The organism is Streptomyces sp. H51 (assembly GCF_035656535.1).
Taxonomy (GTDB): domain Bacteria; phylum Actinomycetota; class Actinomycetes; order Streptomycetales; family Streptomycetaceae; genus Streptomyces.
This window is the reverse complement of the sequence record NZ_JAYMHD010000020.1, coordinates 228,881-284,920: the sequence shown is the minus strand read 5'-3', so window position 1 is coordinate 284,920 and position 56,040 is coordinate 228,881. Positions and strand designations below refer to the sequence as shown.

54 protein-coding genes and 1 tRNA gene (2 of these 55 only partly in view) are annotated in these 56,040 nt (G+C 69.3%); 26 read left to right on the top strand and 29 right to left on the bottom strand.

Translation table 11 applies throughout. The annotated features are described in order from the left end of the window. From VKA29_RS05920 to VKA29_RS05900, 5 genes are all read left to right on the top strand, one after another. Positions 1-1,173, top strand: partial view of an amino acid permease gene (locus VKA29_RS05920; RefSeq protein WP_324784109.1) — the 3' portion only. Its footprint begins 252 nt before the window's first position; only the last 1,173 of its 1,425 coding nucleotides appear in the window; its start codon lies beyond the left edge, outside the window; the stop codon is at positions 1,171-1,173. A 306-nt stretch (positions 1,174-1,479) separates the two neighbouring features. Then, positions 1,480-1,902 carry a M67 family metallopeptidase gene (locus tag VKA29_RS05915; RefSeq protein WP_324784108.1) on the top strand — a complete coding sequence of 141 codons (423 nt, stop codon included), beginning with the start codon at positions 1,480-1,482 and terminating at the stop codon, positions 1,900-1,902. An 87-nt stretch (positions 1,903-1,989) separates the two neighbouring features. Then, complete coding sequence (locus VKA29_RS05910) at positions 1,990-2,085, top strand: putative leader peptide (protein WP_019759525.1); 96 nt, start codon at positions 1,990-1,992, stop codon at positions 2,083-2,085. A gap of 115 nt (positions 2,086-2,200) precedes the next feature. After that, positions 2,201-2,479, top strand: coding sequence for a MoaD/ThiS family protein (locus VKA29_RS05905; protein WP_324784107.1), 279 nt, complete (start codon positions 2,201-2,203; stop codon positions 2,477-2,479). A gap of 5 nt (positions 2,480-2,484) precedes the next feature. Further along, positions 2,485-3,435 carry a cysteine synthase gene (locus VKA29_RS05900; RefSeq protein WP_324784106.1) on the top strand — a complete coding sequence of 317 codons (951 nt, stop codon included), beginning with the start codon at positions 2,485-2,487 and terminating at the stop codon, positions 3,433-3,435. A gap of 26 nt (positions 3,436-3,461) precedes the next feature. Here the strand turns inward: VKA29_RS05900 and VKA29_RS05895 are convergent, their stop codons facing one another. Further along, the gene (locus tag VKA29_RS05895; protein ID WP_324784105.1) at positions 3,462-3,983 is read right to left on the bottom strand and encodes a type II toxin-antitoxin system PemK/MazF family toxin; all 522 of its coding nucleotides are present in this window, start codon (positions 3,981-3,983) and stop codon (positions 3,462-3,464) included. A gap of 204 nt (positions 3,984-4,187) precedes the next feature. Between VKA29_RS05895 and VKA29_RS05890 the strand changes: the two genes are divergently transcribed. Further along, on the top strand, positions 4,188-4,940 hold the full coding sequence (locus VKA29_RS05890) for an MBL fold metallo-hydrolase (protein WP_324784104.1): 753 nt from the start codon (positions 4,188-4,190) through the stop codon (positions 4,938-4,940). Between the two features lie 180 nt (positions 4,941-5,120). Here VKA29_RS05890 and VKA29_RS05885 read toward each other — a convergent pair whose 3' ends face one another. Beyond that, on the bottom strand, positions 5,121-6,374 hold the full coding sequence (locus VKA29_RS05885) for a PTS transporter subunit EIIC (RefSeq protein WP_324784103.1): 1,254 nt from the start codon (positions 6,372-6,374) through the stop codon (positions 5,121-5,123). Positions 6,375-6,523: 149 nt separating this feature from the next. Here VKA29_RS05885 and VKA29_RS05880 point away from each other — a divergent pair, with 149 nt between their 5' ends. The 4 genes from VKA29_RS05880 (at position 6,524) to rdgB (ending at position 8,866) form a co-directional block, all read left to right on the top strand. Next, complete coding sequence (locus VKA29_RS05880) at positions 6,524-6,799, top strand: PTS glucose/sucrose transporter subunit IIB (protein WP_324784102.1); 276 nt, start codon at positions 6,524-6,526, stop codon at positions 6,797-6,799. A gap of 73 nt (positions 6,800-6,872) precedes the next feature. Further along, on the top strand, positions 6,873-7,610 hold the full coding sequence (gene rph, locus VKA29_RS05875; protein ID WP_324784101.1) for a ribonuclease PH: 738 nt from the start codon (positions 6,873-6,875) through the stop codon (positions 7,608-7,610). Positions 7,611-7,781: 171 nt separating this feature from the next. After that, positions 7,782-8,189: a hypothetical protein gene (locus tag VKA29_RS05870; protein ID WP_324784100.1), complete on the top strand. Its 408-nt coding sequence runs from the start codon at positions 7,782-7,784 to the stop codon at positions 8,187-8,189. Between the two features lie 74 nt (positions 8,190-8,263). Then, entirely contained in the window at positions 8,264-8,866 is a 603-nt protein-coding gene (gene rdgB, locus VKA29_RS05865; protein ID WP_324784099.1) for an RdgB/HAM1 family non-canonical purine NTP pyrophosphatase, read from the top strand. A gap of 55 nt (positions 8,867-8,921) precedes the next feature. On the opposite strand, the gene VKA29_RS05860 is transcribed toward rdgB, so the two are convergent. The 4 genes from VKA29_RS05860 to bcp form a co-directional block, all read right to left on the bottom strand. Beyond that, positions 8,922-8,997 (bottom strand) — tRNA-Leu (locus VKA29_RS05860). A 15-nt stretch (positions 8,998-9,012) separates the two neighbouring features. Continuing rightward, a complete protein-coding gene (locus VKA29_RS05855) occupies positions 9,013-9,519 on the bottom strand; it encodes an HNH endonuclease (RefSeq protein ID WP_324784098.1) in 507 nt (168 codons plus the stop codon). Further along, positions 9,516-10,175: an HNH endonuclease signature motif containing protein gene (locus VKA29_RS05850; RefSeq protein ID WP_324784097.1), complete on the bottom strand. Its 660-nt coding sequence runs from the start codon at positions 10,173-10,175 to the stop codon at positions 9,516-9,518. Before VKA29_RS05850 ends, VKA29_RS05855 begins: the two co-directional genes overlap by 4 nt. Positions 10,176-10,311: 136 nt before the next feature. Further along, positions 10,312-10,779, bottom strand: coding sequence for a thioredoxin-dependent thiol peroxidase (gene bcp / locus VKA29_RS05845; RefSeq protein WP_324784096.1), 468 nt, complete (start codon positions 10,777-10,779; stop codon positions 10,312-10,314). Positions 10,780-10,873: 94 nt separating this feature from the next. Here bcp and VKA29_RS05840 point away from each other — a divergent pair, with 94 nt between their 5' ends. Both VKA29_RS05840 and VKA29_RS05835 read left to right on the top strand, forming a co-directional pair. Continuing rightward, positions 10,874-11,203 (top strand): DUF3618 domain-containing protein, encoded by a 330-nt coding sequence (locus VKA29_RS05840; protein WP_324784095.1) that lies wholly within the window; start codon positions 10,874-10,876, stop codon positions 11,201-11,203. A 55-nt stretch (positions 11,204-11,258) separates the two neighbouring features. Continuing rightward, the gene (locus VKA29_RS05835; protein WP_324784094.1) at positions 11,259-11,615 is read left to right on the top strand and encodes a co-chaperone GroES; all 357 of its coding nucleotides are present in this window, start codon (positions 11,259-11,261) and stop codon (positions 11,613-11,615) included. 76 nt (positions 11,616-11,691) lie between these two features. Here VKA29_RS05835 and VKA29_RS05830 read toward each other — a convergent pair whose 3' ends face one another. Further along, positions 11,692-14,079 carry a transglycosylase domain-containing protein gene (locus tag VKA29_RS05830; protein ID WP_324784093.1) on the bottom strand — a complete coding sequence of 796 codons (2,388 nt, stop codon included), beginning with the start codon at positions 14,077-14,079 and terminating at the stop codon, positions 11,692-11,694. 202 nt (positions 14,080-14,281) lie between these two features. On the opposite strand from VKA29_RS05830, the gene VKA29_RS05825 reads away from it, so the two are divergent. From VKA29_RS05825 to VKA29_RS05810, 4 genes are all read left to right on the top strand, one after another. Next, on the top strand, positions 14,282-15,082 hold the full coding sequence (locus tag VKA29_RS05825; RefSeq protein ID WP_324784092.1) for an ABC transporter permease: 801 nt from the start codon (positions 14,282-14,284) through the stop codon (positions 15,080-15,082). A gap of 124 nt (positions 15,083-15,206) precedes the next feature. Then, positions 15,207-15,971: an ABC transporter permease gene (locus VKA29_RS05820; RefSeq protein WP_324784217.1), complete on the top strand. Its 765-nt coding sequence runs from the start codon at positions 15,207-15,209 to the stop codon at positions 15,969-15,971. Further along, a complete protein-coding gene (locus VKA29_RS05815; protein ID WP_420718446.1) occupies positions 15,929-16,939 on the top strand; it encodes an ABC transporter ATP-binding protein in 1,011 nt (336 codons plus the stop codon). Before VKA29_RS05820 ends, VKA29_RS05815 begins: the two co-directional genes overlap by 43 nt. A gap of 9 nt (positions 16,940-16,948) precedes the next feature. Continuing rightward, a complete protein-coding gene (locus tag VKA29_RS05810; protein ID WP_324784090.1) occupies positions 16,949-17,812 on the top strand; it encodes a DUF1707 SHOCT-like domain-containing protein in 864 nt (287 codons plus the stop codon). Positions 17,813-17,854: 42 nt separating this feature from the next. On the opposite strand, the gene VKA29_RS05805 is transcribed toward VKA29_RS05810, so the two are convergent. Beyond that, positions 17,855-19,192, bottom strand: coding sequence for an SGNH/GDSL hydrolase family protein (locus VKA29_RS05805; protein WP_324784089.1), 1,338 nt, complete (start codon positions 19,190-19,192; stop codon positions 17,855-17,857). A gap of 273 nt (positions 19,193-19,465) precedes the next feature. Here VKA29_RS05805 and VKA29_RS05800 point away from each other — a divergent pair, with 273 nt between their 5' ends. After that, complete coding sequence (locus VKA29_RS05800) at positions 19,466-20,827, top strand: DUF445 domain-containing protein (RefSeq protein WP_324784088.1); 1,362 nt, start codon at positions 19,466-19,468, stop codon at positions 20,825-20,827. Positions 20,828-20,880: 53 nt separating this feature from the next. Next, positions 20,881-22,383, top strand: coding sequence for an MFS transporter (locus tag VKA29_RS05795; protein WP_324784087.1), 1,503 nt, complete (start codon positions 20,881-20,883; stop codon positions 22,381-22,383). A gap of 133 nt (positions 22,384-22,516) precedes the next feature. Here VKA29_RS05795 and VKA29_RS05790 read toward each other — a convergent pair whose 3' ends face one another. Then, positions 22,517-22,819: a hypothetical protein gene (locus tag VKA29_RS05790; protein WP_324784086.1), complete on the bottom strand. Its 303-nt coding sequence runs from the start codon at positions 22,817-22,819 to the stop codon at positions 22,517-22,519. A gap of 222 nt (positions 22,820-23,041) precedes the next feature. On the opposite strand from VKA29_RS05790, the gene VKA29_RS05785 reads away from it, so the two are divergent. Then, positions 23,042-23,467, top strand: coding sequence for an Hsp20/alpha crystallin family protein (locus tag VKA29_RS05785; protein ID WP_324784085.1), 426 nt, complete (start codon positions 23,042-23,044; stop codon positions 23,465-23,467). 281 nt (positions 23,468-23,748) lie between these two features. Further along, positions 23,749-24,297: a DUF2267 domain-containing protein gene (locus VKA29_RS05780; RefSeq protein WP_324784084.1), complete on the top strand. Its 549-nt coding sequence runs from the start codon at positions 23,749-23,751 to the stop codon at positions 24,295-24,297. On the opposite strand, the gene VKA29_RS05775 is transcribed toward VKA29_RS05780, so the two are convergent. After that, positions 24,252-25,064, bottom strand: a complete 813-nt coding sequence (locus VKA29_RS05775) for an alpha/beta hydrolase (RefSeq protein ID WP_324784083.1) — start codon at positions 25,062-25,064, stop codon at positions 24,252-24,254. The genes VKA29_RS05780 and VKA29_RS05775 overlap by 46 nt on opposite strands. A gap of 63 nt (positions 25,065-25,127) precedes the next feature. Here VKA29_RS05775 and VKA29_RS05770 point away from each other — a divergent pair, with 63 nt between their 5' ends. Further along, complete coding sequence (locus tag VKA29_RS05770) at positions 25,128-25,550, top strand: MarR family winged helix-turn-helix transcriptional regulator (protein WP_324784082.1); 423 nt, start codon at positions 25,128-25,130, stop codon at positions 25,548-25,550. Between the two features lie 17 nt (positions 25,551-25,567). Here VKA29_RS05770 and VKA29_RS05765 read toward each other — a convergent pair whose 3' ends face one another. After that, positions 25,568-25,786, bottom strand: coding sequence for a DUF397 domain-containing protein (locus VKA29_RS05765; RefSeq protein ID WP_324784081.1), 219 nt, complete (start codon positions 25,784-25,786; stop codon positions 25,568-25,570). After that, complete coding sequence (locus VKA29_RS05760) at positions 25,783-26,631, bottom strand: helix-turn-helix transcriptional regulator (RefSeq protein ID WP_324784080.1); 849 nt, start codon at positions 26,629-26,631, stop codon at positions 25,783-25,785. The genes VKA29_RS05765 and VKA29_RS05760 overlap by 4 nt, the downstream gene beginning before the upstream one ends. Positions 26,632-26,844: 213 nt before the next feature. On the opposite strand from VKA29_RS05760, the gene VKA29_RS05755 reads away from it, so the two are divergent. Then, entirely contained in the window at positions 26,845-27,474 is a 630-nt protein-coding gene (locus VKA29_RS05755) for an ATP-binding protein (RefSeq protein ID WP_324784079.1), read from the top strand. Between the two features lie 242 nt (positions 27,475-27,716). On the opposite strand, the gene VKA29_RS05750 is transcribed toward VKA29_RS05755, so the two are convergent. From VKA29_RS05750 to VKA29_RS05685, 15 genes are all read right to left on the bottom strand, one after another. Then, positions 27,717-28,094: an IS110 family transposase gene (locus VKA29_RS05750; protein ID WP_324784216.1), complete on the bottom strand. Its 378-nt coding sequence runs from the start codon at positions 28,092-28,094 to the stop codon at positions 27,717-27,719. 484 nt (positions 28,095-28,578) lie between these two features. Continuing rightward, positions 28,579-28,842 carry a transposase domain-containing protein gene (locus tag VKA29_RS36915; RefSeq protein WP_420718441.1) on the bottom strand — a complete coding sequence of 88 codons (264 nt, stop codon included), beginning with the start codon at positions 28,840-28,842 and terminating at the stop codon, positions 28,579-28,581. An 82-nt stretch (positions 28,843-28,924) separates the two neighbouring features. Continuing rightward, positions 28,925-30,271 carry a DNA cytosine methyltransferase gene (locus VKA29_RS05745; RefSeq protein WP_324784078.1) on the bottom strand — a complete coding sequence of 449 codons (1,347 nt, stop codon included), beginning with the start codon at positions 30,269-30,271 and terminating at the stop codon, positions 28,925-28,927. A gap of 9 nt (positions 30,272-30,280) precedes the next feature. Then, positions 30,281-32,122: a DNA cytosine methyltransferase gene (locus tag VKA29_RS05740; protein WP_324784077.1), complete on the bottom strand. Its 1,842-nt coding sequence runs from the start codon at positions 32,120-32,122 to the stop codon at positions 30,281-30,283. Then, positions 32,122-32,973: a hypothetical protein gene (locus VKA29_RS05735; protein WP_324784076.1), complete on the bottom strand. Its 852-nt coding sequence runs from the start codon at positions 32,971-32,973 to the stop codon at positions 32,122-32,124. The genes VKA29_RS05740 and VKA29_RS05735 overlap by 1 nt, the downstream gene beginning before the upstream one ends. 41 nt (positions 32,974-33,014) lie before the next feature. Beyond that, positions 33,015-35,006: a hypothetical protein gene (locus VKA29_RS05730; RefSeq protein ID WP_324784075.1), complete on the bottom strand. Its 1,992-nt coding sequence runs from the start codon at positions 35,004-35,006 to the stop codon at positions 33,015-33,017. Then, positions 35,003-36,028: a PD-(D/E)XK motif protein gene (locus VKA29_RS05725; RefSeq protein WP_324784074.1), complete on the bottom strand. Its 1,026-nt coding sequence runs from the start codon at positions 36,026-36,028 to the stop codon at positions 35,003-35,005. Before VKA29_RS05725 ends, VKA29_RS05730 begins: the two co-directional genes overlap by 4 nt. Further along, on the bottom strand, positions 36,025-38,574 hold the full coding sequence (locus VKA29_RS05720; RefSeq protein ID WP_324784073.1) for a Z1 domain-containing protein: 2,550 nt from the start codon (positions 38,572-38,574) through the stop codon (positions 36,025-36,027). The genes VKA29_RS05725 and VKA29_RS05720 overlap by 4 nt, the downstream gene beginning before the upstream one ends. 151 nt (positions 38,575-38,725) lie before the next feature. Beyond that, on the bottom strand, positions 38,726-39,166 hold the full coding sequence (locus VKA29_RS05715; RefSeq protein ID WP_324784215.1) for a very short patch repair endonuclease: 441 nt from the start codon (positions 39,164-39,166) through the stop codon (positions 38,726-38,728). Positions 39,167-39,799: 633 nt separating this feature from the next. Continuing rightward, positions 39,800-42,490, bottom strand: coding sequence for a helix-turn-helix transcriptional regulator (locus VKA29_RS05710; protein ID WP_324784072.1), 2,691 nt, complete (start codon positions 42,488-42,490; stop codon positions 39,800-39,802). Positions 42,491-42,909: 419 nt separating this feature from the next. Continuing rightward, a complete protein-coding gene (locus tag VKA29_RS05705; protein ID WP_324784071.1) occupies positions 42,910-44,802 on the bottom strand; it encodes an ATP-binding cassette domain-containing protein in 1,893 nt (630 codons plus the stop codon). 46 nt (positions 44,803-44,848) lie between these two features. Further along, positions 44,849-46,054 carry a type III polyketide synthase gene (locus VKA29_RS05700; RefSeq protein ID WP_324784070.1) on the bottom strand — a complete coding sequence of 402 codons (1,206 nt, stop codon included), beginning with the start codon at positions 46,052-46,054 and terminating at the stop codon, positions 44,849-44,851. 102 nt (positions 46,055-46,156) lie between these two features. After that, on the bottom strand, positions 46,157-47,647 hold the full coding sequence (locus tag VKA29_RS05695; protein ID WP_324784069.1) for a fatty acid desaturase: 1,491 nt from the start codon (positions 47,645-47,647) through the stop codon (positions 46,157-46,159). 212 nt (positions 47,648-47,859) lie between these two features. Next, a complete protein-coding gene (locus tag VKA29_RS05690; protein WP_324784068.1) occupies positions 47,860-48,669 on the bottom strand; it encodes an LppX_LprAFG lipoprotein in 810 nt (269 codons plus the stop codon). Between the two features lie 392 nt (positions 48,670-49,061). After that, positions 49,062-50,072 (bottom strand): SEC-C domain-containing protein, encoded by a 1,011-nt coding sequence (locus VKA29_RS05685; protein WP_324784067.1) that lies wholly within the window; start codon positions 50,070-50,072, stop codon positions 49,062-49,064. Positions 50,073-50,496: 424 nt separating this feature from the next. Here VKA29_RS05685 and VKA29_RS05680 point away from each other — a divergent pair, with 424 nt between their 5' ends. Next, the gene (locus VKA29_RS05680) at positions 50,497-51,279 is read left to right on the top strand and encodes a class E sortase (RefSeq protein ID WP_324784214.1); all 783 of its coding nucleotides are present in this window, start codon (positions 50,497-50,499) and stop codon (positions 51,277-51,279) included. Between the two features lie 231 nt (positions 51,280-51,510). Next, positions 51,511-52,368 carry a fumarylacetoacetate hydrolase family protein gene (locus VKA29_RS05675; RefSeq protein WP_324784066.1) on the top strand — a complete coding sequence of 286 codons (858 nt, stop codon included), beginning with the start codon at positions 51,511-51,513 and terminating at the stop codon, positions 52,366-52,368. 133 nt (positions 52,369-52,501) lie between these two features. Here the strand turns inward: VKA29_RS05675 and VKA29_RS05670 are convergent, their stop codons facing one another. Together VKA29_RS05670 and VKA29_RS05665 are read right to left on the bottom strand one after the other, a co-directional pair. Continuing rightward, entirely contained in the window at positions 52,502-53,014 is a 513-nt protein-coding gene (locus VKA29_RS05670) for a heme-degrading domain-containing protein (RefSeq protein WP_324784065.1), read from the bottom strand. After that, positions 53,011-54,111 (bottom strand): Gfo/Idh/MocA family oxidoreductase, encoded by a 1,101-nt coding sequence (locus VKA29_RS05665; RefSeq protein WP_324784064.1) that lies wholly within the window; start codon positions 54,109-54,111, stop codon positions 53,011-53,013. Before VKA29_RS05665 ends, VKA29_RS05670 begins: the two co-directional genes overlap by 4 nt. Before the next feature lie 62 nt (positions 54,112-54,173). Here VKA29_RS05665 and VKA29_RS05660 point away from each other — a divergent pair, with 62 nt between their 5' ends. Continuing rightward, positions 54,174-55,469: an ROK family protein gene (locus tag VKA29_RS05660; protein ID WP_420718445.1), complete on the top strand. Its 1,296-nt coding sequence runs from the start codon at positions 54,174-54,176 to the stop codon at positions 55,467-55,469. A gap of 175 nt (positions 55,470-55,644) precedes the next feature. Beyond that, positions 55,645-56,040, top strand: partial view of a hypothetical protein gene (locus VKA29_RS05655; protein ID WP_420718440.1) — the beginning only. It continues 501 nt past the right edge of the window; 396 of the gene's 897 nt are visible here — the first part of the coding sequence; the start codon lies at positions 55,645-55,647; the stop codon falls past the right edge of the window.

Sequence of the window (56,040 nt, the reverse complement as noted above, 5' to 3'; positions counted from 1 at the left end):
GCCGAATACTCGCGCGAATTCCTCGGCCCGTTCTTCGGCTACTTCACCGGCTGGACGTACTGGCTGATGTGGGTCGTCACCGGTATGTCGGAGCTGACGGCCACCGCGATCTACGTCCACTACTGGTTCCCGGCCGTGCCGCAGTGGGTGACCGCCCTGGTCTTCCTGGTGATCCTCTTCGGGGTCAACCTCATCTCGGTGAAGGTCTTCGGCGAGCTCGAGTTCTGGTTCTCGATGGTCAAGGTCACCGCCCTGATCGGCATGATCGTCATCGGTCTCGGCGTGCTCACCTTCGGTGTCAGCTCGGCCGGCGACACCGCCGCGGTCTCCAACCTCTGGGCCTTCGACGGCTTCTTCCCCAAGGGCATCGGCGCCTCCCTGATGACCCTGCAGGGCGTGATGTTCGCCTACCTCGCCGTCGAACTGGTCGGCGTCACCGCCGGCGAGTCGGAGAACCCCGAGAAGACCCTGCCCAAGGCCATCAACACGCTGCCCTGGCGCATCGCGCTGTTCTACGTCGGCGCCCTCGCCGTCATCCTGTGCGTGGTGAAGTGGACCGAGTTCGCGCCGGGCGTGAGCCCCTTCGTCGCCGCCTTCGCGAAGATCGGCATCCCGGCGGGCGCCGGCATCGTCAACTTCGTCGTGCTGACCGCCGCCCTGTCCTCCTGCAACTCCGGCATGTACTCCACCGGCCGCATGCTGCGCACCCTGGCCGACAACGGCGAGGCGCCCAAGGGCTTCCAGCGGCTGTCCGCCGCGAAGGCCCCGGCGCTCGGCATCACCGTCTCCGTCCTGTTCATGGGCATCGGCGTGGTCCTGAACTACGTCGTCCCGGAGAAGGCGTTCGGCTACGTCACCTCGGTGGCCACCGCGGCCGGCATCTGGACCTGGCTGATGATCCTGGTCAGCCACGTCCGCTACCGCCGCGCGGTCGTCGCCGGCCGGCTGCCCGCCTCCGCCTTCCCCGCCCCGGGCGGCTCGGTGTGCAGCTGGATCGCCATCGCCTTCCTGCTCTTCGTCACCGGCCTGATCGCCTACGACGCCGACTCCCGCGTCTGCCTGTACGTGATGGCCGGCTGGGCCGCCGCCCTCGGCGCCGGCTGGGCGGTGCTCAGGAGCCGCAACCCGCGGATCGCCGAGCGCCGTGAACCGGAGCTGGAAAAGGTGGGCTGACCCCGCCGGCGCGCCCGGGCCGACCCGCCGTGTCGCCCGGGCCGACCCGCCGTGTCGCCCGGGCCGACCCGCCGTGTCGCCCGGGCCGACCCGCCGGGGCGCCTCAGCCGACCGCCGGGCCGCCGCACCGTCCGGCATATGGGCCGACCCGCCGGGGCGCCCCAGCCGACCGCCGGGCCGCCGCACCGTCCGGCATATGGGCCGCCCCGTACCACCCTCCGGTACGCGGCGGCCCACCCGTCGCCCGCCACCGCCCTGCCCGACGCGCTGCGCGCGGCCCCTCCCGCCCTGCTTATCCTGGCCACCATGCTGACCATCACCCAGGCCCTGTACGACCAGATCGTCGCCCACGCGCGCGAGGACCACCCCGACGAGGCGTGCGGCGTCGTCGCCGGACCGGTGGGCAGCGGCCGCCCCGAGCGCTTCGTCCCGATGCTGAACGCGGCCCGCTCGCCCACGTTCTACGAGTTCGACTCGCACGACCTGCTGAAGCTCTACCGCGAGATGGACGACCGCGACGAGGAGCCGGTGATCATCTACCACTCCCACACCGCGACCGAGGCCTACCCCTCCCGCACCGACATCTCCTACGCCAACGAACCCGGCGCCCACTACGTCCTGGTCTCCACGGCGGACACCGACGGCGCCGGCGACTTCCAGTTCCGCTCCTTCCGCATCGTGGAAGGAGAGATCACGGAGGAGGAAGTCAAGGTGGTGGAGGCCTACTGAACCCTCCATCTCGAACACTGGATGAATTCCGTCCGCAATCTGAGATCACACTCGGGGTGCCCGGCGGGGAATCGATACGATGAGTTCATGGTTTCCCATGACGTGAGCGAAAAGACGCCGGGCATGCTGCTCGTGGCGCGGCTGCACGTCGACCTGTGCAGGCTCGCCAGCGCCATCTGTTGACGCTGCCCTGCCGCCGTACGGCCGTGAGCCGCGGCGCCTCACCCAAGCACGACCTGCTGCACAGCGCTGCCGCGCGCCCACCGACCCGAACACCATCCGACAGGAGCCCGCAACCATGGCCATCGAGGTCCGCATCCCCACCATCCTCCGCCAGTACACCGACGGTCAGAAGGCGGTGGAGGGCCAGGGTGACACCCTCGCCGAACTCTTCGCCGACCTCGAGACCCGGCACACCGGCATCCAGGCCCGGATCGTCGACGGCGGCGAGCTGCGCCGGTTCGTCAACGTCTACCTCAACGACGAGGACGTCCGCTTCCTCGACGGCATCAACACCAAGGTCGCCGACGGCGACAACGTGACGATCCTGCCGGCCGTGGCCGGCGGTATGGCCTGATCCAGATGCGTTACGACTCGCCGATCGCCGCGGTGGGCAACACGCCCCTGGTCCGCCTGCCGCGCCTGTCGCCGTCCGACGACGTCCGCATCTGGGCCAAGCTGGAGGACCGCAACCCCACCGGCTCGATCAAGGACCGCCCCGCGCTGTACATGATCGAACAGGCGGAGAAGGAGGGACGGCTCACCCCGGGCTGCACCATCCTGGAGCCGACCTCCGGCAACACCGGCATCTCCCTGGCCATGGCGGCGAAGCTCAAGGGCTACCGCATGGTCTGCGTGATGCCCGAGAACACCTCGCAGGAGCGCCGCGACCTGCTCGGCATGTGGGGCGCGACGATCATCTCGTCCCCGGCCGCGGGCGGCTCCAACACCGCCGTGCGGGTCGCCAAGGAACTGGCCGCCGAGCACCCCGACTGGGTCATGCTCTACCAGTACGGCAACCCGGACAACGCGGGCGCCCACTACGCCACGACCGGCCCGGAGATCTTCGCCGACCTGCCCTCCATCACCCACTTCGTGGCGGGCCTGGGCACCACCGGCACCCTCATGGGCGTCGGCCGCTACCTGCGCGAGCACAAGCCGGACGTCAAGATCGTCGCCGCCGAGCCGCGCTACGACGACCTGGTCTACGGCCTGCGCAACCTCGACGAGGGCTTCGTGCCGGAACTGTACGACGCCTCCGTCCTCACCACCCGCTTCTCGGTCGGCTCCGCCGACGCGGTCACCCGCACCCGCGAACTCCTCCAGCAGGAGGGCATCTTCGCGGGCGTCTCCACGGGCGCCGCGCTGCACGCGGCGATCGGCGTCGGCCGGAAGGCGCTGAAGGCCGGCGAGCACGCCGACATCGTCTTCGTGGTCGCCGACGGCGGCTGGAAGTACCTCTCCACCGGCGTCTACACGGCCGCCACCACCGAAGAGGCGATCGAGACCCTGCACGGCCAGCTCTGGGCGTGAGCCCTCACTGAGCCCTCGCCGAGGGCTCAGCCGGCCAGATGACGGACCTGGTCCCACAGGACCGGGTCCACCACACCCACCCGGCGCCGGAACTCCCCCACCGGCACCTCGCGCAGCCCGTCCGTCTCCAGGAAGCTCGCGCGTCCCCGGGCGTCACCCACGGCGCCCGGCGGCAGCGCGATCATCCCGGGCCGCCCGTCGCGGTACCGGCTGGTGATCTTCGCGACGGTCGCCCGCTCGCCGTGCACCACCAGCACCAGACAGGGCCGGTCCTTCGCCCGCCCGTCCCGCCCCGCCGCTCTGCCCGCCGCGCCGTGCGCGGCCCCTCCCGGTGCCGGACCGTCCTCGAACGGGACGTTCGCCCACCAGATCTCCGCCGGCCTCGGCCGCACCCGAGGCCGCGCGCCCGGCCGCCCCGGCGGGCGCGTCCGGCGTCCCGCGGGCCGCCGCCCCGCCGCCCGCCGCCCGCGCCCCCACCCGTCGACGAGCGTCGCGACGAGCGCGAGGAGCACCACCGCGGCGAGGGCCGGCCACCAGGACGTGTCCATGGGGACGACGTTACCGGCGCGCACCCGGCGTCGCGCGCCGCCCGGCACCCCCTGTCCGCCCCGCTTCCAGCCGAACCGGTGACACCACAGGTGAGTTCGCCCACAACAGCCCTTGCCGGAGGAGCGACCGCGGGTTTTGCGCCTTACGCTCGACGGACCGCACGACCCCCGTCTTCACATCCCGCCAGCGGAGGTTTCTGCTCCATGAAGCTCACCGTCGTCGGCTGCTCGGGGTCGTTCCCGTCCGCGGAATCGGCCTGCTCGAGCTACCTCGTCGAGGCCGACGGCTTCCGGCTGCTCCTCGACATGGGCAACGGCGCCCTCGGTGAGTTGCAGCGCCACTGCGGTCTCTACGACCTCGACGCGATCTTCCTCAGTCATCTGCACGCCGACCACTGCATCGACATGTGCGCGTACTTCGTCGCGCGCTACTACCGTCACGACGGCGGCCGCCCCGACCCGATCCCGGTCTACGGCCCCGAAGGCACCGAACACCGGCTGACCACCGCCTACGCGGACACCCCCACCGCCTCCTCCATGAGCGAGGTCTTCGACTTCCACACGGTCAAGCCGTCCACGTTCGACCTCGGCCCCTTCACGGTGCACACGGAACGCGTCGCCCACCCGGTGGAGGCGTACGGCATCCGCATCGAGCACGGCGGGAAGACCCTGACGTACTCCGGCGACACCGGCGTCACCCGGGTCCTGGACGAACTCGCCCGCGACAGCGACCTGTTCCTGTGCGAGGCCGCCTTCACGCACGGCAAGGAGAACATCCCCGACCTGCACCTCAACGGCCGCGAGGCCGGGGAGTCGGCGGCCCGGGCGGGCGTGCGGCGCCTGGTCCTCACCCACATCCCGCCGTGGACCGACCCGCAGATCAACCTGGCCGACGCGCGGGCGGTGTTCGACGGCCCGGTGGAACTGGCGACGCCCGGGACGACGTACGAGATCTGACACCCGGATCCGACGCCCCGATCCGTCACCCTGCTCCGACGCCCGGATCCGACACCCCGATCTGTCACCCCGCTCCGACGCCCGGATCCGACGCGCACGGTACGGCGAAGGCCCCCTCGCGCCGGAACTCGGGTTCAAGCTCGAGTTCGCCGCTCGGGGGCCTTCGTCGTACCGTTCGGCTCACGCCTTCGTGAGGTCCTCGACCTCCTCCTCGGGCTCGCGGCCCGGGGTGGGCAGGTTGAACTTGGTGATGGCGAAGCGGAAGACCGTGTAGTAGACCGCCGCGAACACCAGGCCGACCGGGATGATGAGCCAGGGCTTGGTGGCCAGGCCCCAGTTGAGGAAGTAGTCGATGGCGCCGGCCGAGAAGCTGAAGCCGTGGTGCACGCCCAGCGCCCAGGTGACGGCCATGGAGACCGCGGTCAGCAGCGCGTGGATGACGTACAGCAGCGGCGCGATGAACATGAACGCGAACTCGATCGGCTCGGTGATGCCGGTCACGAAGGACGTCAGCGCCAGCGACAGCATCATTCCGCCGACGGCCTTGCGGCGCTCCGGACGGGCGCAGTGGGTGATCGCCAGGGCGGCGGCCGGCAGCGCGAACATCATGATCGGGAAGAAGCCGGTCATGAACTGGCCCGCGGCCGGGTCGCCGTGGAAGAACCGCGGCAGGTCACCGTGCCAGACGGCGCCGGAGCCGTCCTTGAAGGTCCCGATCTCCTGCCAGGCCACCGTGTTGACGAACTGGTGCATGCCGACCGGCAGCAGCGCCCGGTTGATGGCACCGAAGACGGCCGCGCCGAGGGAACCGAGGCCGGTCATCCACTCGCCGAAGTCCGTGATGACGTTGCCGACGGGCTCCCACACCAGACCGAACACGACGCCGACGCCGGTGCCGATGAACGCCATCAGGATGGGGACCAGACGGCGGCCGTTGAAGAAGCCCAGCCAGTCGGGCAGCTTGGTGCGGTGGAACCGCTGCCAGGTGACGGCGGCGATCAGACCCATGATTATGCCGCCGAGGACCTTGGGGTCGTTGTAGGTGGCGGCGACGTCCGCGCCCTCGGTCACCTTGGCCTCGGTGATCGGGAACGCGGTCAGGACGTTCTTGTACACCAGGAAGCCGACCAGCGCCGCCAGCGCGGTCGACCCGTCGGCCTTCTTGGCGAAACCGATGGCGATACCGACGCAGAACAGCAGCGGCAGGTTGCTGAAGACGGCGTCACCGGCGGTGGCGAACACGGCCGCCACCTTGTTCCAGCCCAGGCCGTCCTGGCCGAACACGTCGTTCTGGCCGAGCCGCAGCAGGATGCCGGCCGCGGGCAGGACGGCGATCGGGAGCTGAAGGCTGCGGCCGACCTTCTGGAGGGCCTGCAACAGGCCCGATCCCCACTTCTTCGAGGGGGCCGCCGTCGGCGCGGTGGCGGTGCTCATAGACTTCCTCCATCGGTGGTCTACACCACTCAGTGGTGTAGACCTGTTGTAGCACGTGAAGACGGCGTGAGGAACCCTCCGGAACCGGAACCGGAACACGACATTCCAGTATCGGGAACCGGCTGTAGGTTACTGCGACAAAACGGTCCATGAAACGGTCCGTAAAACGGCACAAACCAGAGGAGAAGGACATGGCCAGCAAGGCTGAGAAGATCGTCGCCGGGCTCGGCGGCATCGACAACATCGAGGAGATCGAGGGCTGCATCACCCGGCTGCGCACCGAGGTGTCCGACGCCTCGCTGGTCGACGAAGCCGCCCTCAAGGCCGCCGGCGCGCACGGCGTCGTCAAGATGGGAACCGCCATCCAGGTCGTCATCGGCACCGACGCAGACCCGATCGCGGCGGAGATCGAGGACATGATGTGAACCCCGCACCGCACTGAACGGGCCCTTCCCGCCGGGGAGGGCCCTTCGCGCCGGTACGGCTAGGCTCAACGCCATGTCTCGAATCGACGGCCGTACCCCCCGACAGCTCCGCCCGGTCACCATCGAGCGCGGCTGGAGCAAGCACGCCGAGGGCTCCGTCCTCGTCTCCTTCGGCGACACGAAGGTCCTCTGCACCGCCTCCGTCACCGAAGGAGTCCCCCGCTGGCGCAAGGGCAGCGGCGAAGGCTGGGTCACCGCGGAGTACGCCATGCTGCCCCGCGCCACCAACACCCGCGGCGACCGCGAGTCCGTCCGGGGCCGGATCGGCGGCCGCACCCACGAGATCAGCCGCCTCATCGGCCGCTCCCTGCGCGCCGTCGTCGACTACAAGGCGCTCGGCGAGAACACCGTCGTCCTGGACTGCGACGTCCTCCAGGCCGACGGCGGCACCCGCACCGCCGCCATCACCGGCGCCTACGTCGCCCTCGCCGACGCCGTCGCCTGGGCCCAGGGCAGGAAACTCATCAAGGCCGGCCGCCAGCCGCTGACCGGCACCGTCTCCGCCGTCTCCGTCGGCATCGTCGGCGGCGTCCCGCTCCTCGACCTCTGCTACGAGGAGGACGTCAAGGCCGACACCGACATGAACGTCGTCTGCACCGGCGACGGCCGCTTCGTCGAGGTCCAGGGCACCGCCGAGGCCGAACCCTTCGCCCGCGAGGAACTCGACGCCCTGCTCGACCTCGCCGCCACCGGCTGCACGGAACTCGCCGCCCTCCAGCGCACGACCCTCGACACGGTCCTCGACAGGTGACGGGCGCACCAGGTAGAAGAACCAGGTAAAAGGAACGCCAAGGAAAGCGGGCGCCGGGGGCAACCCCCGACGCCCGCCCGCGCGTCCGTACGATTGCGGGCGCACGACACACCGTCGTGCGCCCGACCAGCACGGGGGGCCCACGGCCCTGGACACGGAGGGAAACCCAGCATGGCCGCGAGCCGACGCCGGTACAGCCGACGCACCGCCACAGTCGCCGCCGCGGCGGCGGCCGTAGCGCTGACCGCCGCACTCACCACCGGCTGCGACGCCGTCAACAAGGCGCTGGACTGCGTCCAGACCGCGGACGCCATCGCCGACAGCGTCACCGACCTCCAGCAGGCCGTCGAGAACGCCGCCGACAACCCCGACCAGCTCGACGAGTCCCTCACCTCCATCGACAAGAACCTCGACAAGATCGGCGACAAGACCGACAACGCCGACGTCAACAAGGCCGTCGACGACCTGCAGAAGGCCGTGCAGAACGTCCGCACCGCCGTCCGCGACGGCGACAGCACCCCCGACATCAGCCCGGTCACCGACGCGGCGGGCGAACTGACCAAGGTCTGCACCTCGTAACCGGGGCGACCCGGCCACCCGGCCACCCGGCGACCCGGCGGAAGGACACCGCCGGGCCCGCGATACTGAGGGACATGACCCGCCTGATCCTCGCCACCCGCAACGCCGGAAAAATCGCCGAACTCAGGGCCATCCTCGCCGAAGCAGGCCTGCCCCACGACCTGATCGGCGCGGAGGCCTACCCCGACGTGCCCGACGTCAAGGAGACCGGCGTCACCTTCGCCGAGAACGCCCTCCTCAAGGCCCACGCCCTCGCCCAGGCGACGGGCCTGCCCGCGGTGGCCGACGACTCGGGCCTGTGCGTCGACGTCCTGGGCGGCGCCCCCGGCATCTTCTCGGCCCGCTGGTCCGGCCGCCACGGCGACGACAAGGCCAACCTCGACCTCCTCCTCGCCCAGCTCACCGACATCGACGACGCCCACCGCGCCGCCCACTTCGCCTGCGCCGCCGCCCTCGCCCTCCCCGACGGCCGCGAACGCGTGGTCGAGGGCCGGCTCCGCGGCACCCTCCGCCACGCCCCCACCGGCACGAACGGCTTCGGCTACGACCCGATCCTCCAGCCCGACGGCGAAACCCGCACCTGCGCCGAACTGACCCCGGCGGAGAAAAACGCCATCAGCCACCGAGGCAAGGCCTTCCGCGCCCTGGTACCGGCGATACACGAGCTGCTGGGCTGACGGCAAGGAGAGGCCCCGCACCTGTGAATCGCAGGTGCGGGGCCGGTTTTTCCTGTGGGCCCGGTGGGACTCGAACCCACGACACGCCGGATCTAAACCGGCGCCCTCTCGGCCAACTGGGGTACGGGCCCGCAGCGCCGCCTACTCTACTGGGAGCCGAGGGCTGCCGACCGCCCTCTCCCCCCTCGGCACCAGGTGCTGGTGATCGCATGGCAGTTGGGGCACAGCAGGCGCAGATTCTCCCGCCGGTCGTCCTTCCAGTCCCCGTTGATGTGATCGACCTCGAGTGTCATGGGTCTACCGAGCCATTCGGGACCGATTCCGCACCGGGCGCACCCCTCGGCCACTCCGCTGTCGAGAAGCGCCCGGCGCAGTCGCTTGGTCGCCGTTCGATGCGGGCGGTTGTGCTGGACCAGTATGTCGGCGGGGCGCATGTCGGCAGGTTTGCCCCGCCGAGAGGCCTGCCCCAGGAAATGCGAGGTCGTGATCTGGTGCTCGGTGATCCACTTGTGCAGGTTGCTGCGTTGCGTGCCGTTGCCGGGCCGGCCGAGGCGGCGCAGCACTTCTGCGAGCGATGTGGACTCGGCGACCGCGGCTCGCAGTTCCTCCTCGGTGGGCGGAGGCTGTCTGCCGCACGGCCGACCGCTGTTCATGAGGTGCCACTTCTGGCGCGTCCCTTGTTGCGTCCACGGTAACTGTCCGTCGTAGAGTGGCAGTTGGGGCAGAGCAGCCGAAGATTCGAGATGTGGTTGTTCCGCCAGTTGCCGTCGATGTGGTCGACCTCGAGCGGAAGAGGTTCTCCCATCCACAGCGGCTCGATTCCGCAGAGTGCACAGCGGCTCTCCACGCCCACTTCAGCCATCGCCCTCTTGAGGCGGCTGCTGGGGATCCGCCTGGCGTGCGTCGACGTGTCCTCGGCGAGGACGTCTTCAGCCGTGCGCCTCAGTTGGCTGTGCGGGCGCTTCGTTCGGACCACCGACGTGAAGTGCGAGGTGTCGATGCCGTAGGCCTTGATGCGCCGGGAGATGTTCGTGTGGTGCCCGCCGACCGGGTCCAGCCCCAGCCGCCGCAGGACCTCGTAGACGCTCGTCGATCGGGCGACCACCGGTGCGAGCACTTCCTTCGTCCACTTGGCGCTCTCGCGCTCGAAGTGCGATGTGTCGACTCCGAGCTTCTTCATCCGTTCGTGGACGTACCGCCGTTTCCAGCTCCTCGGATCCACCCCCAGCCTCACCAGCGCCTCCGACAACGTCCGCGCTCCCCGAGCGGCCTCCTCCAGCCGCTCCCTGGTGTACACGCCGCCTGCCATAGAGCCTCCTCCGTTCCCGGCCGCGTGTTCGTGGCCTCGTACGGAGTAACGAAGAGGTTGTCGGACAGTCACGCACCGTGAAAGAAAGTGGCCCGCGCCGGGGCGTGCCGGGGCGGGCCGTGCGAAGGGGGCAGCGTCAGATGCCGAGGTCCTTGATGATCTTGGCGACGTGGCCGGTGGCGCGGACGTTGTAGAGGGCGCGTTCGACCTTGCCCTCCTCGTCCACGACGATCGTGGAGCGGATGACGCCCAGGTAGGTCTTGCCGTAGTTCTTCTTCTCGCCGTAGGCGCCGTAGGCCTCGGTGGTGGTCTTCTCCGGGTCCGCGAGCAGGGTGACCCGCAGGTTCTCCTTCTCGCGGAAGCGGGCCAGCTTCTCCGGGGCGTCCGGTGAGATGCCGATCACGTCGTAGCCCGCGCCGGCCAGCAGTTCCAGGTTGTCGGTGAAGTCGCAGGCCTGCTTGGTGCAGCCGGGGGTCAGGGCGGCCGGGTAGAAGTAGACGATGACCTTGCGGCCCCGGTGGGCCGACAGGGACACCTCGTTGCCGTCGGCGTCGGGCAGGGTGAAGTCGGGGGCAACGTCCCCGGGCTGGAGTCGCTCACTCATCGAGCCAGCCTAACCGGGGGTCCTGACCGTGCGGCGGCACGTGGAGCTGACAGACTGTCTTGGACAGCATCAGCAGACTTCCGGAGGCCGTACGGTGGCGGACACGTCGGACACGAGAACGCCGGCGCAGATCGAGGCGGACATCAAGCGCCGCCGCGAGGTGCTGGCCGAGACCCTCGACGAGATCGGGGTGCGGGTGCACCCGAAGACGATCGTCGGGGACGCCAAGGCCAAGGTGGCCGCCAACGTCGATCACACGCTCGGACGGGCCTACGTGGAGGTCAACCGGGTCGTCAGCGACGTGCGCGCCAAGTTCGTGGACGAGGAGGGCGCCCCCCGGCTGGAGCGGATCGTGCCCGTCGCCCTGGTCGCCGTCGGACTCGTGGGCCTGTTCGCCCTGAGCACCCGGCGGCGCAAGGGCTGACCAAGGGCCGACCCACCGGCGCACGGACGCGACAGAGGCAGGTAGGTTCGAAGGCGTGAGCGCCAAGAGAAACGAGCAGAGCACCCAGCACGACAAGCTCCCCATCCGGATGCTGCACGACCGTGTGCTGGTGCGGCAGGAGACCGGTGAGGGCGAGCGGCGGTCGGGCGGGGGCATTCTGATCCCCGCCACCGCGGCGGTGGGGCGGCGGCTGGCCTGGGCCGCGGTCGTGGCCGTCGGGCAGAACGTCCGCACCGTGGAGCCGGGCGACCGGGTCCTGTTCGACCCGGAGGACCGGGCCGAGGTGGAGGTGCGGGGCGTGGCGTACGTGCTCATGCGTGAGCGTGACCTGCACGCCGTGGCCGCCGACCGTTTCGAGGGAGCCGAGGACTCGACCGGGCTCTACCTCTGAGGAAGACGCAGGACGGACAACGGCGAAGGGGGCCGGTGACGGTTGTCACCGGCCCCCTTCGCCGTCCGTCGTCGTGTTACTGCCTGCGGCCGGCGGCGAGCAGGCCCGCGGTGGTTCCGCCGGTGTCCGTTCCGGTGGTGCCGCCGTTCGTGCCGCCGGTGGTTCCGCCGGTCGTCGTGCCGCCGGTGGTCGTGCCGCCGCCGGTGGTGGTGTCGCCGGTCGTGCCGCCCGTGGTGGTCGTGCCGCCGCCGGTGGTGGTGGTTCCGCCGGTGGTGTCGCCCGTGGTGCCGCCGGTGGTTCCGCCGGTCGTGGTGCCGTCGGTCGGTGTGGCCGTGCCGCCGGTGGTCGTGCCGCCGGTGTCCTGGCCGCCGTTGTCGGTGCCGCCGTCCTGGCCGCCCGTGTCCGGTTCCTGGGTGGGGGAGGCGCTCGGCGGCTGCTGGATCACGTCGGCGCCCGGCTGGAGCTGCAGCTGGAAGTCGGCGGCCGGCTTCCCCTTCAGGGCGGCCTTGGTGTACTGGGCCCAGATCTCGGCGGGCGGTCCGCCGCCGTTGACGCGGGGCAGGCCCATCGCGCCGTACAGCGACTTGTGCTGGGCGGTGACCGGGTCCTGGCCCATCACGGCGACGACGGTGGCGAGGTCGGGGGTGTAGCCGGCGAACCAGGCGGCCCGGTCCTCCTCGGCGGTGCCGGTCTTGCCGGCGGCGGGCCGGCCGGCGGCCTGTGCGGCGGTGGCGGTGCCGTTCTGGACGACGGACCGCAGGATCGAGGTGGTGGTGTCGGCGGCCTCCCGGCTGACCGCCTGGGCGGTGGTCTTCTTCGGCAGGTCCATCACGTCCTTGCCGTCCTTGGTGATGGACTCGATGATCGTGTAGACGCCGTGCTTGCCGTGGTTGGCGAGGGTCGCGTACGCCTGTGTCATGTCCAGCACGCTGGCGGTGGCGGTGCCCAGCGCGATCGACGGGTAGGGGTTGAGGTCCTTGGTGTCGGACGGGATGCCGAGGGCGAGCGCGGTCTGCTTGACCTTGTCGGGGCCGACGTCCACGGCCATCTGCGCGTACACCGAGTTCACGGACTTGTCGGTGGCGGTGCGGACGGTGACGTCGCCGTAGGAGACGCTGTCCTCGTTCTCGGGGGCGTAGGTGCCGCCGCTCCACCCTTCCACGGGGCGCCTGTTGGTGCCGTCGTAGTAGGTGTTGGGTGTGATGGGGGCGCCGCCCTGGGTCTCGGACTCGTTCTGGACGGCGGAGGTGAACACGAACGGCTTGAAGGTGGAGCCGACCTGGAAGTCACCGCGGGTCGCGCCGTTGGTGTACTGCTTGACGTAGTCGATGCCGCCGTACATCGCCACGACCTTGCCGGTCCTGGGGTCGATGGAGGCGCCGCCCGCGCGGACGTAGGTGTCGACCTTGCGGTGCTTCTTGTCGAGCCGGGAGATCACCTTGTCGTTCACCGCCTTCACGAAGGCGTCCTGCTTGCTCTTCTGCAGGGTGGTGGTGATGCGGTAGCCGCCGGCCTCCAGTTCGTCCTTGTCGACGATCTTGTTCTCGGTGAGGTAGTCCTTGACGGCCTCGACGAGGTAGCCGCGCTGCCCGGACATGCCGGTGGAGACGGTCTGTTCCTTCGGCGTGGGGAACTGCAGTCCGGCGCGCGCCGACTGGGTCAGCCAGCCCTTCTTGACCATGCCGTCGAGGACGTAGTTCCAGCGGGCGACGGCGGCGGGCCTGTTCTGCGGGTGGGCGACGACGTCGTACTCGCTGGGGGCGTTGACGAGCGCGGCGAGGTAGGCGGCGTGGGCGGGGTCGAGGTCGGCGGCGTCCTGGCCGTAGTACGCCTGCGCGGCGGCCTGGATGCCGTAGGCGTTGCGGCCGAAGTAGCTGGTGTTGAGGTAGCCCTCGAGGATCCGGTCCTTGGACTGGGTGCGGTCCAGTTTGATCGAGATGAAGAACTCCTTCACCTTGCGGGTGACGGTCTGTTCCTGGGCCAGGTAGTAGTTCTTCACGTACTGCTGGGTGATCGTCGAGCCGGACTGCTTGCCCTTGCCGGTGGCGGTGTTCCAGCCGGCCCGCAGCATCGCCTTGGGGTCGATGGCGGACTCGGTGTAGAAGTCGCGGTCCTCGGCGGCCAGCACCGCGTGCTGGGCGTCCTTGGAGACCTGCGCGAGGGTGACGTTCTCCCGGTTGATCTCGCCGTCGCGGGCGAGCTGGGAGCCGTCGGCGTACAGGTAGACGTTCGCCTGCTTGGTGGCGAGCGCGTTGGCCGGCGGGATCTTCACCATCGAGTAGCCGAGGAAGAACAGGCCGACGAGCAGCAGGACGCCGATCACGAAGGTGCCGAGCACCATGCGCCAGGTCGGGAACAGCCGGCGCCAGCCGGTGCGCCGGGGCCGCTTGGGTTTCGTCCCCCCGTCCTGTTCACCCCCTTGCTGACTGCCCTGGCCGGCCGGCTGCTGCGCCTCGTCACTCATGTGTTGCACGGACTCCTGTTTCGCGTCGTACGTTCCCGTACGACCTCGTTCGCCTTCTGCGCCCCCTGTTGAAGACTCTCGCACCCGTCGTTCCGTTCCCGGATCCCGGCACGCGTCCGGTGCGGAAAACGCGTGGCGTGCGTCACGGTCCGCGCACTAGGCTCCTGCGCTTCGGTGCCGGTCGGCTGAGGAGGTCTGTGGCGTGGGTTCGGGCCGGTTGTACGCGGCCGTCGCGGCAGGGGGGTTCAGACGGTACGCGACGTATCGGACGGCCACTGCGGCCGGGGTGTTCACGAACACCGTCTTCGGGGTGATCCTCGTCTACACCTACCTGGCGCTGTGGGACGTCAAGCCGGATCTGGGCGGTTACGACCGGGCGCAGGCGGTCACCTACGTGTGGCTGGGGCAGGCGATGTTCTCCACGCTGGCCATCCAGGGCGGTGGCGTGGAGCGGGAGTTGATGGACCGCATCCGCACGGGTGCGATCGCCGTCGACCTGTACCGGCCGGTCGATCTTCAACTGTGGTGGCTGGCGAGCGACATGGGGCGGGCGTTGTTCCAGTTGCTGGGGCGGGGGGTGGTGCCGTTCGTGTTCGGGGCGCTGTTCTTTCCGGTGGCGCTGCCGCGTGACGTCGGCACCTGGGCGGCGTTCGGTGTCGCGCTGGTGCTGGCGATGGCGGTCAGTTTCGGGATCCGCTACCTGGCGGCGCTGAGCGTGTTCTGGCTCCTGGACGGCATCGGCGTCGGGCAGGCCCTGATGGTGACGGGGGTGTTCTGCTCGGGGCTGACGCTGCCGTTGAACGTTTTCCCGGGCGGGCTCGGCGAGGTGGTCCGGGTGCTGCCGTGGGCGGCGCAGTTGCAGGTGCCGGCGGACGTGCTGATGGGGGAGACCGCGCCGCTGTCGGCGTTCGCCTTCCAGGCGGCGTGGGCGGTGGTGCTGCTGGCGGCGGGGCGGCTGGTGCAGTCGGCGGCGACGCGGCGGGTGGTGGTGCAGGGTGGGTGAGGTCTCGGGGGCGAGGAAGGCGGCCGGAGGCGTCGTGGCCGACGAGGCGGCGGGGCTGGGCGGTGCTCGCGGGGCGGCTTCCCGGGTGATCGACGGCCTGCGGGCCTACCGGCTGATCGCGGGTATGTGGATCCGCTCCACGATGACCTACCGCACGTCCTTCGCGCTGACGGTGGCGGGCAACCTGCTGCTGACCGGGATGGATTTCGTCGCGATCCTGCTGATGTTCTCCCGGGTGGACTCGCTGGCCGGCTGGACGCTGCCCGAGGTCGCCTTGCTGTACGGGCTGTCGGTGACGGCGTTCGGGATCGCCGACCTGCTGTTCGGCTCGGCGGAGGCGCTGGGCGCCCGGATGCGCGACGGCTCCTTCGACACGCTGCTGGTGCGGCCGGTTCCGGTGCTCGCCCAGGTCGGCGCGGACCGTTTCGCGCTGCGGCGGCTGGGCCGGATCACGCAGGGCGCGCTGGTGCTGGGGTGGGCGCTGGCCTCCGTCGACGTCGCCTGGAGCGCGGGGAAGGTGCTGCTGGTGCCGGTGACGGTGGCCAGCGGTGCGGCGGTGTTCGGCGCGGTGTTCGTGGCGGGCGCGGCGTTCCAGTTCGTGGCGCAGGACGCGGCGGAGGTGCAGAACGCGTTCACCTACGGCGGCACCACGCTGTTGCAGTATCCGCCGACGGTGTTCGGCCGGGACCTGGTGCGCGGGGTGACGTTCGTGCTGCCGCTCGCCTTCGTCAACTGGATCCCGGCGGCTCATGTGCTGGGGCGGCCGTATCCGCTGGGTCTGCCCGGGTGGACGGCGTTCGCTTCGCCGCTGGTGGCGGTGGTGTGCTGTGCGGTGGCGGGTCTCGCCTGGCGGGCCGGGCTGCGGTCCTATCGGAGTACGGGGAGTTGACGGTGGACGGTGCCCTGATCGAACTCGACGGCGTCGAGAAGGTCTTCGACGTGCGCAGGAAGACCGGTTTCCTGAAACGGGAGCGTCGGCGGGTGCGGGCGGTGGACGCGCTGTCGTTCACCGTGGCGCGCGGTGAGATGGTCGGCTACATCGGGCCGAACGGCGCGGGCAAGTCGACGACGATCAAGATGCTGACGGGCATTCTGACGCCGAGCGGCGGCCGGCTGCGGGTGGCGGGTCACGACCCGTCGCGGGAGCGGACCCGGCTCGCGCACCGGATCGGGGTGGTGTTCGGGCAGCGTACGACGCTGTGGTGGGACCTGCCGTTGATCGATTCCTACCGGTTGATGCACCGCATGTACCGCATCCCGGACGCCCGTTACCGGGAGAACCTGGACCGCTGTGTCGAACTGCTGGAGCTGGGCGGGCTGTTGGACGTGCCGGTGCGGCAGCTGTCGCTGGGACAGCGGATGCGCGGTGACATCGCGGCGGCGCTGCTGCACGATCCGGAGGTGCTGTACCTGGACGAGCCGACGATCGGCCTGGACGTGATCTCGAAGACCAAGGTGCGTGAGTTCCTGCGGGAGTTGAACGCCGAGCGCGGTACGACGGTGCTGCTGACCACGCACGACCTCCAGGACATCGAGCAGTTGTGCTCGCGGGTGATGGTCATCGACCACGGCCGTCTGGTGTACGACGGTCCGCTGGAGGGGCTGCACGAGGCGGGGGAGAGCGAACGGACCCTGGTGGTGGACCTGGAGCGGGAGCTGGCGCCGATCGAGGTGCCGGGCGCGCGGGTGGTGCGGGTGGAGGGGCCGCGGCAGTGGCTGGCGTTCCCGGCGGGGGAGTCGGCGGCGCCGCTGGTGGCGCGGATCGCGGCGGAGTGCCCGCTGGTGGACCTGTCGGTGCGGGAGCCGGACATCGAGGCCGTCATCGCGAAGATGTACGCCGGGAAGGCGGTCTCGTAGGCTGCTGTCATGACCGACGACGCAGTGCCGGATCTCCGCGCGTCCGACGCCGACCGTGAGCGGGTCGCCGAGGCTCTGCGGGACGCCCTCGCGGAGGGCCGCCTGGACATGACGGAGTTCGAGGAGCGCCTGGAGGCGACGTACCGGGCGCGGACGTACGGCGAACTCGCGCCGATCACCCGCGACCTGCCGGTGCCGGGCGTGACTCCGCCGGCCCCGGTCTCCTTCGCGAAGGACGGCGCCGGGAGCGGGGAGTGGGGCGGGCGGATCGTCGGCGGTGAGGGGTCGTCGACGTGGGCGGTGGCCGTGATGTCCGGTTTCCAGCGCAAGGGCCGCTGGACCGTGCCCCGGCGGTTCACCTGCTTCGCTTTCTGGGGCGGCGGCGAGCTCGACCTGCGCGAGGCGGACTTCGCCGACCGCGAGGTCGTGATCAACTGCGTCGCGATCATGGGCGGGGTGAATGTGATCGTGCCGCCCGGCGTCGAGGTGGTCGTGCGCGGGATCGGCTTCATGGGCGGGTTCGACCAGCGCGCGGAGGGCGAGCCCGGCCGCCCGGGGGCGCCGCGGGTGGTCGTGACCGGCTTCGCCTTCTGGGGCGGTGTGGGCGTGGAGCGCAAGCCGACCCGGGCGGAGCGACGCCGGCTGGAGGAGGAGCGCCGCCGGGAGCGGCTGGAGCGCGAGCGGCGGGGGTCCCTGCCGGAGGGGCGGGACGAGGAGATCGAGGAGATCGAGGAGTACGGGGCCCACCGGCGGATGCTGGAGGAGCACCACCGGATGCTCGACGCGCACCGCGAGCGTCGGCAGGAGCAGCGTGAGGAGCGTCGGGAGCAGCGTGAGGAGCGTCGGGAGCGGCGCCGCTTCGACGACCGCTGACCTTCGCTGACCGCCACCGGTCTCCCGGTACCCGGCCGCGCGCTACAGCTCGGCCGGCGCCGACCCGCTGAGGTCCTTCAGGTCGAAGACCTCCGCCATCCGGGCGTATCCCTTGTCGCTGGGGTGGAGGTGGTCGCCGGAGTCGTAGTCCGAGCGCAGCCTGCGCGGGTCGTACGGGTCGCGGAGCGCCTTGTCGAAGTCGACGACGGCGTCGTAGATCCGGCCGGCCCGGATCTCGGCGTTGACCTGCTGCCGTACCCCTTCGCGTGCGGGGTTGTAGCCGCGGTGGCCCTGGAAGGGCATCAGGGTGGCGCCGACGACCTTGATGCCGCGGGCGTGGGCCTGGCGGACCAGGGTGCGCAGGCCGTCGAGGATCTCGTCGGGGTCGGCGAGCCGGGGGTTGCGCAGGATGTCGTTGACGCCGAGGTCGATGACGACGACCTTGACGTTGGTCCGCGCCAGCGCGTCGCGGGAGAAGCGGAGCAGGCCGCTCTGGTTGTCGGCGGGGCGGCCCAGCCCGCTCGCCAGGATCTGGTTGCCGCTGATGCCCTCGTTGACGACGCTGTAGCGCGGCACGTTCCGGCCGGAGGCGTGCGCGGTGCGCAGCCGCCCGGACAGCACGTCCGGCCAGCGGTGGTTGGCGCCCTCGGTGGAGGTGATGCCGTCGGTGAGGGAGTCGCCGAAGGCGACGAGCGTGCCGTCCGACTCGTTGCTCAGCACGTCCAGCGCGGTCAGGTAGCGCCAGTACGCCACCTGTTCGGTGTACGCCGTTCCGGTGACGTCCTCGGTGGCGTCCCCGTCGGCGACGTAGGAGATCTGGCGGGCGTGCGGGTGGTAGGTGACCGGGCCGGAGGGGGTGGGCGAGTAGGTGGTGACCAGGACGTCGCTGTCGTGCGGGACGGCGACGCGGACGGCGTCGCTGAGCACCTGGCGGCCGGGCGGGACGACGACCGCGGTGCTGCCGTTGAAGGTCAGCCGCCGCATGGTGCGGGCCGTCGCGGCCGCGGTGCCGTCGCCGGCGGCCACGGCGATCGAGGCGTGCGTGATCGTCAGCGGCGACTGGCCGTAGAGGTTGGACAGGGTGATGCGGGCGCTGGTGCCGCCCACGGAGACGTGGACGACGTTGCGCACCGAGCGGCCGGCCAGGCCTTCGGTCTCGGTGCCGGGCTCGGCGCCGGCCGGTGAGGCGGCCCAGGCGCCGACCCACATGCCGGTGGAGGCGGGGGCGGCGGAGTTGTGCGGGCGGCTGCCCTTGGCCGGCGTGCCGTCGGCGGTGGCGGTGCCGTCGTCGGCCGCGACACCGACGTAGAGGGCCGTGGCCAGGCCCACGATCAGGGCGATGATCGCGGAAAGCAGGGCATAACCGTGACGCCTGGTCATGCGGTGCGCGTCTCCTCGGGAGCGTGGGAGCCCGAGGCTCCGAAATGATCACCCCAATGATGAGGCATGGGATGAGGGGTAGTTGAAGTGGACCCCCCATTGGGCCGCCGGAGTTCTCCGTGAATTCCCCCTCCGGACAGACGCCGGGAACTTCGGTTCCGTTCCAGGAGTCGGTCAGGAAGGGACAATGTGTGCGAGGGATCACGAACGGGTGGACCTGGTGGAGCGGGGGACCTGGTGGAGCGGGTGGAACGGGTGGAACGGGTGCAACGTATGGAACCCACTGAACCGGACGACGCGACGGACGACGCGGTACGGCACGCCCGCCCGGACGCCGCCGGCCGGACCGTCCCCCCTGCGGCCGTACGCGCGATGACGACCTTCAGCGCCGCCGACGTGGAGAAGCAGCGCGGCGTGCGCCGGATGAAGCTCACCGCGACCGGCATGCTGCTGTTCGTCGCGCTCGTGTACGTCCTCGCCAAGTGGGCGGAGAACGCGGGCGCCGGCGCCTGGGCGGGCTACGTCGCCGCCGCCACCGAGGCCGGCATGGTCGGCGCGCTCGCCGACTGGTTCGCCGTCACCGCGCTGTTCCGCCGTCCCCTCGGCCTGCCCATCCCGCACACCGCGATCATCCCCACCAAGAAGGACCAGCTCGGCGTCTCCCTCGGCGAGTTCGTCGGCGAGAACTTCCTCTCCCAGGACGTCGTACGGCAGCGGCTGCGCGCCGTCGGCATCGCAGCCCGGCTCGGCCGCTGGCTGTCCGAGCCCGAGCACGCCGACCGGGTCACCGCCGAGCTGTCGGCCGCGCTGCGGGGGGCGCTGACGGTCCTGCGCGACTCCGACGTGCAGGCCGTGGTCGGCGAGGCGATCACCCGCCGCGCCGAGGCCCAGGAGATCGCGCCCGGCATAGGGAAGATGCTGGAGAAGGTCGTCGCCGACGGCGGCCACAAACGGGTCGTCGACCTGGTCGTCGGGCGGGCGCACGACTGGCTGGTGCTGCACCGCGAGAACGTGATGGACGCCGTGCAGGGCGGCGCGCCCGGCTGGACCCCGAGGTTCGTCGACAAACGGGTCGGCGAGCGCGTCTACAAGGAACTGCTGCGCTTCGTCACCGAGATGCGCGACATGCCCTCCCACCCGGCCCGCGGCGCCCTCGACCGCTTCCTCACCGACTTCGCCTCCGACCTCCAGTCCGACACCGACACCCGGGCGCGCGTGGAGCGGCTCAAGGGCGAGGTGCTGGGCCGCGGCGAGGTCCAGGACCTGATCGCCTCCGCCTGGACCGCCGTACGCTCCATGATCGTGTCGGCGGCCGAGGACGAGCGCAGCGAACTGCGGCTGCGCGTGCGGGCGTCGCTGCTGTCGCTGGGCGCCCGGATGGCGGCCGAGGCCAAGCTGCAGGGCAAGATCGACGGCTGGGTGGAGGGCGCCGCGGTGTACGTCGTGGCGACCTACCGCACGGAGATCACCCTGCTCATCACGGACACGGTGGCGAGCTGGGACGCCGAGCACACCACCAAGAAGATCGAGGCGCACATCGGCCGCGACCTGCAGTTCATCCGCATCAACGGCACGGTGGTCGGCTCGCTGGCCGGCCTGCTGATCTACACGGTGTCGCGGGCGCTGGGGGCGTAACCGCGCCGGCCGGGGGCACCCGATCCGGGTTCCACTCGCTGAGGAGGGAGCCCATGACCACCGCGCAGGCCGGGACCGGCCGCACCATCACCACCGACATACCCGCTCGCCTGGACCGCCTCCCCTGGTCACGCTGGCACTGGACCATCGTGATCGGGCTCGGCACCGTCTGGATCCTCGACGGCCTGGAGGTCACGGTCGTCGGCAACATCGCCGGCCGGCTCTCCGAGCCCGGCAGCGGGCTGCCGATCACCTCCGGCGAGGTCACCGGTCTCGCGGCCGCGCTCTATGTCGCCGGCGCCTGTTCCGGCGCCCTGTTCTGGGGACGGCTGACCGACCGCTTCGGCCGCAAAAAACTCTTCATGATCACGCTGGCCGTCTATCTGGCGGCCACCGCTCTGACCGCGGTCTCCTTCGAGACCTGGTGGTTCTTCGCCTTCCGCTTCCTGACCGGCTTCGGTATCGGAGGCGAGTACGCGGCCATCAACTCCGCGATCGACGAGCTGATCCCGGCCCACTACCGCGGCCGCGTGGACCTCGCCATCAACGGCAGCTTCTGGATCGGCGCGGTCTTCGGCTCCCTGCTGTCGATCCTCGTACTGAACGAGAGCATCCTGCCCGCGAACGTGGGCTGGCGGGTCACCTTCGCGCTCGGCGCGGTCCTCGCCCTGGTGATCCTGCTGGTACGGCGGCACGTCCCGGAAAGCCCGCGCTGGCTGCTGATCCACGGCCGCGACGACGAGGCCGAGGAGATCGTCACCTCCATCGAACGCCAGGTCCAGGACGGCCGCGGCGCACCGCTGCCCGAGCCCGCCGGCGAGATCACCATCCACCAGCGCCGCAGCGTCACCTTCCTGGAGATCGCCCGCACCGTCTTCGCCGACTACCGCAAGCGCTCGGTCCTCGGCTTCTCCCTCTTCATCGGCCAGGCGTTCCTCTACAACGCGATCACCTTCGGCTTCGGCGCGATCCTCACCAAGTTCTACGACGTCCCCGCCGACCGCACCGGCTACTACTTCGCGGTCATCGCCGTCGGCAACTTCTTCGGCCCGCTGCTGCTCGGCAGGCTCTTCGACACCGTCGGCCGCCGGGTGATGATCTCCGGTACGTACCTGCTCTCCGGCCTGCTGCTGTTCGTCACGGCGTGGCTGTTCGGCCAGGGTTCGCTGAGCGCGGCCACCCTGACGGTGTGCTGGTGCGTGGTGCTGTTCTTCGCCTCGGCCGGCGCCTCCAGCGCCTACCTGACGGTCTCCGAGGTCTTCCCCATGGAGACCCGCGCGATGTCCATCGCCTTCTTCTACGCCCTCGGCACGGCCGCCGGCGGCATCAGCGGCCCGCTGCTGTTCGCCGACCTCACCGGCACCGGCAAGATCGGCGACACGGTGCTCGCCTTCCAGATCGGCGCGACCCTGATGTGCCTGGCCGGCCTGGTGGCGGCGGCCCTCGCGGTCCGCGCGGAACGCCGCTCCCTGGAGGACATCGCCCAGCCGCTGACCGCGGTGGCGGCCCCGGCGGTCGCCCGCACCGGCCCGGAACCGGGGACGGCCACGGCGTGACCCTGGCCGCTGTGCGGAGCCTGATCGGGACCGCGGGGACGCAGACGCCGTCCGCGCGGTCCCGGACAGGGTGCAGGGGGCGTGCGGGTGCCCTCCCGGCAGTGACGCCTCCCCCGTCGGGGACTCCGCGGTTTCAGCCCCTGCGGTCGGCGACCGCCCACGAGGCGAGGGCCACGGCGCCCGCGACACCGAACACGGCGGGCCAGGCGCCCACCTTCTTGGCCAGCGGGTGGGAGCCCACGAAGGCGGCGACGTACGCCGCCGACAGCGCCCCCGCGGCCTTCCCGCCGGCCCGCTGCCGCCACTGCTGCGCGGCGGCGGCCCCCGCGGCGGCCAGCACGGCCCCGCCCAGCGGGCGCCTGCCGGTCCAGCGGGCCACGCCGTAGCCGCCGACGAGTCCGCTCGCGGCGATCACCGCACCGGGAACCTTGGCCATGGCCATTGTCTGCCTCCTGCCGCTGATGCCACTTCGTCTGAATGAGCTTCGTCTGATGAGCTTCGTCTGATGTGCTTCGTCTGATGAGCCCGAGGCTAACTCCAGCAACTTCGAACGCCCCGAACCTGAGTCTGAAGTTGTCAAGTTTCCTCTCGCGGGCTATATAAGAAGTCGTAGGGCATCGCACTGAGAGCGCGCACCTGAGGAGAGGAGTGACCAGTGATGCTCATGCGTACGGACCCGTTCCGTGAACTCGACCGAGTGGCGCAGCAGGTCTTCGGCTCGACCGCCCGCCCCGCCGCGATGGTGATGGAGGCCTACCGGGCCGGCGACGACTTCATCGTCCACTTCGACCTTCCCGGCATCGACCCCGAGTCGATCGAGCTGGACGTCGAACGCAACGTGCTGAACGTCCGCGCCGAGCGCAAGTCCCCCGCGCCGGAGGGCGCGGAGCTGATCGTCGCCGAACGCCCCACGGGTTCCTTCACCCGCCAGCTGTTCCTCGGCGACACGCTCGACACCGAACGCATCGACGCCTCGTACGAGGCCGGCGTCCTGACGCTGCGCATCCCCGTGGCCGAACAGGCCAAGCCCCGCCGCATCCAGATCACGGGCGGCAGCGACCGCCCCAGGCAGATCAGCGGCTGACCCGCACCCGCGACAGCAAGAGACCGCGACACGACGAAACCGCGACACGACGAAACCGCGACACGACGAAACCGCGACACGACGAAACCGCGACACGACGAAACCGCGACACGACGAAACCGCGACACGACGAAACCGCGACACGACGAAACCGCGACACGACGAAACCGCGACACGACGAAACCGCGACACGACGAAACCGCGACAAGCGTCCCGCAGGCAGCGCGTCCGCCTGCGGGACGCGGCGCACCCCTGCGTGAACCCGGAGGAGGAGCCCGCACATGACGGCGACGACGGTACCGAGCGTGACGGTGCCGCTGACGACCACCATCTCGACGACCGCCCCGAAGGCCACCCCGAAGACGACGCTGCCGAGCCCACGGCCCGCACCCGCATCGCTTCCCGCACCCGGGTCGGCATCCGGCCCGAGACCCGAATGGGACGACCTGGTGGAGGGGGTGCGGGAGGCAGGCCAGTACACCACCCGGGCGGAGGCGGAACGAGTCACCCGTATCGTCCTGTCGGCCCTCGGCGGACATGTGGTCGGCGACGAACGGGTCGACCTCGCCCGCGCCCTGCCCGAGGAGGCGGCCCGCGCGGTCGCCTCCCAGATCCCGGCCACACGCCCGCTGACGGCCCAGGAGTTCGTCGACGCGGTGGCGGACCGCATCGAGTCAGCCACCCCCGCCACGGCCCGCTGGGACGTCAGCTCGGTCCTGGGCGTCCTGTCGAAACTGGTCGGCGATGACCTGCTCGACCGCATCCTGAGCCAACTGCCCCAGGGCTACGCCCTGTTGTTCGGCCGCGCGGAGCTGGGCCCGCCGGCGTAGGCGTCGATGAGGCCGAAGACGGCCTCCGGCTGCTCGATGTGCGGAAGGTGGCCCGCCTTCGGGACGGTCTCCAGCCGGCCGTCGCCGAAGGCGGCCGCGTACGCGGCCCCGTAGGCGGGCGTGACGATCCGGTCGCTCTCGCCCCACACCAGCAGGGCGGGCCGCCGCACCCGCGCCAGCCGCCGCAGCAGCTTCGGGTCGTGCATGTACGGCTCCCCGGCCAGGATCCGCACCGTGGCCATGTTGCCCTGGCGGCGGGCGAGTTCCTCGGCGGGCAGACCGGCGGGGTCGGTGTAGTACCGGTCGGGCTCGTGCCAGGAGTGCTCGGCGGCGGCGCGCGGGTCGAGCGCGAAGATGTCGGCGACCGGCTCGGACTCGACGTACACGCCCACGGCGTTGATCAGCACCAGCCCGCCGACGGTGCCGGCCAGGTCGCGTACGGCCATCTCGGCGGCGATCCAGCCACCGAGCGAGGAGCCGACCACGAGGACCTCGGTGAGCCCGCGGTCGTGCAGCAGGTGCAGGTAGGCGAGGGCGAGATCGTCGACACCGGTGCACCAGTCGGGGCGCGGGTTGCCGTCCCAGCCCGGGTGCACGGGGGTGAGGGTCCGGCGGCCGGTGCCGGAGAGGTGCCGGGCGAGTCCGGCTACGGTGGCCGGCCCGCCGCCGCCGTGCAGGACGAGCACGGGCGGCCCGTCCTCGGGGCCGTCCTCGGAGAGGCGCAGCGGAAGATCGTCGTACACGCGGCAGATCTGTTCGGCAGGCATGCGCAACACTGTAACTAAGCATGCTTATATAAGCTAGCTTAGTTTCTTGTTACCCTGGCCCTCATGCACGTCGACCAGCGACTTCAACTCCTCGGCCGGGCGGTCAAGCAGGCCCAGTACCGCCAGCACCGGGCGCTGGACGGCGCGCTGGCCACGGTCGGCACGACCCTCGCCCAGTGGGACGCCCTGCGCGCGATCGCCCGCACCCCGGGCGCGTCGGCCCGCGAACTGGCGCCGGCCACCTTCCAGACCGAGCAGGCCTTCGGCACCCTGGTGGGCCGCCTGGTCGCCCAGGGCCTGGTCGAACGCCGCCCGGACCGAGGCCGCCGCCTCGCCCACCACCTCACCCCGGAGGGCGAGCGCACCCTGGACGCGGGCCACCGAGTGGCTGACGCCGTCCTGGCGGAATGCTTCGCGCCGCTGGGGGAGGAGGAGCGGGGGGTTCTGCTGGGGTTGCTGGAACGGCTGAACAGCGGCGAGGAGTAGGCGAGAGCCCTGGGGTCCTACAGGTTTTGGTGTCGGGTCTCCCGCATATGCTGCAAGAAGAACCGCCAGGCGTCGCTACCGACGGTGATCGCGGACTTCTCCGTGCTCTTCGAGTCGCGTACCAGAGCGCTGTCATCGCCCAGCGCGCACTCGACGCACTCCCCTCCCGCGCCATTGCTGTACGAGGATCTGAACCAGACCGGACGGCCGGTGCCCCTGGGTGCTGTAGAACTCACCTTGCGTACTCCTTCAAGATCGACTCGACCAATAGTGCCGAGCGCTGAGGACTCAGAGCCGCTGCCCGCAGGCCGTCGAATGCCTTGGTGTACTCACGGACATGATGCTCGCCTTCCAAGTACACGGCATCGGTGATGCCGTCTCGATAGACCAGATCGGGATCTTCCGGGGCGGGAAATCCAAGCATGGTGAACGTCCCTGTTGCTGGATAGGTCCCTGAGTCGAAGGGGAGGACCTGCAAGGTCACGGTCGGCAGCCCGGCCGACTCCAGGACGCGCTCGAGTTGCTCCCGCATCAGACTGCGGTCCCCGATGACATTGCGAAGAGCACCCTCATTCACGACGAACCATGCATCAGGCGCATCAGGACGAGTCAGCATGGCCTGGCGCTCCATCCGTACATGTACGGCTCTCTCGATGTCCGCGGCGGTCATGTGAGCGCCCGACCTGTGGAGTTCGCCGGCATAGGCTTCCGTCTGCATGAGGCCGGGGATCACCTCGCACTGATACTGACGCACCGTCGAAGCGTCCTGTTCCAGGCCGATGTAAATGTTGAACCACTCGGGGATACCGGCTCCGTGCACCTGCCACCAGCCGCGTGTCTTGGCCTCCCGGGCCAACGACTTCAGAAACTCGCGCAGTTCCTCGCTGGTGCCGTAGAACCGGCACAGGGCCTCGATGTCGGACGGCTGGACCCGGCCGCTTCCCGTCTCCATGCGGTTGACCTTGGAGCCGCTCCAGTCCAGGGCCTCACCGACCTGTGCGCAGGTGAGCGCGCTCTGCTCCCGGAGCTTCTTCAACTCGAACGAAAGACGGCGACGGCGTGCCGTCGGTGATCCGGCCATTTCAACCCCGTTTCGGATAGCGGGCGTTCAGTCTGCCGCCAAGGGGTGTGCCTGCCAATCACTCAGAAGTGGGAATCTCGTCCTGCAAATTGCATGAAGGGATCCGCATCCCGCACTCTGATGCCGAAGCAACCCACCGTGATGACCGGTGACACTGGGTCGCTCACGGGTTTCGCCGCAACGAGAGGAGATTTCGTGGGCCGGGAAGCATGCGTGACACGCGAACCCTGGGACCTTCCCTTCACGGCCGAGGCGACGGAGGTGGCCGCCCTGCGTCGGGTCATGCGCCTGCATCTGGGGATTTGGGGCCTGCACGAGATCACTGACGAAGCCCAGCTCTGCGTCAGCGAGTTGGCGTCCAACGTCATCACGCACGTCGGCCCCGGCACACCGGCCACGCTCGCAGTCTCGATGAGCGGAGTGCATCTGCGCATCGAGGTCCACGATCCCGATACGCGTGCCCAGCCCACGCTCTTGGACGTGAACGCCGACTCGGAGGGCGGACGAGGCATGGCTCTCGTCGACGCCCTCGCCGACCGCTGGGGCGTGCAGCTCCGCCCCGACGGGAAAGTCACCTGGTGCGAACTGGCAACGGGCCTCACATCGCCGAGCGGCCACGTCGCAGGCCCCGGCGTACAGCGGGCCGAGGCCCTGTTGGAGTTCTACTCAGGTACGAAACCGCCCCTCCGGCCCGGCCCGGGACGACTCGGGAGGACAGTGGCAGAGGAGTCGGTGATCACGGTCATCACGGACTTCCTTCACTGGCTTCGCGTGCACGGCTGCGACGTGGACGAGGCGTTGGATCGCGCTCAAATGCGTTACGACGCTGAACTGAACTGCTGAGACGAATGAATCGCTGCGCAGCTTGGGTGCCTGACGTAGGAAACCTCTGAGAAGTCCTCATGCATGGCCAGCAGAAGTGCATCGCGTCCCTGCCCTGAGTCGGCCCTGCACCGGCAACCCACGCCTCGTTGTCCCACCGTCGCTGTGCCATGGAACGGGACATTCACTCACGGTGGGGGAAAGGGGCCGTTGACGGCCGATGCAGTCGCCCGAACGACGTCGCCGCTGACGAGGGCATCCAGCTATGGCTTGTCCACCGGGATGCTCCTATGGCTGTCAAGCCGCTGGAGCCAGGTCGGTTGAGCGACTCGTTCGGTTGGTGTGCTGGTCAGGGCGTGGTAGACCTCGCGGGCCACGAATCGCTTGAGGCAGCGCATGATGTCCTTCTTGTTCAGCCCTTGCCTGGTGCGGCGTTCGACGTAGGCGCGGGTGCGTTCGTCGAAGCGCATGCGGGTGAGCACGATGGTGTGCAGGGCGTTGTTGGCGGCCCGGTCGCCGCCGCGGTTGAGGCGGTGGCGGTGGGTGCGTCCGGACGAGGCCGGGATCGGCGCGACCCCGGCCAAGTGCGCGAACGCGGCTTCCGAGCGCCTCCGTTCGGGGTTGTCTCCGGCCGTGGCCAGCAGCTGTCCGGCGGTCTCGGGGCCGACGCCGAACAGCTCCAGCAGTTTGGGTGCGGCCTGCTCGACCAGCGGGCCGATCTCAGCTCCAGCTCGGCGATATCCTCGTCGAGGTCCTGGTGGCGGCGTGCCAGCCGGCGAAGCGCCGCCCGGGTCGCGGCCAGAGGCCGGGACAGGTCGTCGCCGGGCCGCAGCCGGGCCAGGGTGCGTATCAACGCGGCGCGGTCCAGGCCCGCGACCTGCTCGCGCAGCATCGCGGGGGCCGAGACGAGCAGGCCGCGGACCTCGTTCATCGCCTGGGTTCGGGCCTTGACAGCGCTGCGGCGCGCGATCCGTAGTACCCGCGTCGCCTCGACGATGCCGTCGCGGCTCTTGGGGATACTGGTGGCCCGGCTAAGTTGTTGGCTGGCCCGGGAGGGCTGGGAGTGACTGTCCGCGCCCTGCCATGGTGAAGACGTGAGCGAACTCGACCGACCAGAAGCCACGGTCAGCGATGACCAGGTCTCCGGAACCGCTGGAGCTGGGCCAGAGCGGGTAGGAGAGGCTGCATTCGCCGTCGCGGTAGCCGCCGAGGCGGGTACCGCGGACTCCGTGCGTTCATGACGACGTACACGACCAGCCGCGCCGGCAGGAGGCAGCGCCGCCGCTCGGTCCGGTCGTGCTTGGCTGCCGCCGCGTCGACCAGCTCAGCGGTGAACACCTTCGACAGGATCCCGATCCGTACCCGCTGGTCCGCACCCCACCCCGTCACACGCGGGGCAACTACCTACGCGGCTCAGAAGCAACTGCTTTGGTCGTTGATGGCCCCCGGGCGGCATCAACGCTCGGCTGAGTCAGTCACGGAGGTAGGCGTGAATTGCTGCCGCTATAGCCTTCCCCAATGGAATGGGTACCGCATTCCCGATCTGGGTGGCAATTTCTGTCTTCGTGCCACACCAGCGATACTCCATAGGGAACCCTTGGATGCGAGCGGCCTCGAAATGAGTAATGGGGCGATCTTCTGATGGGTGAAGGTAGCGTCCCTTCTCGGGCTTGAAGAACTCGGTACGGATGGTCACCGATGGTTCACCGAGACGGAGTCTGCCCATGACGTCACCGGTTCCGGAGTTGTGCTTGTCCCAACTGGTGGTCGAGAGATAGTCGACGGGTGTCCTCACGCCGGGAGGTTTCGGTGTGTCGAAGTACTTGAATTCACCGAATTCATCTTGGGTGTACCACACGCCGCTGAGGTGCTTACGGTTCCCGCCGGCAGGGATGGCGCCATATCGGGCCAGAGAGAGCGTCTCCGGGTTACGGCCGAAGTGAAGGTTTTCAGTGCTGAATATCCCGGGAAGCTCGGTCTTCAACTCCGGCACGAAGTCCTTGAGATCAGGAAGATTGCCGAGTGCGCGCTTGGAGGATTCACGGAAGATGTCGTCCACGGTTTCCCAGTACACAATTCCCGCGTCGACGCCGGTGATCGGTCGACTCGCCGGAGTGGTTCCGCTTTTCGGGCGGCGGAAGTGCGACTTGATGGGATATTTCATCGTGCGACCGTTTTCGGTGTCGCGGCGGACACCGATCACGATGGCTCTGCGGCGTGCCTGTGCGGCGCCGTAATCCGCAGCGTTCAGAAGATAGCGCTTGTTCTTTTCTTCCTCGGAGTCGGTGGGTTCATGGCCAGGGGGATCGACCAGTCGGTAATCGGCGAGCTTACCCCCCGTCTTCAACTCATTAAGCAGATTCTGGAATTCATCCGATTTAAGGAAGCGGTCCACATTTTCGATGACGAATACTTTCGGGCGAATTTCCGCCACGATTCGCACGTATTCTTCCCAGAGGCGGTTTCGCTCGCTGCCCTTTTTCGCGCGATTCAAGGCCGAGAACCCCTGACAGGGAGGGCCTCCGACGACGACGTCCGCGTGGAGAGCTTCCGGAGTCGGCTTCCAGGCTTCGATGTCTCCGACATGCACACGGGCCGCCGGCGCCCGCCTGTCCTTGCGAAGCTCCCCGAAGTTCACAGCGTACGTGGCCGCTGCGGCGCGATTGTGCTCGACGGCCGCGATGCTGTGAAAGACGGGCCCAGCACCATGCACCCCCGTGGGGCGGAACTCGTGGAACCCCTGAGTGAAGCCCCCGCAGCCGCTGAAGAGGTCGACGACAGTGATGGGTTCGGGGGTGGTGGAACGGGGCGTGAGCATAGGGCGATCTTAGCTTCGGAGTGCGGTTGCGAGGGCCTGACCAACTGCGTAGGCCAGTGGAGGTGGCATGGCGTGGCCGACCTGACGATACCTGGAGGTCTTCCCACCGAAGAGCTTCCAATCATCTGGGAAGGCCTGAATCGCCGCCGCCTGCTCGACAGTCAGCTTGGGCAGTTCGTCCACGGGGAAATCGGCTCCAGGAGGCTCGTCCCCGAGGCTGTTGCCGTTGACTCCGAGGGCAGCCCACGCCTTCTTGCTGCCCGTCGGGCCGAGGTCGGCCCCGCCTCTGCGGTCGGAGCCGCCGATGAGAGCCGGGGCAATACGGTCGGCGTTCTTGATCCAACGTTCGGCGCCCGGCCAACCGTTGGCAGACATGGAGGGGCCGAGGGCTTCTCCCACCGTGGGGGCTGGTTCCTCATCCGGTAGGGGCCATGAAAAATGTCCGAAATAGGGATCTCGCAGAGCGACAAGGAAGCCGCTCTTCCGGTTTTGGGGGACACCGAAGTCCGAGGCGTTCAGGATCTTCCATGTGGTGTGGAAGCCGGCCTGCTGCAGTTCGTGGTCCATCCAAGCGCGGTCCGCAGCGAACTCTGGGTCGTCGACCAGGTCGGGGACATTCTCGAAGAGAACGGCCTTGGGCCCGATGTCGCAGGCCAGGCTGATCGCGGCGCGCAGTACCCGACGTTCCTCCGTGTCCTCCGCCCGCCCGACTGTCGCCGACGACTTCACGCGTGGCAGCCCGCCACTGACGAGATCGACGTCGATGGCGTCGGGACGCATGCTCGGGCCGAAGTGGGTCACGTCCATGCACACGACGTCCCAGGCTGGTCGGTTGAGGTCGATCGAGAAGCAGGCATCCGCCTTGCTGTCGATGAGGAGTACCGGGTCGAATCCGGCGCGTTCGAGGCCGAGCGCCTGTCCTCCCGCCCCTGCACAGATCTCCACCGACTTGAATCGTCGGACCTCGACAGGAGCCGGCGGTCTTCCTGGACGACGCAAAGACTGCTCGTCGCGGGACTCGGAGACAGGATTTACCTCCGGGGCCTCGACCGAAGTCACCGGAAACGAAGGGATTGTGGGCGCCTTCGGCATGGAGGACTTCGGGCGCTGGGCGTCCAGCGACTCCTGGGCGACTGCACGCAACTCGCCGTCGAGAGCCTGCTCCTCGGTTCCGTCGAACAGCACGAACGGAGCGAGCCGGAGAAGTCGCTTGAGGAAGTCGCGAAGGGTCTCACGCTCGTTCAGACCGGTCAGGTTCAGATCTTTCCAGACCCGCAGGATCGCCCTCACCAGGTGAGGACTTCCGCCCAGTGCAGCCCGGCGTGCGTAGATCTGGTCGAAAGCAGCCTCACCGAGGATCTCGAGAGCGCGGTACGGCTCGGGCTCCTCTGGTGCTCGAACGAGTTGTGCCCGCCACCAGAGACGTCCGAACACGTGCCGGGTGAGGTCGGTGCCGAGGACTCGGTCCTTGGGCGGTTGCGGATAGCGCCAGAACGCAACATCGGGAAGGACTACGAGGGCCAGGAAGGCCCAGACATCGCGTGATGCGGCTTCGGCGGGCACCATGCCCATCTCGGCGTGCAGCAGAGCGGCCAGCCGAAGGTCGAACTCGGCATTGCCCGTACGGTCGGAGGCTTCCGGGAAACCGGCATGCTTTGCGAGTTCCAGCACGCCTTCCCGTAGGTCGCGGAGTTGACCGGAGGGGACGCGGTCGCCCCCCGTGGCCACGTACACCGCAGAGTCGTGCGTGAGGGCGACGCGCCGGGACAAGTCGGCCGGCTGGAGGTGCCGGTACTCCTCGAAGAGGGGTCTTGCCTGTTCGGCGAGTAGTCGAGGGTAGAGATAGCTCATCATGACACCTCGAAGATCTTGACGGCGGCCTGCAGGTCCGACGAGAACAGGGCCGGCGACTGCCTGTGGCGCAGGCGTATGTCGGTGATCGACTGACCCGGGAACAGCTGGTCGAACAGGTTCAATAGAGTGGCGCCCAGCGAGCCCTCGGGGAAGTCTGCGTCCTCGGCGAACTCCTCGTGTGTGAGAGCGTGCTCCACCATGACCCGGGCGGCATCCGCATACACCGCTGAGAGAACGATGCGATCCACCGGGCGAGGCCTGCCCGCGTTTTGAAACGCTGTGGCGGTGACCGTGTTCTGCTCGTTGACGAGCAGGAGGAGTGCACCCATGGTGGCGCTTTCCATGCCTCCGCTGATCTGCAGGTGCCAGGCGGCTTCCTCCGGGAATGAGGTTCGCGCGAAGTCGATCACGGCCATGGGGAACTGCGGAGCGTCGCCCTGCAGACGAAGGGTCGTGCGGTCACTCCACAGCACGGACCCGGCTCGTCTTGGTGAGGAAGGCCGTGCGTCGTTCACGCGCTCGGCAAGCACGAGTGCGGTGTCCAGGAGCAGCAGGCCCCCGAGGTCGGCACCACGCAACCGGACATCGAGATCGACTGTCCTGGTGCCGACTTCGGACAGGCGTACATGCTGAGCGGGGCCGCTGAGGTTGGAGCCCGTGGCAGTCCAGACAACCGAGAGCATGAGCGAAACGTCCGTCGACAGCCCGGTTTGCTGTCGGACCCGATCGAGGTCGACCCGAAGGGTTCTGCGAGCGTGTACGTCCATCTGGTAGTCCCAGTCGGGCAAGGCCTCGGGCAGAGCCACCTCGCCGTCCTCGACCACCAGGCGCCAGCCCTCCGGTGTCACGACGTCCTCAGTCGGGGCGCGGTACGGAAGTACGCGTCGTGTCACGCAGTTCTCACCGCCTCGACCTTGATGCCGATTTCGGTCATGGTGTCCGGAGCCGGCTGTACCACGGCCCGCCAGGTGGAGTCGCCGCCTTCGACCACCTGTGGGTCGGAGGTATGGAGCCGGCCGGTCTCGTCTTCCCAGCCGATCAGTACGGGCATGCTGGCCCCGATGGGGGGATCTGTCTCTCGTCCGCCTGTACCGGGCAGGGTGACGGCGAGGTCAATGCGTACGCGCTGAGGCCCGGGTACGGGCAGTCGGAACGCCTGCACCAGTACGGAGACGTCTCCGCGGTCGTCGTAGTAGGGGTCGCCGACGTATTGCACCCGGGGACGGCGACGCGGAGCGTCGAAGGCGGCACCTTCTGGCCTTTCTGTGTCCGGTCGTCCGTCGTCGCCGAAGTCCCCAGTGGCGTGTCTGCCGTCCAGGTCGGTACGGTCCGTGAACTTTGTCGAGGGACGTCGACCATCGGTGACCTTGTGTGTCGGGGTGTCCTCGGCGTCGGCAGACCTGGACGCAGTCGTGGCGGTGCTGCCCGGTTTGGAATAGGCGGTGGCCCCACCGATGCCCCAGGCTCCGCCGACCAATCCCGAGAAGAGTGAACTGGCCGCTCCCAGCGCGACACTGCTGGCTCCGGGGCGGGCTGTGCCGCTCAAGGAGAGAAGGTGCTCCAGACATTCGCCGATGCGCCGGAACGTCGTCTGTACGTAAGTGCTTTCCGGCCTGTCGAGGGAATGAGGGTTCCAGGCGTCGTGAGTCGGCGGCTCGGCCTTGGCGTACACCTCGTCCATGGCTTCGTCCGCCCGAAACACCCCGGCATAGCCTTGATTCGCACTCGGTGGCTTGGGCCCGGCGTGATACGTCACGACCAACTCCGCAGGGCGCATCAGACAGACGTGATGAATCAGGTGCTCGATATCCAGCATGAGGGAGGCGCGCGTCGGCTCCAGCGAGGGCATGATCCGTTTCACCAGGCCGAGTCGCCCCAGGTGTTTCTTGGGCTTGTGACATGCCAGGTCGCTACCGTCCGGGCCGATCATCGCTTCGTATGCCGCGACGAACATATTGAGCGGACGTGTCGTGCGCGGATCGGGTACCGGCTGCTGTACTCCGTCGTGGGTCACGGAGAAGCACATGGCAGGTGCTTTGCCCGCAGTGGAGATCATTTTGGGCCACAGGTGCCAGGCGATGGTGTCGCTCAGGTACTCGGCCGCCTCCGCAGGCTCGGAGTCGTCCAGATTCGGATCGATGACGACGACCGTCGTTCCGGTTTCCTCCGGTCCGAACGCCTTGAGGCCGAGGCGTTGAGCCACGGCTTCCGCCTCTTCGCCGACCAACGGCTCGACCACTTCGCCCGACGTGTCGCCCCACCAATGTCTTCCTGTGTAGCGGCGATTGCCCGCGGGCTCCGAGGCCACGTAGCTCTTCCAAAGCGTGCAGCCGATGAGACGGGTTTCATGCCTCCCAGCAGAGGTTCGGCAGCGGGAATGGACAATAACTGTGCCAGGTTTGGACAGAAGGTAGAAAATTCCTTTGCCGAAGCCGTAGGTGCCACCGCCGAGCGCCGTGTCGCGTGGTTCCCCGATATTGCGTATGAAGGAGACGAAGTCACGCTCGGGGCCCACGGCATTGTCCGCTCGTGTCGGGCCACCGAGGCCGCGGGTCCCGCGATCGGACACGGACAGAACACGGATCGGGCCCCGCTTGAGGGTGCCGCGGAGTGGAAAGTCTTCGACGTTCTTGGGGGCGCCGCCCAGGAGGAGTTCTCGCCAGGCGCCGGCGTGGGCTGGTCCGACAGTCCACATGTCGATGCGATAGTCCACGGGCACCGAGGACTTCTCGAGCCGGGCATCCCAACTGTTCTGTGCCGACTCCCGTACCAGGATGGTGAGCAAATCGAGCTCGGGCCGTCCGAGCTGGTTGCGAATGCCCTCGGCGGCGCTCGCGCCTTCTGGAGGGTAGGGCTGGGAGAACCAGCGGGGTTCCGTCACGCGGACTCCTGGATCATGCGATCGATCATTCGGGACACCGCGGCCGGTGCCATGGGGAGCGGGTTCTCACCGGAGAGGTCGATGGTGTATTCGACGTCGAGAACGGAGATCGGCACCCCTGCCGCGCCGAGCGCCCGTGTCGTCAAGGCGGGGAAGTCGGGGTTCACCTCGTACCAACGTTCCTCATCGACGGCGAAGCGCACATCGCGGTACCGATGGGCATCGACGGATAGATAGCCGGCCTGAGCGAGAAGTCCGAGGAGGGCACTTTCATCGTCACATGACCGCAAGGTTTGTTCGAGAAGTTCCAAGAAGCCGACACCGAAATCAGTACCATTGGCGCGATGCAGGCGGAACCAGGCCAGACAGAGGGTCCCGCCTTCCGGAGCGTCGAGTTGGTCGAGCCCATGAATCCGCGGTCTTCGACCTTCTCCTTTGGCGCTCGTTTTCACCTCGACAGCCAGGTTTCCGGCCGTGAAGTCGTGGTGGTGGCCGTCCGGTCCCCACCAGAGGCGATGCGCACTCGAGTCGTGCTGCAGGAAGCGGTCAAGCACCAACAGCTCCCCGAAAAGGCCCGCGAGTTCTTCGGGGCCAAGCACAGTGCCCTGCGGCTGGAACAGAGCCTTCCAGTGGTCGAGCACTCGATAGAGCGCCTTGACCGGACTGTTCGGCAGTTTCCCAGTCGCGTCCAATATGTCTGCGCACAGTTCTGTGAACAGGTCGTTCAAGTCCGAGTGCACGCAGGCGAGATCAGCGTATGTCTGGTACGTCTCGCCATCCTCCAGGGGGCGCTTACGCAAGTCGAGAACGGGTCCATCTAGGCCTGAACGGATTTTCAGATGAGAGCGTACGGGTATGAGTAGGTGACGGAACCCGTCGTGGTCGACCGCTGCCGCCACGACACCTTGTTCGGTATCCACCGGAAGTTGTGAAACACGGAGACGACGCTCGCCACTGGGCGGCTCTGCTTCGAGTGCACTCCAGTGTTCCTCGACAACCTTACGAAGGCTGTCGCCGCTCATGCGTCTTCACCTTCGAGGAGGCTGAAGTCCTCGTCCTCCAATCGAACACCCGAAAGGTCCGCGGAGATGTACTTCTCCACCGTGCTGTCCCCACCATGCGGTTTCGGAAAGACGAGGCCAACGCCGATCACGTCCTCCTCCGCATTCAGTGGGGCACGCAGCTTCTTTCCGGGGCCGGGCTCCGACGTCTTGTCGATGGGATACAGAACGAGCAGTCCCGTGTCCGGAAGTTGGCGGCGTCGTTCCTCGACAATGCCGCTTTCGGTGAGCTTGCTAATGTCTCCTGCCAGGTCCACGGCGGCATCACGGCGGCTCATGAGGGTCTTGATGTCGGCGAAGTCCGGAGTCGGGTTGGTCACGGCAACACGGCTGCGGATGTTGCGCCCGACAGCCACGCCGGGGATGAATGAGAACGGCTCGCCTGCGGGATTGCCTACGATCGCAACGTTCCATCGGCGCAACGAGCCGACTGCGACCCGCTTTCGTATGTAGCCGCTGATCAGGTCAGCGTCGTTTTCGGGTGACTTCTCGTGGAACTTGTAGGTCGTCAGGAAGTCGGTCACGACGTCGTACGGCACATCACGGAAGATGTAGCGGCCGTCCCCCGAGCGGTCCTCCATCCTGACGGCGTTCGAGATGGCTGCGGTGACCAGGTTGCGTGCAGCGGTGGTATTTCCCCGCAGCCAGTCGGCGTTGGTGTGAAAGTAGTGGGTTTGAACCCGCTGACCCCCGTACGAGGAGGCGGCTGTGACCGCATCCCGCATCTTGGCAGCAGCAGTCACGCGCAGAGCAGGGTGGGTGCGCAGACGTACGGCGAAGGTGAGGGGCGTCTCGGACTCGGTCATGTATATGTCGATGTCACGGCGCATTTCCGTCTCGACCGTGGCCAAGTGCCTGAACCACTCGGCAAGTTCGTCGGTCATCCAAATGCGGGGCAGGTCGGCGTAGCCGTTCCGGAAGCCGAACCAACGCCCCATCTGCAGCAGGGTGTCGTACGCGGAGACTGCACGCACGAAATAGCTGACCGACAGGCCCTCGAGAGTGAGGCCTCGCGACAGGGTGTTGCCTCCCACGGCTATAGCCACGACTGGACCGTTCTCGTAGTCGAGACGTGCCTCACTGCTGCTGTTGTCCATGATGATGCGGCAACTGCGGAGTACACCGGGCAGTTCCGCAACCAGCTCGTCGAACGGCACCTTCGTTTCACCGAAGTCCTCGGGGGGAACGCGTGCCGTCTCCTGATCCCAGAGATCCCGCAACCGGGAAAGGAAGACGGCGTCGTTCAGAGTGTGCGCGGCTCGGTTCAGAAGGTGCTTCAGCGGTCGTTCGAAGCTGTTGTGCACGGCAGTGTTGACACTCGTGTGTATCAGCATCGTGCTGTGCGGATTGCCGGTACGACGAACACGACGAGCGGCTGTCACGAGCCAGAAGTACTCGACCGCTGTGCGGAGGGTGTCTGTGATGACGGGCTCGAAGCCTTCGATGTCGGCCTTCGTTTCAGGACGCACGCATGGAACGTCGTCCTCCGGCACCGATCGGATCATGTCATGGCCGTCATCGACCTGGTTCGGGTCCTCGCCGTCCAGTGCATAGCGTCCGAAGAGAACCTCTGTACCGAAGTGTCCTTCCGGCTTCGGCAGGTTGACGACGAAGTCCCTCGGATAGAGATCCTCGGCGCTCGGATCGATCAGCAGGTTGGCGAACGGCGATGCCGTGTATCCCACGTACGCGGAACGCGGCAGGCTCTTCATCATGTTCAGGATCAGCGGATTTATGGACTTCGTCGCGACCGTGGCCTGGTCCGCCTCGTCGTCGATGATCAGCGCGGGGCAGTCCTTGAGGTAGTCCGACGCCTTGTCCAGCCACCCGGAGAGCTTGCGCAGGACGGTCGCGTTCTTCTTCACGACGCACAGTACGTGCGTCTTGTTGCTCTTGCCGAAGTAGGAGGCTGGATTCGCCTGAGGAGTGAAATCCTTGTCGAGATCGGTAAGTTGTGACCACAGCGAGGGGTTGGGTTCCACGAGCTGCTGTACCAGGCGGGCCTGGGTCTGCCGGCGAAGGCCGTTGTGAATGCCTGCAAGAACAATGAACAGCTTGTAACCTCGATCGGCGGCCTTGGCCATGACCGAAGTGAAGTTGGTCGTCTTGCCGGACTGTACGTAGCCGACTACCAGGCCTCGCGTGGAAAAAGCCTTTTCCTTCGGGTGGTTCAGAAGCGAGACGACCCGAGTGGACGAGTCGTCCAGGTTCCGGATGGCGGTGTCCTTGGACCAGCCGTCCTTCAGCAGCATGTTCTCGATTGCGGGCCAGCACTTGTCCTTGGGCTGTGGCCCCGTGTACCAAGTGTCACGGTTGCCCAGGACGACGGCATGAGGTTCTTCAAGTTCCTTGATGCGTATCGTCTGCTGCTCGTGTCGATCGCGGATCTGCTGGATGACCTCCGACTGGACGCCCATCTGCTCCAGTCGCTTCACAGCCTCCGACGGGGGAAAGGCGTCCAGGATTGCCTTGAACGTCTCGTACATGTCATCGAATTCGTCGGTCACAGGACTGGACCGCCCCCGCTCTCACTCGTCGCGCCACCCGCCCGTGGAGCTCTGCCGTCGAGACATGCCCTCAGAAGTGCAGGTCGGCACCCCACACACAACGTCCACACATTATTGGGCGGCGAGGTGGTCGTTGATAAGCCAATCAAGGTCACGATTTGTTGTCCTCTTCGCCACTCTCGGTGAGATCCGTGTCGGAGGGGTCCTCGGCTGGAGGTGGTCGCTTCGCCGTCAAGGACGCGGAAATGTGGTGAGCCACGTCCGTGGCGGACTCGTGCTCCCAGAAACGCAGTACCGTCCACCCGGCGGAGGTGAGGTGCTCGGTTGTCTCAAGATCGCGAGCCATGTTCTTGTCGAGCTTCGCCCGCCACCACGCTGCGTTCGCCTTCGGCTGCGTTGCGTGTTCGGGGCAGCCGTGCCAGAAGCAGCCGTCCAGGAAGACAGCGATCTTCGCTTTGCTGAAGGCGATGTCAATGGTTCTGCGAGGCATGCCCGGTACAGGCACATTCACTCGGTAGCGCAGCCCCGAGGCGTGCAGCAGGCGTCGCACTGCGACCTCCGGCGCCGTGTCGCGGGAGCCTTGTCGGCTCATGCGAGCGGAGACGGATGGGGAGGATGGGACAGCCTCAGACACGCAAGTATTCTGCCGGCGTGTCTGAGGCGGTGGCCACCCGCACCAGCAAGCTGCGCCCTTTTGCGGAGGCCAGGCCGCCGTTCTCCCCCGAGCTGCAAGGGCGGTCGCGTACTGGGGGAGGAGCGACGGGTCCGTAGGGGTCGAAGCCCCTTGTAAAGGGATCGTGCCGGTGACGACGCCCAGGTTGGGCCGGCCCCAGGGTTCCGCTGCTAGACCTGACCATTTGAGAAGCGGACTGGGCGCAGTGTGGGGCGAGTTGACGGTCAATGCCTGTGAAAGCCGCCATGATGCCCGAAGGAGAGGCCACTTCGTCGCGAGCGGCGCCTCGGCTGTCGCCATCTGCCAGGGGAAGGGGCAGCGCGAGACCCGCAGTGCGCGGTGCCGCAGGGCCTGGAGTGCGGCGCGTTCACGGCACTGCGGTGCGGGCTGTGGCCGCACGGCGCACGGATCCTGTACGGCCACCGGATCCTTCTCCCGGCGGGATGGCGTCGGTCCGGCTCGTCGTACGAGCAGCCCAAGCCGTGATCGGCGCTGGAAGGGTGGAAGTCGGTGCTTCGCGCCTCAAACACCGGCTGCGCCGGCCGTCGGGAATTAGCGGGCCGCCTCATTCGACGGCGCGTGGAGGTCGCCGGCTGTGCGGTGGAGTATGTCGGCCAGGTCTCGGCGGCTGGTGACTCCCAGCTTGCGGTAGGCGCTTTGCAGGTGGTTGTTGACCGTGCGTGCCGAGAGGTGGAGTGCGGCGGCGATGTCGTTGCTGGAGGCGCCGCCCGCGGCGAGCAGGGCGATTTCCCGTTCGCGCGTGGTGAGGGGGGCGGTGGCCTCCGCTCCGGCCAGCAGCGGCGTCCTCGCGCCGGGGCAGCGTCGTGCGCAGACGGTGGCCCGCGTTGTCGCGTTGGCGGCGCGCCGGGTCTCTCCTGTCCGTAGCCAGGCGGTCGCGGCCGCGGTGGCGGCTTCCGCCGCCAGCAGGTCCGCCCCGAGGGCTTCGAGGTCTTCCGCGGCGGCGAAGAGCCGGTCGGGGTCATCGGCCGCCAGGGCGGCGGCGAGGTGGGCCCGGGCCTGTCCCAGGGCGCCGTCACAGGTGCCGGCGAGTTCGGCCAGCCGATCGGCGACCTCGCCGGCGCCGCCGAGCCGGGCGACGTCTGTCAGCAGGAGCGCCTCCGAGGTGACGTGGCCGCCTTGGCGCGCGCTCGAGGCGGCCTCGGTCAGCACCGCCCGGGCCGCGGCCAGGTCCCCTCGGGCGGCGTGCAGCCAGGCCTCGCCCAGCCGCTCCTCGCCTCTGAACAGTCCACTCATCGGGTGGTCCAGGCTCTCGGCGACGATGGCTTCGGCGGTCTCGACGTCGCCCGTCTGCGCGTGGGTCGCGGCGAGGACCGAGTCCATGAGGCGGGTGGCGAAGGCGACGTTCTGGGAATGGGCCTCCGAAGCGGCCTCCGCGCAGAGATCGCGTGCCTCGCTCAGGTGACCGGCGATGAACTCGCTGCGGCAGGTGAAGAAACTCGCCCACAGGTAATTGGCGGGCGATCCGGCGGCGACTGCCTGCGCAATCGCGTCCCGGCCGGTCGTCCGGGCCCGTTCGAGGTCTCCGGCCTCGGTCAGGGCCACCGTGAGGCCGTGAAGCTGGGCGGAAGGGTGCTGGAACAACGCCTTCTGGTCCATGCGGAGGTGGGTGGCGTATGCCTTCGTGGCGAATTCTGCGGCGTCGGCTGCTTGACCGGTGAAGGCCAGGGCGAGGCTCTTGCAGAGCGCGCTCACCAGCCATACGTCGAGTATGTGCTCCGAGTCGATCGCCGCTTCGAGGTCCGCCATCGCGTCCAGCAGGCCCAGGCCGAGGACCGGCTCCCCGGTGAGGCAGCGTATGTAGCCCTCGTTCGCCTGGATGGCTCTCTTGCCGATGGTGCTGCCCATGTGGTCCTTGCCCCAGTCGTTCACGCTCAGGGCTTCGCTCGTGCGGCCGTGCAGGAGCAGCGTCAGAGCTCTCGCCCGGACGGTGACGATCCGTTCCGCTTCGTTCTCCGCGGCCTCGCACGCTCTCGCGAGAACCGTTTCCGCCTCCTCGAACTGATGGAGGCTCGAGTGGGCTTCACCGAGGAGCAGCCGGGTGGCGGTCGTGCGGTGGGTCTCGGGCAGGGCCTCGAGCAGGGTGACGACCTGCCGGTAGTCGTGCGCGTGCCGGGCGAGGGCGGCGGCCTGGCTCAGCAGGCCCGGTTCGGCGGTGCCGGTGGCGGTGAGCTGCCAGGTGGCCAGGTGCAACGCGTCGTCACGCCGGCGTGCGCCATGAGCCAGCGTGCGCTCGGCCTGGTGTTGCAGCAGGGTCCGGCGGCGGAGCGAGGGGATGCCGGCGCGAAGCACCTCGCCGTAGAGGGGGTGGGCCAGTTGCACGGTGGTGCGGCGTCGGCTCGTGGTGACCCGGATCAGGCCGGCGCCCTCCAGGTCGGTCAGTACGTCCAGCGACGCGGTCGCCTGCGCGTCGGCGAGCGGCAGCGGTTCGCACAGAGCCAGCAGTTCCAGGATCGGAAGCGCGGCCGGGCCTCCGGCCAGGAGGCGGGCTTTGATCAGTTCCGTGAGTTTGGGCGTGCTGGTGAGCAGGTCCATGGTCAGTTCCCAGACCATGCCGCGGCGAGTCAGCGTCCCGGCTCGCAGCGCGCCGACGACCAGCTCGCGCAGGTAGAGCACGTTGCCCTGGGAGACGGTGTGCAGATGCTTCAGGGTGCGGTGGCCGGTCGGGCCGCCGAGCACCTGGCGCAGCAACTGGTCGGTCTGTTCCTCGCTCAGTTCGCCCAGGTCCATGCGCCACACCGCTTCCGGACCGGTCAGGGCGGCCACCGCATCACTCGCCGGTTCTCCGGTGCGCACCGTGCCGATCAGCCGTATGACGCGGGCGTCCAGCAGCTGGCGGAGCAGAACGGCCGAGGTCGCGTCCAGGAGGTGCAGATCATCGATGAACACCGCCCACTCGTGCCCTCGCGGCGCGGCCAACGCGGCGGCGACCTGGTCGAAGCCCCGTACCGGGTCGGACAGGTCCACATCGGCCGGCAGGAGGTGCGCGATCGCCCCCAGCGGCACCGTCGCGGCGGCTGCCGAGGCGGTCGCCCGCAGCGCTTTGGAACCCGAGGCGACGGCGTGCGCCGAGCACTCCTCGGCAAGCCGTGTCTTGCCGACGCCGGCCGGACCGCACACCACGACCCCTTGACACGACCGGTCCGCCCACGCCCGGGTGAACAGCGCCAGTTCCCCGTCCCTGCCGACCAGCGGCCAGCGGGAGGCGCTCGGCCGCGCGTTCACCCGCGGCCTCCGAACGACGCCCGCGCCCGTGCCCGCGGCTGCCACCCGCCGTGGCCCGATCTCTCCATGTCCACCCCTACGCCCCCTGCGGACCTCGCCTCCGGGCTGTCGATGAGCCTCGGTGGCCAGGACCGGCTGACTGGATCAAGCGCCTCAAAGTACGGCATCCTGCGCGTCCAGGCGACAGCGGAATGTGTTGATCTTGAACTTGGGCGGGCGTGGGTATCGGCAGGTCCTGCCACGCGGGATGTGTTCACGCGGGAGGTGATCAAGCGGGATGTGTTCAGACGGGATGTGATCAGGCGGGATGTGATCAGGCCCGCTCGGCCCGGGGAGACGTTCTCCGGACCGAGCGGGCCATCGTCGAGCGGGTGGACCGGGGCCGGAGGTGTACCGGCTCCGGTCGTGGCCGCCGGCCGCTAATCGGCGGCCACGGTCGGCTGCGGCAGCTGCTCGACCGCCGCCACCCGGCCGAAGTCCAGCTTGACGAGCTGGTCGGCCAGGTCGAAGTAGCGGTCGTCGTGCGTGATCACGATGACCGTCTTGCCGCGCCGCTTCAGGTCGGCCAGGATCTCCCGGTAGAACACCTCCCGGAAGCGGGGCTCCTGATCGGCGGCCCACTCGTCGAACACGTAGATCTGCCGGTCCTCGAGCAGCGCGGTCAGCAGGGCCAGCCGCTTCCGCTGCCCCTGTGACAGCGCGGTGGTGGACAGGCGGCCGTTCTCCACCGTCACCTTGTGCGCGAGCTGCATCTCTTCGAGGTACCGCCGCACCTCACCGTCGAGGTCCGGCTGGTCGAAGCCCGGGTAGTCCTCGAACAGGTGGAAGTCCGTGAACACCGCCGACACGTTCTGCCGGAACCACTCGATGTTCTCGTGGGCGATGTGCTCCCCGTTGAGCGCCAGGTGCCCGGTGCGCGGGACGTACAGTCCTGTGATCAGCTTGGCCAGGGTGGACTTGCCGCTGCCGTTGCCGCCCACGACGAAGGTGACCTGACCAGGTTCGAAGACCAGGTTGAGCGGGCCGAGCCGGAAACCGGAGCCGTCGTCACCCGGCGGCGGTCCCATGGGCGCGGGCAGGCCGTTGCCGAAGCTGTGGTTGATCCGGTGACGGCCGTTGACATCCGGCGGCGGTGACGCCGGACCCGAGCCCGGGGCGGGCGGACGCCCGCCGTGGTGCCCGGCGGGATGACCGGCGTGCTCTCTGGGCGGATGTCCCCCGGGACCCGGCTTGCGGCCGCCCGCGAGATGGGGCGGCGGCTGGGTTCCGGGTGGCGGAGGGAACGGCGACGGAGGCTCCGCCGCGTAGTTGTAGCCGACGTCGACCAGTTCCAGCCGCGCCTCGCCCGCCTGCGGCCGGTCGCTGTAAGGCAGGCTGTCCTCGTTGTGCATGGTCTCCAGCGACAGGTTCATGGAGCGGATCTTCGCCAGCGCCACGTCACCGCGCAGCAGGTCCGGGATCCGGTGCATGAAGTTCTGCATCGGCATCGCGAGGAAGGTCGTGACCAGCACGTACCCGACCATGACATCGCGCTCGAAGTTCATCGCCTCGGCGAGCACGAACAGGACGAGGGCCATGGTCGCCAGCTGCATCATCTGGCCGAATCCCTGGGCCACCGAGAACTTCGAGCCGGCTCTGACGTTCTGCGCGCGCAGGGTGTCGGCCGAGCCGAGCAGGTGACGGGTCATGAAGTCCCGGCGCCGGACGCGGTGCAGCTTGAGTTCCTTGATGCCCAGCGAGACGGCCTGGTAGGAACGCAGCAGCGCGTCCTCCTGCTCCCGTGCCTCCCGGTAGATGCGCCGTACGCGCTTGAGGATGACCTCGACGCAGGCGATGGCGAGCAGCGTGGCCGCCACCGTCACCGCGAAGACGATCCCGGAGACGGCCGCCAGGAACGCGAAGCAGCCGATGATGGTGGCCGCGTCGATGCAGATGCTCGGAATGGCCGTGGCGGCCTGCGACAGCGAGCGGACGTCCTCGGTCAGCGTGGCCATCAGGCGGTGCGTGCCCAGCCGTTCGAGGTGCTCGAGCGGGGCCGAGACGATGCCCGCGCTCAGGTCGGTCCGCAGCCGGTAGATGGCGTCCTGGGCCAGCCGGATCAGCAGGATCTGCGACAGGACACCGCCGGCCAGGATGACGAGTCCGGTCAGGGCGAAGCTGTGGACGGTCACGCCCGGATGCGGTTCCGGTGACACGACGCCCCGGATGAGCATCACCAGATAGGTGTTGGCCGCACCGCAGACCAGGCCGGCGGCGATGACGGCGGCGATCCGCATCCTGGATATCGAGATGAGGTACCTGATGAGTTGCATGGTTACCGCTCTTTTCGTAGGCCGCGATCAGGCCTGGATTCGGCGCTCACTGCCGGACGATGTCGAAGACGATGCCTTCGAGGGTGACGCCGGGCGCGAAGGAAAACGCCACACCGGTCGAGATCTGCTGGTCCGGCTCGGCCTGGGAGATCATCTGCTCCAGTACGAAGACGAGCGAAACGCTGAGCATGTTTCCGTGCCGGGCGAGCAGGTCCCAGCTCGATGCCGCCCGCTCCTCGGGAATGCCCAGCGAGCGCGCCGATTCCTCGATGATCCTCGGTCCGCCCGGGTGGATCGCCCAGAGATCGACGTCGGACTTGGCCAGGCCGTTGCGCTCCAGCACCGCCGATACCACCGGGTCCACACCCTGGTAGATGTACTGGGGAAGGTTCTGCGACAGCTCGCACGTGATGCCGTTGTGGTTGACGCCGAGCACGATGCCGTCCTCCGCGCCGTCGAAGAGGTGGCTGAAGGTGTCGCGGATGACGACCTTGCCGGGCGCCAGCGGCTGGTGCACCTGGCCGGCGCCGATGACGACCGCGCCGCAGCCGTCGCCGAACAGGCTGTGGGTGATCACGTCGTTGACGTCGTCGTCGAAGACGGCGTTCACCGAACTGAGTTCGAGGCACACCACCAGGGCCTTCTTGTCCGGGTGGGCGCGAACGTAGTCCACCGCGGTGCGCATGCCGTTCATGGCCGCGGCGCAGCCCATGAAGTTCACGACCACCCGGTTCACCGTCGGTGACAGCCCCAGCTGCTTGATGAGGGCGACGTCGACGCCGGGCGCGATGAATCCGGTGCTGGTGACGAAGACCAGCATGCCGATGTCCGACGCCGGGTCGTCCAGGGACGCGACAGCGCGGCCGGCCACGTCGACGGCGAGCGGCACCGCATGGCGGTAGAAGAGGTTCATGCGATCCCGGATGGTGCCGACTTCCTTGCTGAACTTCAGGAAGTCGGGGTCCAGGGGGTCGATCGCCAGGTGACGGGAGGTGATCCTGGTCCTGCGGTACAGCCGCGGGATACGGCGTCGCTGCGCGGGCTCCGAGAAGAGCGCGGCCACCCGCTCGGCGACCTCGGCCTGCTCGAAGTTGCGGTCCGGCGAGCCCGTCGCGATGCTCTCGATCACGCCCACGGTGGTCAGCGGAGCCGGCGGCAGCGCACCTCCGATCGGGTCGTGGGCGGGTATGCGTCCGGCCATGCCGGTCGCTGTTTCAGAAGACGTGAAGCCGTCACCGATGGTGATAGTCACGGATTTCTCCTCTGCATGGAATGAACGGCAGACCGGGCGAGCGCCGACGAGATGAGGCGCGGTCGAGCCCGATCGCCAGTGAAGTTTCTTTGAGCGGCAGCCTCAGACGGTGCCGATTCCGGTGAATCCCTGCGCCGCGTAGACGACACACTGCTTCAGGGCGAGCGGCGAGAAATGCTCGCGCCAGAATCCCCAGTCCTTCTCCACGGCATCGTCCGAGGGCGAGAGCAGATAGGTGTTGATCTGCTTGGGGAAACGGTCGGTGAAGAAGCTCTTGGCCGGTATCCATTCGACCCCGAACTTCGCCGCCTCCTCACGCAGCACGTCCTCGGTGACGATGTTCGCGAAGCCGCTGCGCTGATACGGCAGCACGTGGTGCACGCGGTGCGAGCTGAGGCCGGCCGACAGGAAGCAGTCGACGTAGCGGTTCCCGACGACCTTCAGGTCGTAGGCCTGCTCCATCTGGTCGACGGCCCAGTCCTCGGTGTTGTGGACCAGTTCCTCGGTCTCGACCTCGAAGTCATGGCTGGCGACCACGAGGAACGTGCTGATCCACATGGTGATCAGGAACTGGAGCACCCAGGCCCAGAGGTCCCCCATCACGGCGAACAGGACGAACTCGCCCACCAGCAGGAAACGCACGCCGAACGAGCCGATGAAGTGCGGCAGCGCTCCGCCCCACGTCCCGTACATGTCCTTGACGCCCACCTTGCGGGTGAGCCGGCAGACATCGAGAAGCCGGATGATCATGCCGGTCATCGTGTGACCGAACTTGTGTACAGTGTGCAGCGGAATGCGGAACAGCCGTGGCACCCGCATCATCATCGTGAAGACGTTCTTCTTGATGTCCACTTCGCTCTGCGTGAACGGGTGGTGCAGCAGTGCGTGGCCGTCCGCGGTCACGAACGACAGGGCGACGTAGTTGAGGTCGAACGCATTCACGTAGATCTTGTTCATGCCCTTCTGGGCACGGTGGATCGCGTAGTGACCGAAACCGGCCATCGCGCTGCGCAGCAGCACCATGGCGACCACGAACACCGGCAGCGGTATCCAGCTGCGTTCGAACAGGCGCAGGCCCTGCACGGCGAAGTACAGGACGGCCAGGATCGCCACCGTGATGTTGAAGTAGCGGTCCATCCGCCTGATGCGGGCGGCCATCTCGCGCTGCTTGAGCCGGGCCTTCACCTTGTGAAGGAGATCGTCCTTGTTGTCGAAGCGGTACTTCGGGGTGTCGCGCCAGCTGTCGAAGTCCTCGCTGAAGAGGAACGCCGGGGCGTTGGCCTTCGGGTGAATGTCCTCCGGCAGTGCCACACGGTCCAGCGAGTAGCGTTCCAGCATTCTCGCGATGGCCTCGGGGTTCTTGTGGTAAGAACCGACGATGGCGGTGATGTCGCGGTTCTTCGTGCGTCCGATGAAGAATTCGCCGCCCGGGTGCTTGGAAATCCATTCACTCAGGTCGTAGGCTTTTCCGTCGTAGACCCAGACGTTGGAGATCGGCGGCGGGCCCTCCGGGTGAGGAGGTCGGCTGAACTCCTCCGGCTCGGCCTCCGGCCGGCCGGTCGGCTCGGCCTCCGGGCGGTCAGTTGTCGTCATTGCTTTCCTCCCCGCCTGATCTCGCAATCAGTGCACCGGTTGGTTTTCCTGCGTTCAAGCGGTACGTGGGGTCCGCCGGAAAGTGATTCGTGTGTCTGCGTGCGTAGAACAATGTGTTGCCCCCCGTGTCGGAACCAGAAAACGAAACCGGCCCGGGGCGCGGTCTGACAGGCGTCGCCGCCATTCCGCGTTCCCGGGCCGGCATCCGTTCGCTAGGCGGCCGGGTTGGGGATGGAAACCGGAGTGCCCCACTTGGACAGCATCACCGTGATGGTTCCGTCTCCCTGCTGCACCACGGCCTTGACCAGGTTCGGAGCCTTGTCCGGAGAGCCCTTGCCGGGAGCGGACGACTTGGCGGAACCGCTCGGCGGCGGAACGTCCTTGATCCAGACGGTGATCGGGAGGGGTCCGCCCTTCTTGCCGGACTGCGGGACGATGAAGTCGATCACCGAGGCGTCCACGGTGCCGCTGATCTTCACCGTGTCGACGCCGTCGATCTTCTCCCGCGCTTCCGACTTGGGGTTCTTGATCTGGGCGATCACGTTGGCGATGCCCTTGTCCTTGTCGAGGATGACGCCCGGGTCGTAGACCTTCTCCGCCGGTCCGACCGGCTGGTACGCGGAACCGTCGCCGGCGTACAGGGTCTTGTTCGAGACGACGAACTTGGTGTCGGTGAAGTCGGCCTGCTTGCTGGTGCGCACCCGGGCCGCGCCGGCCGCCTGCCCCTGTCCCTTCACCTTGTTGGTGACGTCGGCGTCGACCTTCTCCACCGGCAGGTTCGGGATGTCGGCGACAGCCAGGTTCAGGTGCACGTCGTGCAAGGTCTGGGTGGTGCGCGCGCTCTCCGCGACGATGCGCGAGGCGTCCGGCAGCGCACTGGGCTTCGAGGGGCTCGCGCCCTTGTCGTCGCTGCTCGAACAGCCGGTCAGCACCGCCGCCGACGCCGTCGCCGCCAGCGTGATCGTCACCAGGCCCAGCCGTCTGCGCTTGGCGCCGAGCACGCTGGATATGCCATCAGCCATGACAGTCCCCCGAGAATCTCTGTTACGTCATTGAGTAAGAAGAGCCGTTACCTGGTCGCGGCATACGCACATCACGCGTCGAGGCGACGCGTGACCAGGAGGCTCGCCAGACCTCGTGCGGTCGTCAGCTGACGAGTCCTCACCAAATCACCGATTCGGGTGGTCTGCGTAGCTGATCCGCACGGATGCAGACAGTACTTGACTTTTCGGCCAGGGGGTGTCTCCCGGCCTGAGTACTTATTACTCAATTTCTGCGACGACGCCGAGGCCGCGCGGGCCGCGGCGGAGGGAGTCGGGGAGGGCGGCGCACGAGGCGGCGGCGGGCGGCCGACCCGGCGTTCTCGGGCCGGCCGTGCCCCGGGCCGCTCCGGCGTGCTGTGCCGGGCCGCAGGTCAGGCCCCGTGGCACTCCCCGTAAGCCCGGCCCGACCCGCACCAGCAGGCCGCGCCCTGCTGCGGCGGCCAGGCCGTCGCCCGGCCCCGGGCTGCCAGGGTGGTCGCGTACTGGGGGAGCAGGGACGGGTCCGCAGGGGAGGCGCCCTCCGAGGCGGCGAAGGCCTCGTAGGAGGGGACCGTGCCCGTGACGATGCCCAGGTTGGGGGTGCCGGAGGCCGCCAGCTCCCGCAGCGAGGCCTCTATCGTCGCCAGGTGGTCGGCGTGGGAGGGGTACTCCGCCGACAGGGGCGGGTACGCCGCGAGGAGTTCCGCCAGTTCGGCGGCCGGCCAGTGCAGGACCGCCACCGGGAACGGGCGGGAGAGGGCTTCGCGGTAGGTGCCCAGCTCGGCGCGGAGGCGGGAGATCTCCGCCGCGAGTTCCGCCGGGTTGTCCGAGCCGAGGGACCACACGCGCTTCGGGTCGTGGAGCTCGTCCAGGGAGACGGGCGAGGAGTGCAGCGTGTCCGCGAGGGCGTCCCAGTCGTCGTGCGCCGCGCCGAGCATGCGGCGGACCCGGTGGCGGCCGAAGAGGAGCGGGTGGGTCGCGTACGGGGGTTCGGGAACGTCCGTCAGCAGCAGGCGGACGCCCTCCGTGAACGTCTCCTGCGCCGCCTCCAGCTCGTCGTGCGACTCCAGCGCCTCCGCCACGATCACCCAGGGGGCCGGGTCCCGGGGGGCCGTCGCGCGGAGGCCGGTGATGATCGCGCGGGCTTCCGCCTCGTGGCCGTACTCCCACAGGTTGGAGGCCTTCAGGGCCCGTACCAGGTGGGGGTTCTCCAGGCTGTCCCGGGACGACAGCAGGCGGTCGTAGAGCGCGGTCGCGGCGGGGCGGTCGCCGGCCAGCTCCAGGTGGGCCGCGGCCCGCAGGAGCAGCGCTTCGGAGTCCTCGGGATACAGGCCGGCGGTCCGCTCCAGGCGGGCGGCTTCCGCGGTGTGGTCGACGTTCTCGGCAGGCGTGTCGGGGCGCATGGGTGACACCGTACTGCCGACCGCCGACACGGGGAGAGCCGTCCCGGCGCAAGGGTGCGCTGCTTCGGGACGGCTCTCCGCACGCGGGCCGGCCGGCCCCTTCCCGGCCATCCGCCGGTCCCTTCCCGGCCCCTTCCCGGCCATCGGTCGGTCCCTTCCCGGCCATCGGTCGGTCCCTTCCCCGGGGCCTTCCCCGGTCCCTTCCGGGCCGTACGCCTTGTCGACATGGCTTGTCCCGTGCATGCCACGAGGGAGGGTGTGGCGGGTGGGGTTGCCGAGGGTTGTGACAGCACCTTCCCGACGCCGTACGAAGTCTCGAACGAGGAGTTCGGTCGTGGTTGCGGGCTTACGGGCTTACGGGGCTGGTGAGTTGGCGGTCCTGCCCTTATCGTGCGGGCGGCCCGGTGAAGGAGGCGGCATGACGATGCGCGTTCCTGTCGTGCAGCACAGCGGCCGACGGCGGCGGGACCGGCGGCGGCGCGCGCTGTGGGCCGGGGGCGAGGCGCTCGTCACCGTCGGGGTCGTCCTTCTGCTCCTCGTCGCCCACCAGTTGTGGTGGACCAACCGGGAGGCGCGGCGCGGGGCCGAGCGGAAGGTGGAGGCGCTGGAACGGGAGTGGGCGGCGGGCGGTGGCGGCGGCGACCGGGGTTCCTCCCCCACGGCCGTACCGGCGCCGTCCGGCCGGCAGGGCGCCGGTGCCCGGTCCCGGCGGCAACCGGCGGCCGCCGTCGGGGCGTTGTCGCGTCCCCGCCGCTCCCAGGCCTACGCCGTCCTCACCGTCCCCCGCCTCGGCCTCCGCGTCCCCGTCGCCGAGGGCGTCGGCAAGCGGGACGTCCTCGACAAGGGGTACGCCGGCCACTACCCCGGCACCCAACAGCCCGGCCAGGCAGGCAACTTCGCGCTCGCCGGGCACCGCAACACGCATGGGGAGCCGTTCCGGCACATCGACCGGCTGCGGCGCGGGGACGTGCTGGAGGTGCGGACGCACGGCGCGGTGTACACGTACACCGTCGACCGGACGCTGCCGCGGACGTCGGCTCGCGACGGGGGCGTCCTGCGGCCGGTCCCGCGTTCCACGGTCCGCCCCGCCTACGGCTACCCGAGCCCCGGCTACTACATCACCCTCACCACCTGCACTCCGGAGTACACCTCGCGGTACCGGCTGGTGGTGTGGGGGACCTTGGCGTCGATGCGGCCGCGGGGCTGAAGGCGGACGGCCGGCGGGCCGTTCTCCCACCGGCCGGTCGCCGCGCTGTACGTGGCGGGCAGCACGGCCTGGGGACCGAGGAGCGGGCGGCGCTGTACCGGTCAGGTCAGCGGTCGCGGTCCACTACGTGAACCGCTCTTGCAATAGTGCACGGCGACCTTGGACGATCGGCCAGTCCTCCGATGACTGTGACCGTCGGCGGGCGACCCGCGACTGAGGGAGATGGAGATCATGAAGCTGCTGCGAGTCGGTGCGGCGGGAGCGGAGCGGCCGGCGCTGCTCGACGCCGAGGGCACCCTGCGGGACCTGACGGGTGTCGTGGCCGACATCGACGGCGCGCTGCTCGCCGACGACGCCGCGCTCGGCCGGATCCGTGCCGCCGCCGACGCCGGTGAACTGCCCGCCCTGGACGCGGCGGGGCTGCGCGTCGGGCCGCCGGTGGGGCGGATCGGCAAGATCGTGTGCATCGGGCTGAACTACCACGACCACGCGCGTGAGACCGGGGCCGAGCCGCCCGCGGAGCCCGTCGTCTTCTTCAAGGCGCCGGACACCGTCGTCGGGCCCGAGGACACGGTGCTCGTGCCGCGCGGCTCGGTCAAGACCGACTGGGAGGTCGAGCTGGCGGTCGTCATCGGACGCACCGCCCGCTACCTGGAGTCGGCGGAGGAGGGGCTCGCCCATGTCGCCGGGTACGCGGTGGCGCACGACGTGTCCGAGCGGGAGTTCCAGATCGAGCGGGGCGGGACCTGGGACAAGGGCAAGAACTGCGAGACGTTCAACCCGCTGGGCCCCTGGCTGGTGACCGCCGACGAGGTGCCCGACCCGCAGGACCTCACGCTCAGGCTGTGGGTGAACGGGGAGCTGAAGCAGCACGGCAGCACCGCCGAACAGATCTTCCCGGTCGGTGAAGTCGTGCGGTACGTCAGCCGGTTCATGACGCTGTATCCCGGTGACGTCATCAACACCGGGACGCCCGCGGGGGTCGCGATGGGCGCGCCCGAACCGAAGCCGTACCTGCGGGCCGGGGACGTCGTCGAGCTGGAGATCGAGGGGCTGGGGCGGCAGCGGCAGGAACTGAAGGACGCGTAGGCGCTCCGCGGGGTGCCGGGGCCGCGGGGGCGGCGGTGTGCCGGGGCCGGTGCCCGCGCCCCTGAGGGCCCCGGCGCGCTCCGTCGGCGGTTTTCAGGAACTCCTCCGCCGGTTCAGGAACTCCTAAGCCGGTTCAGGAACTCCTCCAGCGGTTCAGGAACTTCTCCAGCGCCTCCACCACCAGGCGGTGGTCCCGCAGTTGCGGCAGTCCGCTCACCGTCACCGCGCCGACCACGCCGACCCCCTCGACGTTGACCGGGAAGGACCCGCCGTGCGCGGCGTAGGTGCCGGGGTCCAGGCGGGAGGATTCCTCGAACGTGCTGCCCTTGGCGCGGAAGCGCGCGCCGACCAGGTAGGACGAGCTGCCGTAGCGCTCCACCACCCGGCGCTTGCGGGCGATCCAGGCGTCGTTGTCCGGGGTCGAGCCCGGCAGCGCGGCGCGGAAGAGCTGCCGGCCCGCGCGGTGGATGTCCACGGCGACCGGGGCCCGGCGCTCGCGGGCGAGTTCCACCAGCAGCGAACCGAGCGCCCAGGCGTCGTCGTGGGTGAACCGGGTGAAGACCAGCCGGCGTTCCTGCGCCTCCAACTCCTCCAGCGTCGGTGGGGTCTCCGGTCGGATCTTCGGCGTCCCGGTGCTGGGCGTCACAGCGTCACCGTCACTGAGTCGCGGGCCGACCGGCGGGCCGCCTCCAGCACGTCGAGCGTGGCGGCCGCCTCCAGCGCGGGCACCGGGTCGGCGCCGTCGCCGGTGAGGGCCCTGGCCACGGCCGCGTAGTACGCCGGGTAGTCGCCCGGCAGGGTCGGCTCGGGCCGGCCGCCGCCGGTCAGCGGGGACTCGCCGGAGCCGACCCGGCCCCACCGCGACTCGGGCTCCGTGCCCCAGTCGGCGGCCGTGCCGGGGCGCCGGCCCTCCCGCAGGGCCGCCTCCTGCGGATCGAGGCCGTACTTGACGTATCCCGCCTTCGAGCCCAGCACCCGGAAACGCGGGCCGAGTTGCGCGGCCGTCGAGGAGACGTAGAGGTGGGAGCGGACGCCGCCGGCGTGGGTGAGCGCGATGAAGGTGTCGTCGTCCGCCTGCGCGCCCGGACGCCGGACGTCCGTCTCCGCGTACACCCGCGTGGCGGGGCCGAACAGGACCAGGGCCTGGTCGACGACGTGACTGCCGAGGTCGTACAACAGACCTCCGATCTCTTCCGGGTCCCCTGACTCGCGCCAGCCGCCCTTCGGCTGCGGGCGCCAGCGCTCGAAGCGGGACTCGAAGCGCCGTACGTCGCCCAGCTCGCCGTCGGCGAGCAGCTTGCGCAGCGTCAGGAAGTCGTTGTCCCAGCGGCGGTTCTGGAAGACGGACAGGAGCAGGCTGCGCTCCTCGGCGAGCGCCGCGAGCCCACGGGCCTCGGCGCCCGTCCCGGCGAGCGGCTTGTCGACCACGACCGGCAGGCCGGCCTTCAGGGCGGCGGTGGCGAGCGGGACGTGCGTCTTGTTCGGCGACGCGATCACGACCAGGTCCAGCTCGGCGGACCGCCGCTCGAACAGCTCGTCCGCGTCCGTCGCGATCCGTACGTCCGGGAACTCGGCGCGGGCCTGCTCCTGACGCTCCGGGCGGGAGGTGACGACCGTGTCGAGGACCAGGCCCTCGGTGGCGGCGATCAGCGGGGCGTGGAAGACGGAGCCCGCGAGGCCGTAGCCGACGAGGCCCACGCGCAGCGGGGAGCCGGGGGAGGGGCCGAGGGGTGCAGCAGTCATGCCTCCACTTTGGCAACGCTGTTGCCGAAGTGCAAGCGCGGGGCGACAATGGCGGCGTGGACATGACGAGGAAGGGCGGGGCGGAGGACCCGGGGCGCGCTGGTCCGGCGGCTCCACGGGGCGCCGGGGCGGGGGACCCGTGGGGCGCGGGGGAGGGGGCTCTGCGCATCGCCGGGGCGGCGGCTTCGGCTCTGCGGGGCGGCGGGGCGACGGGCGGGGCGAACCTGCTCGCCGTGCGCGGTCACAACACCGCGCTCGTCCTCGACCTGCTGCGCACGGCCGGGGCGGAGGGCATCAGCCGACTGGAGCTCGCCGAGCGCACCGGGCTGACCCCGCAGGCCGTCAGCAAGATCACCGCCCGGCTGCGGGCCGAACGCCTCGTCACGGAGGCCGGGCACCGCGCCTCGACGGGCGGCAAGCCGCGCACGGTGCTGCGGCTGGTGCCGGAGGCGGGGTACGCGGTCGGCGTGCACGTGGACCGGGACGAGACGCGGGTGGTCCTGGCCGACCTCACCGGAGCCACGGTCGCCGGGCTGCGCACCCCGCTGGACCTGGGCGCAGGGGCGGAGGCCGTGCTGGGACGGGTCGCGGGGGAGGTGACGGCGCTGGTGGAGCGGGTGCTGGGGGGCGGCGGAGACCTGTGCGCGGCCCCGGCGGGCCCCCTCCTCGGCGTCGGTGTCGCCCTGCCCGGTCCGCTCGATCACGTCAGCGGCGTGCTGCACCGGGTCACGGGGTTCCCCGAGTGGGACGGGTTCCCGCTGCGGGCCGAGCTGGCGCGGCGGCTCGGGGTGCCGGTCGTCGTCGACAAGGACACCAACGCGGCCGCGCTCCGACTCGCCGTCGGCGGCGCGGGGGACGACGGCACGGTCCACGGCGGCGACGGGGCGGGCGGTGGCCGGGCGGGTGGCTCCTTCGCCTACCTGCACGTCGGTACGGGCCTCGGCGCCGGGCTGGTGATCGGCGGCGCCGTGCACCGGGGCGCCCGCACCGGGGCCGGGGAGTTCGGGCACCAGGTGGTCCAGTTGGACGGGCCGCCCTGCGGCTGCGGCAACCGCGGCTGCGTGGAGGCGCTGTGCCTGGCCGCCGTGGCGCGCGGCGACCTGACGGAGGCGGCCCGCGTGCTGGGCACCGGCGCGGGCAACCTCGTCGCGCTGCTCGACATCGACCTGGTGCTCCTCGGCGGCCGCACCGTCGCCGCCGCGCCCGAGGTCTTCGCCGACGGCGTCGCCGCGGTCCTCGCCGAACGCGCCCGGCGCACGGGGGAGCCGCCGGTGCCGGTGCGGGTCGCCTCCGGCGGCGTGGCGGAGGGCGCGGCCCAGCTCGTGCTGGCGCCCCTGTTCGGGCGGACGGACGGCTGAGCCGGCGGCCGCCTCCCCCCGAGCGTGCCGTGCTCCCGGCCGGGCTGCCGCCGTGCGTGCTCCCGGCCGGGCTGCCGCCGTGCGTGCTCCCGGCCGGGCGGCGCAATTTCTCCCCTCTTTCGGGCGTTCGTGCGGGTGGTAGCCGCCTCTCGGTGACCCGCTCCGGCACGATCATGTGGTCATGCGACTGCGCCCGTCCCTGTCCCTCTGTCTCGCAGCATCAGCCGCCCTCCTCCCCGCGGCGGCCCCCGCGTACGCGGCTCCCGGCACCGGCCCCGCCCCCACCCCGACCTGCGACACCGGGCGCGGGTTCCCCCTCACCACCCGCGTCCGCGGTGGCCCGGATGCCTACCGGGCCGGCGGCGGGTACGGCACCTGGTTCCTCGACCTCACCAACCGCACCACCCGGACCTGCACGAACATCCACCCGGTCATCGTCCTCGTGGACGAACGGCGGGCGCTGAAGCCGACGCAGCCCCGGTTGGAGTTCTCCGCCGGCACCCGGCCGCAGCCGGTCCACTTCGAGAAGACCGACGAGAACGAACTCGTCGGCGCCTTCGACGACGGCTCC

Bases quoted from the DNA above. Each gene is read 5' to 3' on its own strand.
- VKA29_RS05685 (WP_324784067.1), bottom strand. From the start codon at position 50,072: ATGCGCCCCGACACGCCTGCCGAGAACGTCGACCACACCGCGGAAGCC.
- VKA29_RS05785 (WP_324784085.1), top strand. From the start codon at position 23,042: ATGCTCATGCGTACGGACCCGTTCCGTGAACTCGACCGAGTGGCGCAG.
- VKA29_RS05870 (WP_324784100.1), top strand. From the start codon at position 7,782: ATGGCCGCGAGCCGACGCCGGTACAGCCGACGCACCGCCACAGTCGCC.
- VKA29_RS05830 (WP_324784093.1), bottom strand. From the start codon at position 14,079: ATGAGTGACGAGGCGCAGCAGCCGGCCGGCCAGGGCAGTCAGCAAGGG.
- VKA29_RS05705 (WP_324784071.1), bottom strand. From the start codon at position 44,802: ATGCAACTCATCAGGTACCTCATCTCGATATCCAGGATGCGGATCGCC.
- VKA29_RS05855 (WP_324784098.1), bottom strand. From the start codon at position 9,519: ATGAACAGCGGTCGGCCGTGCGGCAGACAGCCTCCGCCCACCGAGGAG.
- VKA29_RS05690 (WP_324784068.1), bottom strand. From the start codon at position 48,669: ATGGCTGATGGCATATCCAGCGTGCTCGGCGCCAAGCGCAGACGGCTG.
- VKA29_RS05820 (WP_324784217.1), top strand. From the start codon at position 15,207: ATGTGGATCCGCTCCACGATGACCTACCGCACGTCCTTCGCGCTGACG.
- VKA29_RS05890 (WP_324784104.1), top strand. From the start codon at position 4,188: ATGAAGCTCACCGTCGTCGGCTGCTCGGGGTCGTTCCCGTCCGCGGAA.
- VKA29_RS05715 (WP_324784215.1), bottom strand. From the start codon at position 39,166: ATGAGCCGACAAGGCTCCCGCGACACGGCGCCGGAGGTCGCAGTGCGA.
- rdgB (WP_324784099.1), top strand. From the start codon at position 8,264: ATGACCCGCCTGATCCTCGCCACCCGCAACGCCGGAAAAATCGCCGAA.
- VKA29_RS05850 (WP_324784097.1), bottom strand. From the start codon at position 10,175: ATGGCAGGCGGCGTGTACACCAGGGAGCGGCTGGAGGAGGCCGCTCGG.
- VKA29_RS05695 (WP_324784069.1), bottom strand. From the start codon at position 47,647: ATGACGACAACTGACCGCCCGGAGGCCGAGCCGACCGGCCGGCCGGAG.
- VKA29_RS05680 (WP_324784214.1), top strand. From the start codon at position 50,497: ATGCGCGTTCCTGTCGTGCAGCACAGCGGCCGACGGCGGCGGGACCGG.
- VKA29_RS05895 (WP_324784105.1), bottom strand. From the start codon at position 3,983: ATGGACACGTCCTGGTGGCCGGCCCTCGCCGCGGTGGTGCTCCTCGCG.
- VKA29_RS05675 (WP_324784066.1), top strand. From the start codon at position 51,511: ATGAAGCTGCTGCGAGTCGGTGCGGCGGGAGCGGAGCGGCCGGCGCTG.
- rph (WP_324784101.1), top strand. From the start codon at position 6,873: ATGTCTCGAATCGACGGCCGTACCCCCCGACAGCTCCGCCCGGTCACC.
- VKA29_RS05740 (WP_324784077.1), bottom strand. From the start codon at position 32,122: ATGAGCTATCTCTACCCTCGACTACTCGCCGAACAGGCAAGACCCCTC.
- VKA29_RS05810 (WP_324784090.1), top strand. From the start codon at position 16,949: ATGACCGACGACGCAGTGCCGGATCTCCGCGCGTCCGACGCCGACCGT.
- VKA29_RS05760 (WP_324784080.1), bottom strand. From the start codon at position 26,631: ATGGCCGGATCACCGACGGCACGCCGTCGCCGTCTTTCGTTCGAGTTG.
- VKA29_RS05790 (WP_324784086.1), bottom strand. From the start codon at position 22,819: ATGGCCAAGGTTCCCGGTGCGGTGATCGCCGCGAGCGGACTCGTCGGC.
- VKA29_RS05725 (WP_324784074.1), bottom strand. From the start codon at position 36,028: ATGAGCGGCGACAGCCTTCGTAAGGTTGTCGAGGAACACTGGAGTGCA.
- VKA29_RS05770 (WP_324784082.1), top strand. From the start codon at position 25,128: ATGCACGTCGACCAGCGACTTCAACTCCTCGGCCGGGCGGTCAAGCAG.
- VKA29_RS05885 (WP_324784103.1), bottom strand. From the start codon at position 6,374: ATGAGCACCGCCACCGCGCCGACGGCGGCCCCCTCGAAGAAGTGGGGA.
- VKA29_RS05800 (WP_324784088.1), top strand. From the start codon at position 19,466: ATGGAACCCACTGAACCGGACGACGCGACGGACGACGCGGTACGGCAC.
- VKA29_RS05915 (WP_324784108.1), top strand. From the start codon at position 1,480: ATGCTGACCATCACCCAGGCCCTGTACGACCAGATCGTCGCCCACGCG.
- VKA29_RS05780 (WP_324784084.1), top strand. From the start codon at position 23,749: ATGACGGCGACGACGGTACCGAGCGTGACGGTGCCGCTGACGACCACC.
- bcp (WP_324784096.1), bottom strand. From the start codon at position 10,779: ATGAGTGAGCGACTCCAGCCCGGGGACGTTGCCCCCGACTTCACCCTG.
- VKA29_RS05775 (WP_324784083.1), bottom strand. From the start codon at position 25,064: ATGCCTGCCGAACAGATCTGCCGCGTGTACGACGATCTTCCGCTGCGC.
- VKA29_RS05665 (WP_324784064.1), bottom strand. From the start codon at position 54,111: ATGACTGCTGCACCCCTCGGCCCCTCCCCCGGCTCCCCGCTGCGCGTG.
- VKA29_RS05660 (WP_420718445.1), top strand. From the start codon at position 54,174: ATGACGAGGAAGGGCGGGGCGGAGGACCCGGGGCGCGCTGGTCCGGCG.
- VKA29_RS05900 (WP_324784106.1), top strand. From the start codon at position 2,485: ATGCGTTACGACTCGCCGATCGCCGCGGTGGGCAACACGCCCCTGGTC.
- VKA29_RS05745 (WP_324784078.1), bottom strand. From the start codon at position 30,271: ATGCTCACGCCCCGTTCCACCACCCCCGAACCCATCACTGTCGTCGAC.
- VKA29_RS05910 (WP_019759525.1), top strand. From the start codon at position 1,990: ATGGTTTCCCATGACGTGAGCGAAAAGACGCCGGGCATGCTGCTCGTG.
- VKA29_RS05795 (WP_324784087.1), top strand. From the start codon at position 20,881: ATGACCACCGCGCAGGCCGGGACCGGCCGCACCATCACCACCGACATA.
- VKA29_RS05905 (WP_324784107.1), top strand. From the start codon at position 2,201: ATGGCCATCGAGGTCCGCATCCCCACCATCCTCCGCCAGTACACCGAC.
- VKA29_RS05880 (WP_324784102.1), top strand. From the start codon at position 6,524: ATGAAACGGTCCGTAAAACGGCACAAACCAGAGGAGAAGGACATGGCC.
- VKA29_RS05805 (WP_324784089.1), bottom strand. From the start codon at position 19,192: ATGACCAGGCGTCACGGTTATGCCCTGCTTTCCGCGATCATCGCCCTG.